This is a genomic window from Paenibacillus doosanensis, assembly GCF_025060755.1.
GTDB lineage: Bacteria > Bacillota > Bacilli > Paenibacillales > NBRC-103111 > Paenibacillus_S > Paenibacillus_S doosanensis.
Window position 1 is genome coordinate 519,044 of record NZ_JANYUY010000001.1, and the last position, 57,671, is coordinate 576,714.

Genomic DNA, 57,671 nt, shown 5'->3' on the forward strand with positions numbered 1-57,671 from the left:
TAGCGGCCCACGCCGTCCTCGAAGTAGATGCCGTCGGCGTTCAGCGATTCATATTCCTTCATATCCTTGTCAAGCGACTTGGCCGAGAATTTCGGACTCATCTGCGTCACCGTGTCGCGGCTGGCATACATTTCGAAATCCATCAGCGTGCCGGCCAGGTTGCGCATGCCGTCATACCGCGGATTGAAGCCGTCGCGCTCGTTATTGTTGTAGCTGTAGTTCGCCGCCAAGTACACGGGCAGCTTCAGCGAATGGGCGAATTCGATGAATTGCTTCATCCCTTCGTTGCCGCCGAGACGCTTATCGACCGGGAACAGGCCGCCGAAAGAGCTGTAGCCGCCTTTTTGCCAGCCCATATACTGAATCGACATATTTTCAATGCCGAGGCCGTACAGTCTCTTGACCATTTCCATCGCCTGAGAGGTCGAGGTGCCGAGCAAATATTTATCCCACAGCATCCCCTTCTTCACGTCGGCTCCGACAATATCGACGAACATCGGAATTTTGTTAGAGCTGACCTGCAGCGGTTTGATGCCCTGTTCCTTCATTAAATATTCGCGGTATTTGGAGGCCATGCCGACATAATCGCTTTGCTCCTTCGGCAGCAAATAATAGCGGGTCGAGCGCTGCTCGGAAGTAAACCGGTCCTTGCTGTAAGTGAAGAAGCCGGCGTTCCCTTTCTTGCTCGTATTTTGGAAAAACTTGATCCGGTACTGCCACTCCGGCGTAATCCAGTTCGATTGGCCGAACGCTCCCGACGGCGAGCCGAACACCTTGGAATATTCTTCCCCGCCGGTCATCACCGCAACGAATGCCTTATCGCCCGACTTCATCCCGAACACGGGCATCTTCGCCTGCTGGCGGGCCGTCCGCTCCGCGTAGAAGGATACGTCGCTGCCGTACATATTTTCGCGGTAGATCGATTTGTCGTTAATTTGCTTCGTCTTGAAGCGAATCAGCGCGCCGGAACCGTCCGGTACGACGAGATACCCGTCCTGCCCGATCGACGGCTCGGCACCGAACATCGGATACAGCTTCAGGTTCAGCAAGCTCAGCTTGCCTTCGGTAATGCCGCTGTCGATAATTTTCGTTTCGATGTAATCGTCCTTCACGTTCACTTCGACGGGAATTTTAAACCCGGACGTCTTGAAGTTAAAGGTAACCTTGAACCCGGAGGACGTCGTCTGGAACCCTTCGAGCGTACCTTTATCCTCGATTAAGCTCGTCATTTTGGGCTGCGATTTGAAATTCGCCGCATCGATATATTCGAGCATGATCGGGGATCGCAAATTGTTCCTCCATGTTCCCGTAATCGTCTCCTGCGGCCATTGCTCCGGATTCGGGTAAGAGCGCCAGATTTCGCCGCTTCGCTTGTCTTCTACCTGAAAATGCCCGGTCGTGCTGTCCACAAGCAGCTTCAGCTTATCGCTTTGCGCCGCCAGCTTGAAATTCGCATCGCTAGGCAGCTCCGCCTTCGCCTTGCTCGGGTCGACCGGAGCGCCCTGCTGCGCCGGAGCCGGGGCGGACGAAGCCGCGTCCGCGGCGGGAGCCTGCTGCGCCCCTTGCGCAGGCTGCGCCGTTTTGTCCGCGGCGGCCGCATCCGTCTTCGCCGCATCGGCCGGCGGGTCCGCCGCATTGATCGTCTGCACCGCCTGAGTCGCAATCAGCGAGAGGCTAAGCACGGCGGCGAGCGAAGCGGAGAGCATGATTTTATATCGTCTGCGTCTCATCGGATCGTCACCTCCTGATAGATGGAAAAGAAGAAGTCTTTGAGCTCGGTGCTCAGGCCGAAGGTGATGAAGATCAGAACCCCGAGCAGCGTCATGGTGACCAGCGACAAGAAGATGTTCATGATCGTTTCGCCCACGCTGTAGTTTTGCATCGACTGTACTTTCCAGAAGATCAAGAGGCCGACCCAGATCATCATTCCGTATTGCAGGAAGGTGTAGATCGACGCTTCGCTGAGCGTCATCACATTCGAAATCAGCGTCAGCGGAAGGCCGACGAGCACGATCGGGAACAAGGCGTACGTGCTGCCGAATACGACGTCGCGGAAGCGGCCTTCCCCGCGGTAGATCGTACTGATCAAATAGTTGGATATGATCCAGCCGACCCAAAGTACCATAAATTGGAAGAATACGGTAACCAGATTAATTTCCAGGAATACGGACGCGTTAAAGGTAAAGTTCGTATACGCCCGGTAAATGCAGAACGATACCAAAGCAAGAATAAGCATAATCGCGCTGCTGGCGAAACCGCCCTTGCCCTCGTAACGGATCGCGCTGAATCCGTCGATCGGATGCTTCAGAATGTAGAACGCATGCTTCAGCTGTACGACGATCGGAATTTGCGATCTGCGGCGGTTGCGCCAATTTTGGCGGAACCGGCTTTTCCGGGTCGCCCGCTCGAAGATAAGGAAGCCGAGACCCGCGATAATGACAATATTCATTAAAAAGCCGAAGTGCTTCTGGAACCAGACAAGGCGGATTTGCCAGAACGCGTCGGAATATCCTTCCTGTTGTCCCGCTTGGAAGAAGAGCTTCTCCGCCTGCTCGTAGTCGCCCTTCTTATACGCCGCCTTGGCCAGACCGAGCAGCGCGGGCGTATAGTAAGCGTTAAGCCGCAGCACTTCCTTCCACGGCTTCTCGCTCTCCTCGTAGCGCCCTTCCTGCGTCAGCTGGTTCGCTTTGTGAACCAGCTCGCCGAACTCGGACAGGCGGAATACCTGGATGATGTTGTTCTCTTCATCGAGAATAAACAAGTTATTCTGCGAGTTGGAGGCGATCGCCGACGGCGTCTTCACGACCCCCAGCTTGGAGGAAGAAGCGCTCGTGTCGCCGGACCAGAAGAAGAGCAGATTGCCGTTGGCGTCGTATTGATTGACATATTTGAGCGTCGAATCGATTGCGGTAATGTTGCCGTTGCGGTCGACCGTCAGATCGTTCAGCTTCGGCGTCAGCTTATCCTTGCTCGGGAATCGGACCTCTCCGAAATTTTTGATCTTCTCTTCGGTAGCCGAATCGTCATTCTTCGTTGCCAGCAAGTCTTTCCCCGCAATGTTAAGCTTCTTGATCTGCCCCGTTTCCACTTCTTTGGTGACGGTATAAATGAACCCGCTCTGGTCGATCGTTACGCTGCTGACCGAGCCCGGCAGCTTGCTGATCTCCCGCAAGTACATCTCGCGGGTGTACAGGAGCCGCTTCAACGCGTCCATCACGGAGAAATCCGTCTTGTTGGCGCCGAAGAAGCTTTGGAAATTGCCTTCCGGATCAAGCTGGAGCAGCCCCTGATAGCCGCCCAACGTAGCGATGTACAGAAAGCCCCGCTTATCCACCGCGACCTTGATCGGATCGTATTTGAACGATTCCGGCAAAAACTTCGTATCCGGACGTTTGAATTCGCGGATCAGCTTGCCGCTGTTATCGAGCCGGAGCACCCGCTTATTGCCCGTGTCGGCAACGTAAATTTCGCCTTTTTTGTCGACGAACACGCCTTCCGGTTTTTTCAGCGGGCTTTCCTTCACATCGATGATGCGTACGAAGGACCCTTGCGGGTCGAGCTGGACAATCCGGTTATTCCCCGTGTCCGCAATGTAGATGTTGTCTTTCTCGTCGATAAAAATGCCCTTGGGCTGAACGAGCGGCGAAAACACCTGCTTGCTCGGGTCCTTCGGATCGGGAGCATATATTTCCCTGCCCATCACTTCTACCGGGGTGTAAGCGGACTGGGTCCAAATCAGCTGATCGTAGCCGTTCTTATAGTTCGTATCGTAAGGCACGTAGGCCAGCGCCGTCATCGGCAGCATGGCCGACGCCAGCACGGCGATCGCCAGAAGAAGGAACAGCGGGCGCCGCCATCGTTTCTTGACCGTCATAGTAGCTCTTCCTCCTTTCTTCATTATTTAATCCCGGAATGGGCCATCGTTGCGATCACTTTCCCCTGGAATACGAGGAAGATGATTAAGTTGGGGACAAACATGATCATAGCTGCTGCTGCTGCCGCTCCCTGACGGGCTACGTTATTTGCCAGACCATTAGTCAGCGTCGAGAGAAAGAATGGAAAGTTCTTCATTTCATCGTCCTGCATAAACAAGGTAGATGTCTCCGTGTTCCCCCATGATCCTTGAAATGTAAGAATTGCTACCGTTGCTACCGCAGGCATGCAAATCGGAACTACGATGCGCAGGAAGATATGAATTTCCGTCGCTCCATCCATTCTCGCTGCTTCTAGCAGCTCATTAGGAAGCTGATCGATGAACTGCTTGAGCAAGAACACCCCCACAGGCATAGCTAATATGGGCAAGAGATGCCCTAAATAAGTGTTCATAATCCCCAAATGACTCGCCACGAGATAACGCGGAATTTGTACTGCCTCCGGAGCGAACATCAGCGTCAAAATAATCGTCGCGAACACGATCTTATGTCCGGGAAATTTATGCTTCGATATCGGATAAGCGCACAGCGCGCTGACGATCGTTACGCATACGACCGCTCCGCCCGAGATGACCAGACTGTTGAATAAGTAACGAGTCACCGGCACCGTGGAGCTCGACGCCACCAGGAACAGCTCGACGAAGTTCTGGAACGACGGCTCCCTGACGAAGATAGTAGGTGGGTACATGAAGAGCTCCTGATACGGCTTCAGCGCATGATTGAAAATAAAGATGAGCGGAAGCAGCATAAAGATCGAGAACAGCACAAGCAGGACAACGAGAATTTTTTGAAACATATCCATGGAATTGAGTTTAGACTTCTTTTTCTGCGGCTTGATTTTATTCCACCAAACGGCTGCGTTTTGCATTATTCATCCTCCTTGGAGCCGAACAATCCCCAGCAAAGTTTATTCGACACGTACATCAGAACGAGCAGGAATACGGAAATCGCAGCGGCATACCCCATTTCAAATCGAGTAAACCCATAATCCTCAATATGATTGATAATCAAGTGGCCCGAATACTGCGGCGTCGGATTTTGCCCCGATAGCTCAACTCCTATTAGCCCTGCCTTGAACGTCGATACGAGAGCCATCACCGCGCCGAACAGCATCTGCGGCTTCATCGACGGAATCGTGATGTACCAAATTTCCTGCAGCCTGCTGCTCATACCGTCGAGACGTCCCGCCTCGTACAGCTCCGGGTTGACGTTCAGTATGCCGGCCATCATCGCCAGGAAGCCGACGCCCATACTGGACCAGAGCGTAACGACGATCATCGAGTTCATCAGATAAGCTTTATCCGTCACCCACAAGAGCGGTTCGTCGATAAACCCGATTTGCAGCAAAATGCTGTTCAAATAGCCGAGACGGTCGCCGGACAACAGCGGCAGCCATACGATCGTCATCGCGATCCCCATCGTCAGCGACGGCGTATACATGGCCAGCGCAAACCATCTGCGCAGACTCGCCGGCAGTTGGGTAATCAGCCAAGCGAGCAGGAAGGCCAGAATGTAGCCGCCGGGACCGACGATCACCGCAAACTTGAACGTGTTCGGCAAGGCATATTTCAGGAAGGTCAAATCCTGTGAAATCAAGTTTTGAAAATTCGTCCAGCCGATAAAGCGAGGCGGCTCAATGGCGTTGAAATAAGTAAAGCTCAGGCACACGGCCGCAAGCACCGGCACCAGAATAAAAGCGATGAAGCAAAACATAAACGGTGCAATAAACAGATACGATAAGCGGTATGCCCAAATCTCGGACAGCAACGACTTTACTTTATCCGTCCATGTCAGCTTGACCGGAGCGGCCGGTTTCGTAGAAAGGCTTGCTTGGTTACTTAACATACGGATTCACCCCATCCCAAGGCTTGTCGACAACCGGCAAATCCATCGTTTTGATTATTTCGCCGTTTGCATCTATAAAGCCGAATTCCTGCTGCTTGCGCCGCAGCTCCCTGTTAATGTCCAGAACGGTCTGCTCGAGCGAGCTTCGGTAGTTCATGCCGTCCACCACCGCACGGTTCCAGGCGTTGTTGATCTCGCGTCCTACGAAGTAGCCGCCCGGCAGGTTCGGCATATCCTTATACCATCTCCACTGCTCCAGGATGACGTTCGCGTCCTCGCGCTTCCAAGGCAGCTTGGAGAACGCTTCGACGTTGGCCGTGTTCCAGCGGAACGACACTCCGTTAAACGCTTCCAAGTCCGATCCGTACCGTTCCTGCGTATCGGCGGAAGCCCACCATTTCATAAATTCCCATGCCTGGTCTTTCTTCTTGGAGGAGTTGAAAATAACCCCCGCCGTCTGTCCGCCGCCCGACCAGCGCGCGAGCGTGCCGTCCGGCTGACGAGTGCCCGGAATTTGCGCGATGCCCCAAGAGCCGTTCAACTCGGGCGCCGCCGCCGACAACTGGATGTACGTGTTATAATCGGCGAATCCGATCGGCATATCGCCTTTGCGGAAATGCTGATAGAAGCTCGATACGGAGCGGTCCATCGCATAAATATTGAACAAATCGGTCCACTGCTTGAACGCTTTGAAGCCTTCCGGCGTATCCAATGCGGTTTTGACGCCGTCTTTATCGAAGAATTCCGCATGATTCTGATAAATGAACGTCATATACTCGGCAGGAGGCATATAGAAGTTCATGTAGTTTTGCTGCAGCGTCGGCAGCATGTCGTACACATCGTCCCAGGTTTCGGGAATCGACAAGCCGAGCCGGCTCAAGATGTCCTTGCGATAGTACAGCACGTGGAACGCCTGCGTCTCCGGCACCGCGTAGTAGCCTTTATTATAGTAGAAAGGAAGCCACGAGCCCGGGCTGTAATTTTTGTACAAGTCCTTGAAATCAGGGAACTTGGATATATCGTATATACTGTTGCGGATCGCATAATCGACCGGCAAATCCTGCGTCAGCCCCAAAGCGATGTCCGGCTGGATGCCTGCGGCGTTGGCGAGCACGAGCAGCTGCGCGTTAGGCAGCAGGTTCACCTTGACCTGAATGCCGCTATCCGGCGTGAACGTCTCGTCGGCAAGCTCCTGCAGCTGCGTGACGTAGTCGCGACCGCGCTGGACCCATACGTTAAGCACCTTGTCGTCCAGATCGCTAAGCCGGTCCTTCGATTGGAACGAATAGAAGAAATTGACGACCATACCCTTCATTTTGGAGAACAAGGAAGCTTCCATCTCGGGAAAATGTTTCTCGACGGGCGCTACATATATTTCGTCGAATTGGAGCGGCTGCTGCACGAGCGTTTCGATAAAATTGCTCACCTTCTCGTTCATCGAGGAAATCGTATCCTTGTGGTACGGAATATCGTCGACTTTGCTGAGCAGCTCTTCAATATCTTTAATCGAAGTATTCAGGCTTTCGCTTACATTATCCTTGCGTCCGTTCACGGCCTGCACCTGCTCGGACAGCTTCTTCATCAAATCGGAGACCTCCGTCAGCCGCTTCGGCAAATCCGGCATATCCTGAGCGATTTTCCAGGTCCGGTTCTTGTCGTCCTGGCCGCCGGTCAGCGACTTCAGGTCCTGATCGATGCCCTGCAGAATGTCGGTAATCTCCTCAATGCCGATAATGATCGGCTTGAACGGATCATGCGTTACGGCCAGCGTCAGCGTATGCTTGCCTTTTTCCAAATAAAATTCGTACGGCTTCCCTTGATCGTCCGCCACAACCATTCCCTGCCATCCTGAAGCGTAAGGGAACCGGTAGGCGAGCATTTCCTGGAAAGGCACCTTCCCGTCAATGGCAATCCGGCGGAAGGAAGCTTTTTGCGATATTGTGTTTTGCAGCTCGCGAAAAGCCAGCTTGTATTTGCCGGACTCGGGAGCGTCGATCGTCCACGTGATCTCCTGGTTTTGGTTATACCATTTTTTACCTCCGATGCTGTTGAACGTAATCCGGCCTTTGGCCAGCGGAACCGTTCTCGGATCGGTATCGGAAGCCATCTGAATCGCCGAATCGTTCTTCCACTCGACGTCTTCGGCCTGCAGCGTAGCCGTATCCGCTTCTACCGGCTTCGATTGCGGGTAAGCGGCGGCGACTTCTTGATAAGTCTTCGGTTTCGTCTGCGGCGCCAGCTTGATCGATTCGAGCGCCACAGGGTCGAAACTCTGCAAACGAATCGTATGCGTCCCTTTGCTGAAGTACCACTGCAGCGGCTCGGAGTAAGCGCCGCCGGAATCGCGGAGCGGCTGCACCGACCAATTCGAGATGTCCTCGGATTTCGGCCTGATGTCGTTGCCGTCGATGTCCTTCTTGATCGTAAGAGCGTCCTTCCACTGGCGGTACAGCGCGATGGAGGACGCCTCCCGGAACGGATGAGCTCCGTCCAGCTTGACGTCCCAGTTGACGGGGCGGCGAAGGCTCTTGCCCGTATACGGACGGTACGATACCTGCATTTCGTACAGGCCGTCCGCCGGAACCTCCACTTGATATTCGACCCAGCTCTCCTTCGGACTGTTCCACAGGAGCACTCCGCTCTTGCCCTCGTAGCTGCCCACCGTGGCGGCGGCTTCATCGGATTTCTTGGAAACATCGGCCGCCTTGATCTCGATCGAAGCGGTTCCGGCCTTGATCCCCTTATCCTGCCAGCCCTTCAGTACAGTCGCGTAATACGGCTCGAATTCGTTGGCTTTCACGACCTGGCGCTGATTCGCCGGCGCAGCCTTGGCCGCCGTATCCGTCTGCGCCGCTGCGGGCTTCCCGGCGTCGGCATTGGCGGTGTCGGCCGCAGCAGCCTGCGGCAGCGACGGAAAAGGCGTGCACGACAACCCCAGCGACCCGATCATCAGAACCGCAAGAAAGCGCTTGCGTATGCGTTTCCATTTTACTTGCAATTCAGTCACTCCTTTCTGCCTCCCGGCGTATTAATCCATAATCCGCTCGCCGGTTTCGTTATAGAAGAACAGGGCCTTCGACATGTCGACGGCGACCTGAACCTTGTCTTCTTCGTCATAGTGGTACCGCGGATTCACCCGCACGATGAGCATTCTCTCCTGGCCGATATCCAGATGCAGATAGCGGTCCGCTCCCATCAGCTCGCTCAGCTTGTGCGTACCCGGAATGACCGCGTTCGGAAACGCCTGGAACACCATCTCTTCGAGACTGATATTTTCCGGTCTGACCCCCAGGGTGATCATTTTGTTCACCTGTTTGTTTTTGATCAGAGCGTGGGCTTTGCCGTCCGGAATCGCGAGCGCGAACCGCTGGGTATGAAATTCAAGCTTGCCCTGGGCGTTCTCCGTAATCCGCCCTTCGATGAAATTCATCGGCGGGGAGCCGATAAAGCTGGCGACGAACGTGTTGCTCGGATTCGTATAAATGACCTCCGGCGTATCGACCTGTTGAATAATGCCGTCCTTCATGACAACGATGCGGTCGCCCATCGTCATCGCTTCGATCTGGTCGTGCGTCACATAAATCATCGTCACGCCGAGCGTTTTGTGCAGCTTGATAATTTCCGTTCTCATCTGCACCCGCAGCTTGGCGTCCAGGTTGGAGAGCGGCTCATCCATCAGAAACACCTGCGGATTGCGGACAATGGCGCGTCCGAGCGCCACCCGTTGACGCTGACCGCCCGACAGCTGCCTCGGCTTGCGGCTCAAATATTGCTCGATCTCCAGCACGCGCGCGGCCCGCTTGACGGCCAGATCGATCTCGTGCTTCGGGAGCTTGCGCAAGCGCAGGCCGAAGGCGATATTCTCGTATACGCTCATATTCGGATACAGCGCATAATTCTGGAACACCATCGCTATGTCCCGATCCTTCGGCGGCAGATCGTTAACCAGCGTATCTCCGATGTAGATCTCCCCTTCGGAAATGTCCTCCAGGCCGGCAATCATTCGGAGCGTCGTCGATTTCCCGCAGCCGGACGGACCGACAAAGACCAAAAACTCCTTATCCTTGATTTCCAGATGGAAATCCTTTACGACCGGGTGCTTATCCTTCCCGTATCGCTTATACAAATGATTGATAAGAATTCTCGCCATATTCCCGCCTCCACGCACAAATTTGCTTTATCTTAGAAACTATTGTAATGAATTCCGTGTGAAGATGGTGTGAATAATTGGGAGCCAAAGCAGAATAGTCCATGTTTAATGGTTATATTCACCATTTTTATTTAAAAAGGACTATGTTAATGTCTATACTATTGGAAAATAACGTCAACCTCAGGGAGTGATTGCATGACTGCATCCGCGCAAAACGGGACCGCCGTTTCGGATAAAAAAAAGCTCGTCCAGCGCTATTTAACGTTTCTCAAGCCTTACCGGCTCACGCTTTTGCTCATTTTATCGCTCGGGATTGCGCAATTCGCCGTGCCGATGATCGGACCGTGGATGACCAAAATTTTGATCGACGACGTGCTCCCCCAAAAGGAAAGCTTCTGGACGCTGGGCAGGGCAGTGACGGTTCTGGGAGCCGTCTACGCCTTCGGAATATGGATTAATTTCTTACGCAATACGATTACGTTCAGACTGGGAAACCGGATGGTCTACGACATCCGCCATCAGCTGTATCAGCATATGCAGAAGCTGTCGCAGCGATTTTACGACAACCGGCAGGTGGGCAGCATTGTTACGCGGATGATGAACGATGTGAACGGGGCGCAAAATCTGGTGAACGGGGGCATTATCAATCTCGTAATCGATTTGTTTCTCGTCTTTTTCGCCGGCTTCATGCTGTTTAAGATCAACTGGCAGCTCGCTCTGCTGTCGATGTGGCTGCTGCCGCTCTACTACTTGACGTTCGCGAACATGAACGTGCGAATTCGGCTGTCCTGGCGTTCGGTGCACCGGCAGATGGAGAGAATTCAGGGGGTTCTCGTCGAGAAAATTTCCGGAATGAAGATCGTCCAATCGTTCAACCAGGAGAAGAAGGAGATGGAGCGGTTCGAGAAGCAGGCCAAAAACCATATCATGCACGCCAACAAAGCTCAGCTGCTGGCCAACTCGCTCGGGCGGATCAGCCAAACCTTCACGCAGACCGGGGGGCTGATCATCTGGTTCACCGGAGGCTTGCTCGTGCTTAAGGGGCATATGACCATCGGCCTGCTCGTCGCCTTCCAAGCGTACTTAAGCCAGCTGTACGGGCCGATCCAGCGGTTCGCGGAGGCGAATGCGACGATCCAGAACTCGCTCAGCAACATCGAGCGCATCTTCGAGGTGTTCGACATCGAGCCGGAAATCATCGTGAAGGAGAACCCGGTCCGGCTGCGGCAGTGCAAAGGCAGCGTCGTCTTCGACAACGTGACCTTCACCTATGTCACCGAGCGGCCGGAAGACAAGAAGGAGCCCGGCAAACACCATGATCCCGATCTGGTGGACATGATCCTGCCGGCCAAAAAATTTTACCTCATTCCGCCCAAAACGAAGCCCGATCCGCCGCGGGTCGTCACGGAAAAGCGGACGGCGCTGCGCAACGTCAGCTTCACTGCCGCCCCCGGGGACGTCATTGCGCTCGTCGGGCCGAGCGGCGCCGGCAAATCGACGCTGATCAATCTGATCCCGCGCTTCTACGATCCGGACGAGGGCGCCGTTTATTTGGACGGCGTCGACTTGCGCGACTGCGACCTGTCCGACGTGCGAATGCAAATCGCCGTCGTGCTGCAGGACAATATGCTGTTCTCGGGCACGATTTATGAGAACATCGCTTACGGCAACCCGGACGCCGAACGCAAGCAGGTCGTCGAAGCGGCCAAAGCGGCGAACGCCCACGGCTTCATCCGGGAGATGGACCAAGGTTACGATACGATCGTCGGCGAACGGGGCGTCCGGCTGTCCGGCGGGCAGAAGCAGCGGATCGCGATCGCCCGCGCCCTGCTCAAAAACCCGCGCATCCTCATCCTAGACGAAGCCACCTCCGCTCTCGACGCGGAGTCGGAAGCGCTGGTGACGGAGGCGCTCGAGAAGCTGATGAAAGACCGTACGACCTTCATCATCGCCCACAGGCTGGCTACCGTCGTAAGAGCCGATCAGATTCTCGTCATCGATCAGGGCCGGATTGCGGAGCGCGGCACTCATCAGGAGCTGCTGAGGCAAAGCGGGCTGTACCGCGAGCTGTACGAGAAGCAGCTGAAGGCGATGAGGCCGGACGAAATGCTGGGCGTCGGCTTCGGCACATAGGCTGCGGATCGGCGCCTCCTGACGAAGCCGTTTCATCCGCTGTAATCTTCTTCGCATCAGAGGCGAGGGGGACGGCGGCTGACGTTCCGCTCCGCGGTTCTTTCCCCGATGATGCGCTTGCGGCTGCCGGACAGGATATCCCGGTACCCGGCAACCGCAGCGTTACTCCAGCATTTTCCCGAGCGGCTTGAACAGCTTGTCCACCAATTGAGTCGGGCCGGGCATCTCCGGGAAAAAGATCAGCAGCACGCCCAGTACATACCCGAAAAGGGTGAGCACGATAAACGCCCCTTTCTCCTTGGCCGAGTATTGCTTCATCTTGGGCCATTCATAGGCGATCATCAGAATGACCAATACGGTGATCGACATCAACGTTCCCCAGCTCATCTTATTTTTTCACCTCGCTTTCCGGGCGGTTCGCCCCTACGGTCGCCATATCGGTGCGAAGTATTCGCGCCGAGGCCACAATCTGAACCTCTACTTCCGGGAAAATATCGTCCCAATGGTCCTTCGTCTTCTCCCATTCCTTCGGATACTTGCGGTGAAACGCTTCGGCGAAGTTGAAGATATCGGCGTTCAGCTGCTTCTGCGGGTGCACCAGAGCCAGTTTAATTCGCTCTTCGATGTCCTTCGCCAGCTCTTTCTCCAACTTTTTCGTCAATTTGGGATCGCTTAAATTGAGATTCGTCGTATTTTGCATCACATCGTCTTCCGTATGAATTTTGACCGTCATGCTCCATTTATCTCCCTCAATCTTCGGAACGAGCTCGCTGGAGCTTCTCAGCAGCTTCACCGACACATGCCCTTTGCCTTCCTTGGGCTCGATTGTGACGATGGACGTCTTCACTTCGTTTCTAAGCCAGAGCAAGCCTCTGGTCAGCTTATCGTCCAATCGGCCGACCAGGCGGTCTTGTTTCATTATGGCGGTACCGTTGATGAAGCCTACCGTTTGGTTCGGCTTTTGATTTTTCTCGGGCGGAAGCACTTCGATCCAGGGGACCGCCGCCGCTTGAGCGTCGCCGATCAGCATTTCGGCCAAATCCTTGACCGTCACCTTCATGCCCGTCTGCAGCTTGGCCATCTCCCGCAGCACTTCCGCGGAGCTTCTCTCTATGGGCGGCAGCAGCGACAATATGTTCTTGGCCTCCCCTTTGCTGATGAAGACATCCGCCCGCTCCCGCGGACCGGGCTCCCGCATTATGAAGTCGACCTGATCGCGAATCCCCTCTCTCGCCAGCTTTTCGCCGAAGATGAAAATTTCGCAATGCCCCCAGAAAATCCGCCTCGGAAACTCCTCCTGCAGCTTGGACATGGCATCGGCCAGCGTAACCCCCCGCGCGGAACGGACCAGCGTCTGGGCGTTACCGCTGCTGGCACCCGTTCCCGAAGCGCCCTGCTCCCCGCTTCCCGAAGGCTTCGGCACATAAACCTCGATCGACAGCTCGATCATCGCATCCTCTTTTTTATCGAGACCCGCCGCCATAATGAGCGTCAAATCGTTAACCTCGACCCGGTCCCAGCAACCCGTAAGCGTAAGCAGCAAAGCGAAGCCGCCGATGACAGAAAGCGCGGGCCGTAACAGCCGCATTCCTGATTGCGCGATGCCGTTGCCGTAATTCATGCGGTACCTCCTGCTTTCGTTTTGCGGATCATAGCAACAATAACTAAGAGAATCGGCAGCAAATACTGTACGGTAGCATAATAGAATGGGCCTCTCGTCCCGATCGTGCGGCCGAGCTCCTGCAAATTGGTGGCCGACCAGACGCTGAACATCAGCAGGAGCAGCCCTATCGGGAACACGAGGACGCGGTACCCGGACAGCCCAAGCCACTGCGCCGTCCCAAGCGCAATGATATAGAAGAAGGTAGAGATTTTAATGAAAATACCCAAAATCCAGATAGCCATTACGATAGCCTCCACATGCTCGATGAAATCTCCCGCTTGAATGTAGCGCGCGGCGAGAAACGGAGAATAAATGACGCTGGCGGATAGACCGCCGTACAAAGACCATACGACCAGGTTCGTTATCAGCAGCGTTGCCATCACCGCCATAATCGACATTCCGCATAAGCGCATCCCCTTCGAGCGGTCGATCAGCAAAGGAAGCAAAAAAGCGATAATCATATATTCCCCATACCAGCCGCCGATAGGGATTAGCGCCCCCAGCAAGGAGGGCTTCATTCCATGCTCCATCACCGGCAGAAGCCTTCTTAAATCCAGTTCCGGAGTCAGCAGCAGCACGACCGTTACGAACAGGACAATAATGAGAGGCACGAATACCATCGCGCTTCTGCCGATCACCTCCACTCCCCCGCGAACCGCGAAGGAGGATACGAATATCACGCTCCCCATAATTAGAATCAAAGGCGTGCGGGAAAAAAAACTGCCGACCAGAAACTCGCCGTACTCCCTGACGACATAGCCGTTCAGCTGAAGATAGAAAAAGATAATGATCAGCCCGATAAGTTTGCCCGGAAACCATCCGGCTATGGCCGTGCTGTATTCGACGATCGACTGCTGGGGGAACCGGTTGTGAAGCCAGAAGCAAATCCATACGATGAAGCAGCCTCCTGCAGCGCTCCAGATCGCCGAGATCCACATATCCCTGCCCGCAATGACGGCCAGCATCGAGGGGAGCAGCAGGATTCCGGTAATAACTACCGTCGGATACAGCATAACGGCCATTTGCAGCGAGCTGATTTTGCCTTTTTCTATCATGGTCAGGTCTCCCCTCCGTGCGCAAACTGGCGCTCAGCTTCCGGCAGGCGCAATCTTCTTGCGAATTAGCGCGATGAAAGTGAGCAGCATGGGCAGTACGATTTTGAGCGTAATATAATAAGCGGCTCCGACCTTGTCGAAAAAATCCGACATCACCTGCACATTCGGCGTCACCCAGGAACTGAACGGCACAAGCAAAAACCCCACTGGATAAACGATCCGCCGGTAATCGGAAAAGTTGAGCCACTGCGAGAAAATAAGCAGCAAGCAGTAGTAGTAGACGCATATTTTAACAAAAACGCCCATCACCCATATCGCCATCACCATCGCTTCCGTATGCTCGATGAAATCAGCCAGGCTAATATATCTGGAGGCGACCATGACCGGATAAGTATACTTGGACGCCAAATGGCCGAATAGCAGCAAAATGACCATATTGATGAGCACCATAGTCACAGCGACGACAGCGACCGATAATAAACCGTGCTTCAAGCCTTTGCGCTGATCCGCCAAAACCGGCAGAAAAAAGGTGATCAGCATAAAATCGCTGAACCAGCTGATCTGGGGAACGGCTCCCCGAACGGACGGTCCGAGCCCGCCGCCCAAAACCGGAAGCAGCCGGATAAACTTGAGCTCCGGGATCAGCAGCATGAGAATAAGCAGCAAAAAAATAATGATGAGCGGCACGAACACTTGCGCGCATCGTCCCAACACTTCCGCGCCGCTGCGCACGGCTATCGCGCAAACGAACACCATGCAGCTGGTGACGACAATCGCAGGAGTGCGCTGCAAGAAATTGCCGACGACGAATTCCTCGTATTCCCTGATAACAAATCCCGTATCCTGCAAGTAAAGGAAGAAAACCACGAAGCCGAAGCATTTGCCGAGCCATTTGCCGATAATAAGCTCGCTTGCTTCCACGATGCTCTTTCCCGGGTACAGCGTATGAAGCTTGTACATGGCGTAGACCAGAACAAAGCCGACGGCGCAAGCCCATAAAGGGGAAAGCCAGGCATCCTGCTTTGCGTATTTGACGGTAATGGCCGGTAAAATCAATATAGCGGTAGCCAAAATGGTGGGAAACATCAGCATTCCCATTTGCATGGCCGTTAATCTTCCCTTTTCGATCATCCGCTTCCATCCCCTTGCGGCGGTTTGGGCCTAAGCCCCGGTGCCTGTCGCCGACGGTTCACAGTGCCGGTTAATTTCGGCCTTATGCTTCTGGCCCATAGCGGCGTACGGATTAACACGTCCTGAACCAGGTTTTTATGCATGGGCGCAAGAGATGACAAATAAGGAACGCCGAAGGAACGCAGCGTGCACAAATGAATGACGATGGTAATAATCCCCAGCATGAGGCCGAGAAGTCCGAGAAAGCCGGCGAGAAACATCAGCGGGAACCGGAGCAGCCGGATCGATATGCCCAGCGTATATCGCGGGAAGGTGAACGAAGCGATGCCGGTAAACGCGACGACCATAACCATCGGCGAGGAGACGAGCCCTGCGGAAATGGCCGCCTGACCGATGACGAGAGCGCCGACGATGCTGACCGCAGGTCCGACCTGCTTCGGCAGGCGCAATCCCGCTTCCCTTAACGCCTCGAAGGTAATTTCCATCAGCAGCGCCTCGATCAGCGCGGGGAAAGGGATCTCTTCCCTCGACTTGGCTACGCTGAGCAGCAGCGTCGTCGGAATCATCTCTTGGTGGTATGTCAAAATAGCTACATAAGCGGACGGAATGGTCAAGGCGATGACAAAGAAGCAATAGCGCAGCCATCGGATGAACGTTCCCGCCCAGAACGTCTGGTAGTAATCTTCCGGAGACTGGATCAGCGAAAACAGCGTAATCGGCATTACCAGTACCGAAGGAGAACCGTCGATGATAACCGCCGCCCGGCCTTCCAGCAAATTGCCCACAACGACGTCGGGCCTTTCCGTAGAGAGCATCTGCGGGAACGGCGTGAGCGGGTTGTCGCCGATCAGTTCCTCAACATAGTAGCTGTCGAGAATGCCGTCGATATCGATGCGCTGCAGCCGGCTTATAATTTCATCGATTAATGCGGGATCGACGACCCCTTTGATATAAGTGACGACTACCTCGGTTTGCGTATATCGCCCGATCTTGAGCGATTTCATCTTGAGCGCCGGGCTCTTGATGCTTCTTCGCAGCAAAGAAGTGTTGACACCCAGAGCTTCCGTAAACCCGAGCCGCGGTCCCCGTACTACCGATTCGGCAACAGGCTCCTCGATATTCCGTTTCGGCCACTTGGCCAGGCCCAATGATACCGCTTGATTGTCGCCGTCGACGAAGATGACAGGATTGCCCTTGGAAATCTCGTCGGCAGCTTGATCAAACGTCGCAATTTCCTTGGCGTGGCATACGCTGATGCTCTTTGAAATAATCGATCTGCCCTTTTCGGATTCGGCGACGCCTTCCATGAGCGGATTAAGGACGTGCTGATCTATCATATCGGTATCCGACATCTCATCGATAAAGATAAGGAACGCATCCGTTATACCGCCGATTTTAAAGTGATGGAATACGATATCCGAGCAATCTTCATACAAGGAGGACAAGTAGTTGTAATTGTCGTTCAACTCTATGAAAATTGCTTTGCCCGCCGTTTGCGTTTGCTGCTGCGGCTGCACCGCCGCTGCGGCGGATTGCGCAGACGCGCGGGATTTCAACGGTTTCTTGGCAAGCCACTTGATGAAGTTCACAGAGCATCCCCTTTTCGCACAGATTGTCGCCGTAAAATTGGTATGGATATTCTCCATTCTCACCCAAGAGCCGTTTTTTTATCCAAAACTCCGCAGTTCTTCCATGCGGCGAAAACGCCGACTGTATAATGCAAAAAAAGAGACCGCGGACAGCGAAGTCCACGATCTCTCTTTCACGAAATATCTGCTATCGATTAGGGCTGAACCAGCGTTTTCACGAGTCTTGTCGCTTCGCCGTTCGGCGTATCGATCGACTCGTACAGCTTGACGGTAATCGGAGAGCTGACCTGGTCGGTTTTAATATTGCTCAGATCTATCGTCTGTTCTCCGCTTACCAGCTTATTATCGCCGGTAAACGGCACGGTTTGCGAGCCTAACGACCGGCCCGCGCTGTCTACAAGCTCGACTTTGAACTTGGAGAAGTTCTGATCGACAACGACGTCCTCCAGACGGTTCACGGTCAGCCACAGCTTCAGCTTGTAGGAATACGTCAAGCCTTGCCCGCCCGCGGCCGTATTCGTGAAGGCGGACAGCGTCCAATCGTCCAGCTTCACGTTGAACGGATAGAACGACATCAGCGAATCGTCCGTATCCTTTTGAACGGCGACGTTGAAATTGGCGATCGTGCTGCTGTACGGAGCCGCCGTCACGTTGTCGAGCAGCTTCATCGTCATCGTCTCTCCGGATTCCGATGCCGGAATCATAAAGGAATAGCTGACGACATAGCCGAGGTTCGGCATCAGCTCGGCCGCCGTCGTCGATTGACGGGTTCCCGCATAGCTGGAGCCGTCGCCTCCGACCAGCTCGGTCTGGAAGGCAGGCGTCGCTACCGTCATATCGCTCTTGTTCGATATTTTGAACTTGGCGACAACCGATTTGAAGCCTTCTCCTTCATTCTCATGCATATGAAGCTCGACAAGCGATACTTCCGTCTTCGAATCGATCAGATGATTGAGCGGGTCCACCGCTATCGGCGAGCCGATCGTATAATCGCCGGCCGTATTCGAAGGCGACGACGGCGTCGGCGCCGCGATGATCAGCCGCGCGACATCGAAGCCCGGCTGGGTCTGCGCCGATGCTCCGGCGGCCGACCCGGCAGCGGCTCCGCCCGCCGCGCTTCCCGCTCCTGCCCCGGCGGCTCCCTGAGCCGAGGAGGCGCCACCGGCCGGAACGAAAGCTTCCGTCGTCATCAGCAGCAAGCTCTGCAGCGAGACGTCCTGATCCAGCGTTACCGAGAAATGCACGTACTTCTTCTCTCCTGCGGCCAATGTGACCGGCTCCTGCTCCACTCTTTTCCCGGCGTACGTTTTATCGGCCGTCTTGCCGTCCAGCCGGAAATCCGGTACGGTCTCCGTGCCGGTACCTTGGTTGTCCGCAAGCACAGTAATCAGATATGAATACCCGTTAGCGTCGTTTTGCTTACTCATTTCCACCGGCGTGTAACGCAGCGGGGAGCTGGACGAAGGCAGCGAGAACGTCTCGCCCCAGGCGATGTTGGCCGACGGATCGGTCAGCTCTCCCTTCGTTCCGTACCATACGCTCGAGGTTACCGGAACGTTCAGCAGCACCTTCTCCGTCTTCGGATACGTGTACTCGTCGACCTCGACGAACGACAGCTCGCTGATCTCCGCATCGGTCGGCCGGTCGACCGTAACCATATAAGTGAGCTCCGCGCTTTCCTGAGCCATCAAGGAACGGGCGTTGGCGCTGCTCGCTTGCAGCGTGTACACCGTTCCTTCCGTCGTCTTCACCCTGACTTCGTAATCGGGCACGCGGGCCATCGCTCCCGTATTGTTGGTCAATCCGACCAAAGCCCCGATCTGCAGGCCGCCCGACGTGCGGTTGACCGACACGCTTTTGACTACGGCGGACATCGATTCGTTCAACGAATACGAGGCGCTGCTAACTACAGCTGCCGCGGGCGCGTCATCCGCCATCGCGGGAACCGACGAACCGATCAGCGCTACCGATAACACGGTAGCGGCCATCGCCGCTCTCCAGTTTGTTTTCATCTTTCTTTGCCTCCCTTAGAAGGGTGGTGATTGATTCGTGGCCTTCGGCAGCTTGTTCACCACGCTTTTAGCGATAGATTATTTCTGATTATTGGCGTCTTGAGCAACCGTTACTTTCTGGCCGTCCTTCAGCTGATGCTGCCCGGAGACGACCACCTGCTCGCCGGCTTTCACTCCGTCCAACACTTCCTGATACGTTTCGTTTACCCGGCCGAGCTTTATCGGACGCTTCTCTACCTGGTCTCCCTTCAAAATAAATACGAAGGCGTCGCTGCCCTCTCTTACGATGCTAAGGCTCGGCACCGCGATGACCATCTGCTCCTCCTTGCTCGTTAGCTGTATCTGCACTCGGGAGCCCGGCTTCAAGTAGCCGTCGGCGTTAGCGACTTCCAGCTCCAGCGGGTACGATTTGGTCTGCGAGTTCATCACGTCCGCCAAATAGGTGACGCGTCCTTGCAGCAGCTTGTCCGGATTGTCCGCGCTGTAGAAGGAAAGCTCCTGCTTGCCTTTGACGAGCGCCGCCGCGGCTTCGCTCAAATCCGCTTTGATTTTGATCGGATCAAGCTGCTGCACTTGGCCGACCTTGCCTCCGCGCGCCACGGATTGGCCGACTTCCACGGACAGATCCGTCAGCACCCCGGATATCGGCGCCTTCACGGCGTAGTTATCCAGCGTATTGTCGATGTCTTGAAGGCTGAGCTTCGCGGAATCGACCTGCGACTGGGCGCTGGCGAGCCCGTTGGTTTTGTCCATAGCGTCCAGCTTGTTTTGCAGATTTTGCAAATCCAGCTGCGCGCTGTTCACCTGCATCTCGCTTTGTTCCAATTGGCGCTTCGTTACAAGGCCTGCGTCGTAATCGTTATGCATCTTGTTGTAATCCTTGGTCACGCTGTCCAGCTGCTGCTGCGCCTTTGCGATCGAATTTTGCAGCTCCGTCTTGCTGTTTGTGAGGTCTTCGGACGCTTTTTGCAGCGCGTCCTCTGCGCTTTTCAGAGCAACCTCGCTTTTATCCTTTTGCAGGAGCGCGTCCTTTTGATCCAGTCTGAAAATCACCTCCCCCTGCTGCACCGTATCTCCCCGTTTTTTAACGATCTCGAGCACTTGCCCGTCGGCTTTGGGGCTAATATCGACTTCGGAGGCGGCGACGATATCCGCTACCTGCTCCTTCGGATCGCCCATGCTTTGCTTGTCGACGGCGGCCGTTTTTACCGTCTTCGTATCCGTCTGCGCGGCGGCATTGGGGCTGGCGGTCTTGGGCGAGGCGCAGCCTGCGGCCAGCGCCGCGACCACCATCACCATGCTCGCCGTTTTAACCCATTGCATCCTGTTATGACGCGTCCTTTTACGCTGATTCATTGTTTTCTCCCCTTACATATCCATGGTTTGATTCGGTTTGGCTTTGCGGTGGAACCATCCGCCGATCCGCCCTTTAATGGCTTCGATCAGCTCATACACGACAGGCACGACGACCAGCGTAAGCAGCGTGGAGGTGGTGAGCCCGCCGATGACGACGACGGCAAGACCTTTGGAAATCAAGGTGCCTTTGGTCAAGCCCAGCGCCAGCGGAATTAACGCCACGACCGTCGCTCCGGCCGTCATAATGATCGGTCTGAGCCGTACCATACCCGCTTCAACCAATGCGTGGCGGACGGTATAGCCTTCCTGACGCAATTGCTGGGCGCGGTCGATCAGGACGATCGCATTCGTTACGACGATCCCGATCAGCATCATAAAGCCGATCAGCGACGTAATATTCAGCGATTCGCCGGTTAACAATAAAGCAATAAGACCGCCGATCGCCGCAAACGGCAGCGAGAACAAAATCGCGAATGGCGCTCCCGCATTGCCGAAGGCAAGCACCATGACCAGGTATACGATGAACACCGCCGCAGCCATCGCTACGAACAGCTGGGAGAAGCTTTCCTGAATATCCGCCGTAACCCCTTTGACTTCCCGGGATACGCCGTCCGGCAGCTGAACTTCATTCAGCGCCGCGGATACTTTATTGCTGACGCCGGATTTGTTCTCGTCGTTGATTTTAGCCGTAATGCTGACGACCTGCTCGCGCGAATCGCGCTGCAGCGACGCAGGAGCCTGCACCTCTTTGATCTTGGCTACTTCGTTCAAATAAATCGTATTGCCGTTTGCAGCCTTCAAAGGCATTTTGCCGATTTTATCGAGCGAGTTTTTATCGTCTTTGGCCAGCTCGACCGTCGTTTTATACAAGATGTTATCAAAGTGCAGATCGCCGAGCTGTTCCTTCTGAATCCAACTGCGGGCCGAATCCCGAATCGCCGCGGCGCTTAGGCCGAACAAACGGGCTTTTTGCTGGTCGACGGCAATTTCAACCTCTGTCTTGGAATCGCTCAGGCTGTCTTCGACTTCGGACAGTTCCGGGAAGCTTTGCAGCTTTTGTTTGACAAGCGCCGCCGCGTCTTCCAGCTGCTTCTGATCGTCGCCTTTGAGCATGTAGCTGAAATCGGTCGTAGAAACGCCGCCGCCGCCGCCGGCCAACGTTTTGGGCGTAACCTCGGAGCCTTTAGGCAGCTCGTCCAAAATCAGCTTCTTGTACTGATCCCTCACTTGATCCGGATCGGCCGTTTCATTCACTTCCGTATATACCTCGGACTGGTAAGCGACCTGGTCCGTCTTGCCGCCGTAGCCGACCAACGCTTCCACATAGGTGAACAGCGGCTGGCCCGAACCGTCCTTCGCATCGCGCAGCATCGCTTCGATCTGCTTGGTCTGCTCATCTGTGCTTTCGATGGACGTTTCGTAAGGCAGCTTGATGGAAAAGTACATCTGCCGCTCAGAGCTGCCTTCGGGAATAAAGCTGACGGCCAAATTAGGCACTACCGTCGCCAAGGTGACGACGAGCAGCAAACCGGACACGAGCAGCGTTTTGATCCGATGGTTCAAACACCACTTAAGCACCCGCTCGTACCATGCCTGCAACCGGCCGCGATGCGACTCGTCATGATGCTTGATGCGTCCGCCTTTTAACACCAGCAGCTTGGCCATCATCGGGATGACGGTCAAGGCGACCAGCAGGGAAGCGAGCAGCGCGCACGCCAGCGTAATGGCGAACGGCCGGAAAAACTCGCCGGCAATCCCGCTGACCAATCCGATCGGAGCGAACACGCCGACCGTCGCCAAGGTCGACGACGTAATCGCCATCGCTACCTGCTTGGTAGCGAGCTTAATGACGGATTCATTACGTTCCTGCGCCTTTTGCAGCGCGGAGTAAATGTTCTCGATAACGACGATACTATCGTCGACGACGCGCCCGACCGCAATGAACATACCGCCGAGCGTCATAATGTTAAGCGTGATATGAAGCTGGGACATCATCAATAACGTAATGAGTATCGACAACGGAATCGATACGAGAACGATCAAGGTCATGCGCGCATTGCGCAAAAACAGCAAAATCATCAAGGAAGCGAGCAGCGCTCCGGAAATCCCTTCCTTCAGCATGCCGTGAACCGATTCGTTAACTTCGTCCGCGCTGTTGTAAATGGCCTTGAAGGTCACGCCGGGCATCGATTGCTGCCAGCCTTCGATCAGCTTATCGGCATCGTCGGAGAAATTCACCGCATTGGCGCTTTTCGTCTTGTACAGATGAATGCCGATAGCGGGTTTGCCATCTAACCGCGCGTTGAATTCGGAATCGGTGACGGCTTTGATGACGGCAATTTCCTTGAGCGTAATCGTGCCCCCGCTCGCCGTTTGCAGCTCCATCTGTTCCAGATTGTACAGGCTGTCCAAATCGCCGGTAACCCGCGCCATCTTCGTATTTCCGTCAAAATCGACCGAACCGATAGGGCCGCTCGACAGCGCGCTGCGGATCGACGCGGTCACCTGTGCAGGCGTCAAGCCGTAGCTGTTCAACGCATCGGCGTTCAGCTGAATGTCCATCGTCGTCTCCCGCGAACCGATGGAATCGACATGGTCGATCCCCTGCATCGACTCGAAGCCGGGCTTAATCTGATCCTCATACAGCTGATCGAGCTCGGTCTGGCTCATCCCGTTATCGGCGTAAATCGCCAGGTAATAAGCGGGAATCGATGCGAAGCCGAACGTCGAGACCTTCGGTCTTTCCGCCGTAGACGGCAGATTCACTTCCTGAACGAGGCTCTCGATATCCTGCTTCTTTTTGTCGGTATCGACGTCCTGTTTGAACTGAACGATAATCGTCGATACGTTGTCGCTGGAGGTCGACGTTAAGGAATCCAGGTCCTCGATGTTCGCTACCTTATCCTCCAGCGGCTTGGTGATCTGCTCCATCACATCCGTGGGCGGACCGGGATAGGTCGTGCTGATTAATACAACCGGAAACGAAACATCCGGCATGTTCTCCACTTTCAATGTAGATGCCGCGTACAAGCCTCCGCCCATCAATAGAGCGATTATGATGAACACAGCAGCTACATTTTTCATGGAGAAGCTGGTCAGTTTATTCATGAAGTTCCCTCCTAGGACCTTAAGCTTTCATCAAAATACACCTGCAATATGAACGGAACATGAACAAACGGCTCTCCGGCATGCAGCGCGAAGCTAGTAAATAATAGCAGCAGCCGGCTTCGGGCTAACCAACCTTCCAAAAAAAGGGATGAGAAAACCAAACCAAGGCAACGCAAATAAGCAGAGCTCCCCGGATCTGCATCGTCATGCCTTCAGCAAGGAACTCTACTTCTTTTTAACATGAAACCTACTATACACGAGAAGCTGCGCAGTCATCCAGCAGAACATATTGCCAGCTGTGCGAATCCGGAGAACAAATCCCCCAAAAGCCATCCATGCCGCCGACGCGGCACCACAGACAATGGAAATGGGGTACCAAGAGTAATTTCCAGGGTAGTGACGTGATGCTCTGAAGCTTATCCCGTCCGCATCCAGCCTAAGCTGGATCGGCGTCTAACCCTTCCTCTGGGATCGTTCTATGGGTAGACTTTCCTTTCGGGGGAGACCCCGGATATCCACAGGATATGGCTGCGCATAATTCCTAAACAACAAAAAAAAAGAAGCCGCACAGGGCTTCTTCGATTCAATTGCGAACCGGCTGCATATCGCAAGCGGGGCGGTTCGGAAAAGTTAATATAAAGACCGTTTTTTCTTCCGAGCTTTGAAAAGTAATATCTCCCTCGTTTTTGGACATAATTTGCTTGCAAATGGCAAGCCCGAGCCCCGTACCGTTCGTCTTGTTCGTTACAAACGGGGTAAACAGCGTATTTGAAATCTCAGCCGGGATGGCCGGACCGTTGTTGCTTATGTGGATGGAGATGCCCCGGCTTTCTTCAAAGGCATGGATCTCCATTTTTTTCTCATGCTTGATCTCGGACAGCGCGTCGATGCCGTTGTTGATCAGGTTGTTCAAAACCTGCTGAATCGCCAGCCTCTGGCAATTGAGCGTCAAATGGTCCGCTATGCTTATCGATAAATGAACATTCTCGTTGATAAGCCGAGGGTTTAGCAGCGACAAGTTGTATTCGATCATTTGCTTTACCGGGATATGGGCCATTTCTTCTTCAATAATGGGCCTTCTGGAAAAGCTGAGAAATCCGGTAACCTGCATATGCATATTGTTGCATTCTTCTTCAATAAATTCCAGATAGGCATCCGCTTTCTCACGCGGCAGCGACTGAATATTGGAACGCAGCAGCTTAAGGAAGCCTTTGATCGAAGTAAGCGGATTCCTAATTTCATGAGCCATGCTCGCGGCCATTTTGCCAAGCAGGTTGATTCTGTCGTCGTGAAGCTGATGAATCGCCATGTCCTTTTCTTTTAAGGACGACACGGTTCTTTGCCAATAGCCCTCGCAGAGCCGTACCTCGAAATAATCGATGCGCATGCTGATCGCCTGAAGCAAATCCTTCGGCGCCCAGTCTCCGCAATACGCAAAAAAGGCTTGGCGCCAACGGTGAGAACAGTCGATAATATCAATAATTTGCAGCTTAAGTTCGGAATACCTGGCACACCAGTCCGGAACTACGGCTTGAAAAGGATGGGCAGCGGCCGGAATATGAATATCCAGCAAATAATCGAAATACCGGTCGCCGTTTCGCTGCAGCTTCTCGATCCCGGCAAGCCCCGAAAGCTTGATGGCTCCCCGCAGCCAAAATTGCACGATCTGCGGCTTCGAATTCCGTATTTTCTTCAGCAAAGGCTCTTCGTCCATGATGAAAACCCGCCTATAGTTGAATTGTGTGATAATATTTAACTTATCATAAAGCTTCACACACGCCAATGCTCTATTTAACAGTTTTTTTATACATTTTGTCTCTTGCTTTGCATGAATTTATGCTGATATGTAAATATTGAATTCGCCGATCGTGTCAATCAACAACGGGATGCTGAACACTTGCCCTCCCCAAGCGTACGCGGTGCCGTTAACGAGATGAGGCGGCGTTATGTCAACTTCGATCCCCTGCTGGTACAGCAGCGTGCTCGCATTGCCGCTGATCATATTGCCAAGCTCTCCTACGGCACTCTGACATAGCTCGTCAAAATGGCTAACGGGATATCCTCCCATCATGCCGGAAACCATACGGAAAGCTACCGTCTCCGGAAACCCGAATAAAACGTCTTTGCTCATTTGCCCCATGATGCCGATTTTAAGCCAAACGTAGTCCTCGGTATAGTGAATCGTTTTCACACTGAGCTGCCCTACGACAGGTTTAATCTGGATCAACGTTTCGATGACATGAAGCGATGAAGTCAAGAACGGATTGACGAAGTTTGCTTGCACACAATACAACCCCTTTTCAAATGAAAGTTATTTTCCCGAGAAAAAAAACAGACTGCCCGAAATTGGGCAGTCTTGTTCTACAAAGACCGGAATATAAGCGCAATTTCGGTAACCCAGCCGCCATAGAATGGTTCCTTAGGCCTGTGGCTTTGCGTCCTTACCTTTCGATAAGTTTGCCGCTTTTCGATTTGTCATGATAGCTTCCACGGAAAATACGTATCAAACTAATCCCATTGTAGCATAGAAGGTAATAAAATAGTATCATTTTCCGACATCATTGCCGCAAAAAAACATGACTTTACGACTACCGCCCGCTGGGAAAAGTAAAATAACCCCACAAAGTAGTGGGGCCTTGACTTCGAAGCTGATTCAGGTATTTTGCGGGGAGCCCCGAAAACAAGCTATTCTCCGCCCAGCGACCGTTTGGAGAAAACGAGCCGATAGACGGCCCAAATCATCACAAGCGCGGCAGGCACCCATAGAAGCCGAAGCCCGTACAGATGAATGAGTTTGCCGGCTTCCTCCACATGGTCTCCGGCCAAGCGGCCGGCAACAAAGAAGATCAGCGTCCATACCAAGCCCGTCGAATAGGAAATCAAGGCATAGCGCCGAAACGTCATTTTATTTATGCCGACAATATAAGGGGTTACATGCCTGACAACCGGGAAGAAATAGCTGATCACCAGCGCCATGCTTCCGTACTTTTCGATCAGACTCTCGGACATGCTCAAATATTTGTCCATCTTCTTCTTGCGCTTCAGCTTCTCGATCACCGGACTGCCGACGAACCTTCCCAGAAAATAGCCGAGGGACAACCCGGAAATAACGCCCAAATACGTTAACGCAAATGCCGGTATAACATGCAGCAAACCGCTGGCTGTTGCAGCGCCGCCTGTCATGACGATAACTTCATCGGGAATGGGCATGCCGACGATGCCTAACCACAGAGCGAAAAACAAAGCCGCATAACCGAATTGTCCGATCATGGACAGCAGCGAATCATAACTCATGAACGATCAACCTCTCTTGCGGCAAACATAGACAAAAGCCGGGGGCAAATTAAACGGCACAAAGTCGATCGTCTCCATATCGAAATCGCCGCTGAGCTTATGCTTCATCTGCAGCGAATACTGGAACGCGATAAAATATCCCCCCGGCTTCAGCGAAGCCGCCACTTCCTTCATAATATTATCCCGCAGTCCCTGCGGGAAGTTAAAGAACGGCAGACCGCTGACAATAGCGTCGAGCTGGCCGATGCCCTCGGATTTCATCGCATTTCGGATATGGCATGCGTCGGCGTAACAGGCGGCTCCCGGATACTTCACGGCAAGCTGGTCGCGCAGAATGCCGTCCTTTTCAAACAGCAGCAGCTTGGTCCGCTCCTTCAGATTGACTTGAATTTGCTCGGTTATCGCCCCGGTGCCGGCTCCGAGCTCCGCCGCGGCGCTCACTTCATGCCAAGGTATATGCCGAACCATCGCTCTAGCCAAAAATTTGGAGCTCGGCGTGATGCTCCCCATCTGCTTAGGGGAACGGAGAAATTTATGAAGGAATAGAAACTTTTCCTGAACTAGCGCATTGACATCAATCATGGTGGGAACCTCTCTTCATAAGATTACTCTTTTTTTGATGCGTTCACAATTTTATCACTTTTCACATTAAGCATACAAATTTTGGATGAACTATTCAACAGTCCGCAGGCCGGGATTTTACTGGACTTAAGACCAGGTTGTCTTCCGGACTGCTTTTCGGCATTCATTCTAACAACATATGTTAGTTTTAGCCATGATATAGGGCTTCAGGAGGAGTTGTCCCAAAAACAACATATAAAAACCCCCGTAGCTTTAACCGGCTACCGGGGGCGTATGGTTGACTGACACCACTCAGAGCTATCAGGTTGTCGTCTTCGGGCGCAGACGCATGCTCATTGCTTGCTCCTTCTTCCGGTCCCGGAGGCCGAAGCATCGCGTGCCAGCAAATACCGGTGCATATGCTTGCCTCCAAGCCAGAAGCACCACGCCGCAAAAGGGATGACCAAGGCGTAGAACAGCAGCAGATGCGTTCCTAAATCCGGCGAAGGACCTTCTTGATACAGCCTCCCGATCCCCCGTTCAGGAGCTATGACCCGTTGAGACAACGGGAAGCCCAGTACATAGCCTGCGTACAGCGGCATTGAAAGAACGGACATCCACGGGCGGCTCACGAAAGCCGCCAGCCCTTGCAGCGCGATAATATAAAGAACGGTCAAAGGGACAAACAGCAGCAGGTACCCGGCCGCGCAGCGACATACGATCACCCATTGCTCCGGCGGCATCGGCTCCGTCCACTGCTTGAGCAGCGCTCCCGCCGCGCAACCGAGCAGCAGCAGTCCCCAATACGGAAGCATGACCGATAAATAAGCGCAGGCGCGGCTTGCGAGCAGCAAATAACGGGAATGCGGAAAAGTCAACCACCAGGCCGAATCGTTGCGCTGAAACTCCATATGCCGGTTTATATAATAACCGACGATAGCCATATAGCCGAGCACAACGATAGCCGACTGATACGAGATCAGCTCCTGCATATTGCCGCCGTTGCGATAAGCAAAAATAGCCGCCACCGCCGGCAATATGCACGCGATAAGCTTCCCTGCCTTCGTCCGCAGCAGGCTCGTATGCCGCCGCCGCTCCATCGCGACGAGCGCGCGGAACGGCGTTCGGCGGATGTCTCCGCCGAGCTGCCCCTGCTTCGCTGCGGCAAGCCCGGGGCCGGATTCGGCGGCCCGGGAAACGGCGCCGCTCCTGTAGCGGATGCCGCTCATCCGCTTCATTCCGACGGACGCGGCGAGCCATAGGCATAGTCCGGCCAGCGGCCATCCCGCGGCCGCGATGATCCCGGCGTAGCGGGCGACATCCCCCGGAGCCAAGTAATCCGCCGCGAACTGCCGATTCCCCGCCATGATCGTAAAAATGAGCGCAGGCATCGAAACGTATAGGCACAGGATCGTAACGGCCATACGCGCCCACCCTATATGGAAAACCGTCAGCAGCAAACCGAAAGCGACGACGACAGGCATAAGCGCCGCGGCCAGCAGCGCGTCGGCGCCCAAGATCCGCAGCAGCTCCGCCGGCGGGACGGTCTCCATCCGCCCCCAGCCGGCGGCAAGCGCGTAATGCGCCACGCGGATGAAGAGCAGATAAGCGGCGAGATGCCCTCCGAGCCGGAGCAGGCCCAGCGCCTTGCCGAACAGAAGCGACAGGCGCGAATGCGGCAGCTGCAGCCACCAGTCGCGGCTAACGCCGTATCTGGCGCCGGACGATGCCGAATCGTACAATACGAGCAGCAGCATCGCCTCGAACAGGATGAGTACCCCTGACGTAAACAGTCCGCTGACCGTCGTCGCATCGCGCATGAGCGCCATGCTCCCGGCGAGCGCGGCCAAGATAGCCAAGACGATCCATAAATAATTGCTTTGTCTTCTTCCGATTAAAAAAGGACTGTATCGGCTCATTTCCAAACGGGACAACAGCGGGATCACGGTCATGAGAACACATCCCTATAATGTGATTCTACCGACAGTCCCCGCTGCCGCAAGTCATCCACATCGTCCGTCGACCGGACTCGGCCATCTCCCAGCAGGATGAGGCAATCGAATAAATTTTCCATTTCCCGGATATCATGCGTCGCAATAAGAAAGGTTCGCTCTCCGTCGGCCAGATCGGCGACCACCGACGAAGCGATCTGCTCCCGGGACAGCATATCGACGCCGGTAAACGGTTCGTCCAGCACGATGAGCGGCGATCTCCGGGCAAGACAGGTCAATAGCTGCAGCCTCGCTTCCTCTCCCCGGGACAAGGCCGCGATCCGCGACTGGCGGTTGACGCGCAATGACTGAACGAGCTGCTCCGCGTAGTCCTCGTTCCAATCCGGATACAAATCGCGCGCAAACTGAAGCCATTCTCCCGCCGTTAGCCAGCCGGGCAGCTTGCCCCGGTCCGGCAAAACCGCCATATGCCCAAGAGTCGCCACCCCCGCCGGCTCGCCGAATATTCGCACCGCGCCCCCGCTCGGCTCCATCAGACCGGAGCATACCTTAAGCAGCGTCGATTTCCCGGCGCCGTTCGGTCCGAGCAAGCCGCCGATACGCCCTTTTTCCAAACGGAAGGTGACGTCTTGCAAAATAGGCTTCTTCTTCAACGTTACGCTCACTTCACTGCATTCGATTGCATAGAGAGCATCGTTTACGTTAACGCCCATAAACTTATTCCTCCTTTACTTGTGCCAGCTCCAGCAATTGCTCCACAGTCAAATCGAGCGATTCGGCCGTCTCGCGGAGCTTGCGGACCGCCTCGCGGGCGATAGCCCGCTTGCTCTCCCGGATAACCTTTTCGTCCTTAGTGACAAAGGTGCCTTGTCCGCGGTACGTTACGATCAACTGGCTTCGCTCCAATTCCTGATAAGTTTTCATGACGGTCGTCGGATTGACGCGGATCGTTGCCGCGAGCTCCCGTACGGACGGCAGCCGGATGCCGGGGGCCAGCACGCCGCGTGCAATATCGGCCCGCAGTTGCTCTACGAACTGCTCATATAACGGACGAGACGGGTCGATCCGAAAATGATCCGGTTTCCATATAAAATCCATGCTTCCACCTCACTGTAGCTAGTGTATGACTACACGCCATACATTATGTTTGGATTGTATCACATCACACCATACACTTCAACCCTGATTCTCCATTCACTGAAAAATAAAGTAGTGGACTCGGTTAATTGTAGTAACGTAAATAGAGGATGGTTAGTTCAATATATGAGCTAATCTTCTCTATTTTTTGTTTAAATGAATTATTAACTGCGACTAGAATAAAAAGTGGACAATCGGTAAGTGACCCGAGATAATAAACTTAAATGATGAGGGGGGTCCACAATGGTAGAGCAGCGCCAACGCTACAATGACGAGTTCAAAAAACAAGCCGTGAAATATGTTCAGGAACAAACGAAATCCTTGTCAGAAATAGCGGAAGAAATGAATATTCCGACGGGGACGTTAAAAAATTGGATGATGAAGTATCGCACTTTTGAAAATGAGCCCATTTCCACTTCGAACCCTGAGAAAGTCCGTCAACTCGAAGAGCGCTTGAAGGCTTCCGAACGGGAGAAGCAGGATCTGCAGGAAGAATTGGCGATTCTAAAAAAGGCTCTGCACATCTTCAGCAAAGAAAGGAACTAAGGTTCCAATTTATCGAAGATCATCGCTCCGAATTTCGTGTGGAGAAGATGTGCAAAGTGATGGAGGTTTCCCGGAGCGGCTTTTACAAATGGCAGCAGGCTGTCCCCAGCGAACAAGAACGTCGTAAAGCGAAGGTGCAGGAGCGGATTTCTTACCATTTCCATGACTCCCAAGGACGTTATGGCAGCCCTAAAATCACTCATATGCTGTGGAAAGAGGGGCTGCATATCTCGGAACGCACGGTGAGCGTCTACATGAAGGAATTGGAGCTGCGTTCCTGTGCTTCCCGTAAGTTCAAGGTTCAAACCACGGATTCTAACCATGATCTGCCCCTTGCTCCCAATGTGCTGAATCAGAAGTTTACTACGGCAGAGCCAGGTAAAGTATGATGACAGACATTACGTATATCGCTTGTCGAGAAGGACGCTTATACTTGGCTAGTGTAATGGACTTGTGTACACGCGAGATTGTAGTTTACCTAAATCATGTCTGGGGACAACGGGGTAAGCTAAAGGTTGTGCGCCCATGGCTTATTGAAGCAAGGCTAGAACTCCTTGCATCCTGTAAGCATCTTGCATGAGAGGCTGCCGACGGACAAACGTCGGCAGCCTCTGTTGTACTGTAATAAAAGTCTAGGGAGTGGTTATATGTCTAAAATCATATTATTTAGGGGAATGTCTGGAACTGGGAAATCAACATTATCAAACGAACTAGGCAAGAGAATCAATATCCCTATTTTACACAAGGATGATATTTATGATTCGGTTGCTGAATTTGTTACTGAACATGGGTTAAGAAATAAAATATGCTTTGATTTTCTTTACCGTTTTTTACAAACAGTTATTGATTCTTCGGCCGCAATCATACTTGATTATGGGTTAAATAATATTGATGATGTACAAAGATTAAAAAACTGGGTTGAGGAAAGAGGCGCGACATTTAAAACAATTTATTGTACATGCAGTAATGAGTCCATTTGGTCGGAAAGACTAGCTTCCCGTGGCGCCAATCCATTGCCCAATCAGTTGATTACCAATTTAGCCGATCTTAAAGAGCATTATAAGAACGTTAAGATGGAGCATTTGGAGGGTGAATTAATTCTTGATACCATTAAGGAATCCAAAATATTAATTGATCAAGTCGAATCTTTTTTATCGGAGTCATAATTTATAGCATTCCGCCATCGAAGGAAGTATCTTACATATTAGTCATGTACAATATGTGGAACTCTTTATTTTATCTGACTTTCTTAAATTTAGGTCTTGATAACTGTGGGAAATAAAGTTGTAGACTGACCATGCTTCATTCAGCTAACTGTCAGTAATGTTTAACTACCGATTTTAATCTGTAAGTTAAATATCAGCCAATTTTCAGTAGTATAACTTCCAGTTTTATGAAATAATCTTCTTAAGAAAGCTGCCTAATATTCCTACGGGCAAGGAAGTTTTTCGAAGTCATTTTTAATCGAGGTGTACATATGAATAAAATGAATCTTGCTAAATCATATGATATTGACTCTCATAGAAGGGTAAATGCTACACCTGCTGAGTGGAAAATTATTGAGAGAGAAAATTTTCTGAACAAGTTACTTTCATCGAATAAAAAAAACTTACTTGAAATTGGTGCCGGCACAGGCATTGATAGTCTTTATTTCAAGGAAAATGGCATTGAGGTAACAAGCGTTGAGTTGTCTTCCGAGATGGTGCGCTATTGCAAGGAGAGAGGACTTCAAGCATATGTCATGGACTTTTACGATTTAGATTTCGCCGATAGTACATTCGATGCTGTATATGCCCTAAATTGTCTGTTACATGTGCCTAAAAGCGAAATAGATGACGTACTTTTAGGAATCAAACGAATAATGAAACCAGATGCTCTTTTCTATATGGGATTATATGGCGGAAAAGATTCAGAAGGGATATGGGATAATGATTGGTGTGATCCTAAACGTTTTTTTGCATCATATTCTGATAATTCAATAAGAGCGGTTGTAGGAAAACATTTTAAAGAAATAAGTTTTAACACAATTCCATTACAACATGGACAACCACATTTTCAAGCACTTACTTTACAGAAATAATAATGAAAAGTTAAATTTGCGACACCTATAGATAGATATTTAACGGGACAGACAGTGTGTAGCTTCGCAGGGTAGCTCCTATACTCATTGAAGTAACGGGCAGATTAGGAGATATTGTGTTAAAGTATGGATATTGAACAAATAAATTCCTGGAAGAGGAAGTGTTCTTGTGAAACTAAACCATCTCAACCTAACGGTCAGTGATGTTAAAGCTACAGTCGATTTCTTGGTAAAATATTTCGGATTGCAAATTGGAAACACACGCGGCAATACATTCGCCGTATTATTTGACGACGGTAGGTTAGTGCTTACCTTGATGAAAGGCAATCAAGTCAGCTACCCCAACACCTTTCATATCGGCTTCATTCAAGAAAGCGAGGATCGGGTGAACGAAATCAATCAACGTATGAAGGATGATGGGTTTGATGTGGAGCCCCCGCAAAGATCGCACGCATGGACGTTCTATGTCCAAGCGCCTGGTGGATTTACTGTCGAGGTTCTGAGTTAATTGTTTACGCTAACGGTGAACGTCAGCTTAATAAAACAGCGGCAGTCTAACGCTTTATTTTCATTCCATGGCTGCCGCTGTTTTATTTTGGGAGCCAGTCTAATACTTATTTGGCGAAGAGTCTGACGTTTCGTAATGCTAAAAGCCGCGTGGAATCAACATATCCAGTCTAGTCCGGCGCGGGATCACGCCGGACGCAGGCTTAATGCGCCACAGATTGCTTACAAACCGTTAACTCCGGAGCGCTTCATCCAAAAAGCGCAGCGAAACCTGCAGCGCCTCCTCCAAATGCGGCGTCGCGCCCTGGAAAGGATGCACCGCGCCGAACGTATGATTGCCGCCGGCAACGACGGCGGTCTTATGCCGGGGCGCGCCGGCGCGCAGCGCTTCGAAGCCGGCCTGCAGCCGCGGAGAATCCTGGTCTCCCTGCACCTGCAGCACGGGAATGTTCAGCTCGGCGAGCCGCCGCACGATATCGTACCGCTCGCCGCTTGCCTTCAGATCGTCGAAATACTCGATCCGAATCGGCATCTCCTGCTTCGTTCGCGCATTCGCCACGTACGCTACGCCGTCCTTCTCCACCTGCGCTTGGAACTCGGCGGGGAATAAATCGGCATAGGCGCTGCCGTTCCAAGTGACCAGCGCCTTCACCTGCGGATGCTCGGCGGCGAATACGATGCCGCCCGCCCCTCCCCAGCTGTGGCCCAGCAAAGCAATGCGCGACGGATCGGCCAGCTCGGCGCGAGGAAGCCCCCGCTCCAGCAGCGCGTTCAGCACAAGGCTCAAATCTTCCTGCTCGCGCGAAAACGTATTGAGCGCGAACTTGTCCAGCTCGTCGAAATCCGTTTGCCCGACGCCGTTGCAGGAAAAATTGTAGGTCACCGTATAATAGCCGTTTTCGGCAAAACGCCCGGCGATATACGGGAAGAAGCCCCAATCTTTAAACCCTTTGAAACCGTGGCTGATGAGCAGAACCGGCAGCGCCGAAGCTTCCTGCAAGCCTCCTCTTTGGATCAGACGCACGTCGCCGCGGATGAACAGCGGCTCCCCGCCGCTTAGCCGGCCGGCGTTTAATACGAATGTGTCATGAATGATGACAGATTCACTCATCGCAATCCCTCCTGATTGTCAATCGCTTCCTATCCATGTATATCATACAGGAAAGCGCCGGCGTTTCCCATGGCACGGGGAGGAAATATTTACCTGAATGCCCCGTTATGATACTCTGATCATAAACCGCATTTTTTTCCGAAAGTCGGTGCAAAAAATGAAGGATCATTTTTTCTTTCCCGGTTTTTTCACTTCTTTCCACGTTTGGAGCATTCTCTATAAAAATGCGGAGAAAGGCTCCGTCTATCCGAATCACAAGCATCCGATGTTCGAGATTTTATACGTCGAGACGGGCGAGATGAGCGAGTGGGTGAACGGCGTCGAGTACAGGCTGCGCGCAGGCGATTTTATTCTGGTTAACTCCGGTGTTCTGCATTATCCGGAAGCGCATGAGGAAAGCCGCTTCTTCAATTTTCATTTCGATGTGGAGCCCCGCGAGGTGCACTCTTTGTTTCACCAAATGCGCAGACCTATCGTCAGCATGCGCCAAACGCCCGAGATCGAAGCGGAAATCCGCCAATCCATGCAAAGGCTGATCGAATTGTTCCGGACGCAGGACGAGCTCGCTTTTACCCAAAAGATGATGATGCAGTCGATCATGATGCAGTTCCTCGCGTTTCTGATCGAAAAGATCGTCATCCCCGAAATGAACGACGACTCCCCCGCCTCAAACTCCAAGCATTTGATCGCCACGGAAGCCGCTTATTTGCTCGAAACGTACGGAGGGTCGGAGAGGCTGCTCATCGCCGAGCTGTCCGAGAAGCTGCATGTGCACCGCAACTATATTACAAGCTGCTTCAAGCAGGTGTACGGCATGTCGCCGAAGCATTACTTGACGAAGGTCAGGGTCGAGAAGGCGAAGAAGCTGCTGCAGGAGACGACGATGTCCGTGGAGGAAATCGCGGAAGAGCTGACGTTCTCGTCATCCGCTTATTTCTGCAAGTTTTTCCGCATGCAGGTCGGTTCGACGCCGTTTCAATACCGCTCAGGCATTAAGGCGTAGCCTCTTGCTCCAGTTCAAGCAAACCGCTTGGGGAAGCTGTTTCCGAGCGGCTTTTTGTGCGCACTCGATTAGGAAGGAGCCTGTCCGTCAATGCCGCCGCCGCATCAGCCGCCTCACGCGTGCAATCGCGATAGGACTTTCGTTGCGCGGGGGATCTTCCCTATTACCGCTTACTCTGTGTGCAAAAGTGTTATTTTAGCCTGCTTTTTTCAATTGTTGGCAAGCAAAAGGCAGTGATACTATTATTCATAAATCGCTTACAACACAATATTCAAGGGGGATTGCAAAATGGAAGCACGTGTATGCCAAGCGGCAGCCGCCGTCTTCGTCGCCTTCATGGTTCTGGCAGGATGCAGCAGCAGCTTAAACGAGCCGCAAGCAGCGGGCAAGGAGCAGGGTCAAACCGCCGAAGCGACGACGAAATCCGAAGAACCCGTCAAACTGCTGCTCGCCCAAAAGTGGTCGGAAATCAACGATGCCGATTTTCAAACGCTGATTGTCGAACCGCTGGCGAAGCAATATCCGAATATTCAGATCGAGATGCTTAAAGGCGAAAATATTAAAGAAATGATTGCCGCCGGCACAGTTCCCGATCTTGTAGCGACCTGGGTCAATCTGATTCCCGACTATCAAGAGCTGGGACTGGTCGAGGATATGACGCCGCTGATCAAGAAGCATAGCCTGGATTTGGGCCGGTTCGAGGCCACTTATTTGGATACGATCCGCGGATACGACAACGGCGGGCTCGTCGCCCTCCCGTACGATGCCAATTTTAACGCGATTTATTATAACAAAGATATTTTCGATAAATTCGGGGTCGATTATCCGAAGGACGGGATGACCTGGGAAGAGACGATCGAGCTCGCCAAAAAGGTAAGCCGCGAGGATCAGGGCGTGCGCTACCGCGGGCTGGAAGCCGACGGCTACGGAAAGCTGGCGCTCCAGGAAGCGCTGCCGACGATCAAGGACGGCAAGTCCAACTTCAATAACGACGAATGGAAGCATGTGCTGGAGCTCGCAAGAAGCATCGAGGCGATCCCGTCCAACGAGCCGGTGCCGGACGTGCATCCGCGCAACCAATTTATGAAGGATCGCAATCTGGCGATGTTCGCGACCGGCAATAACTTCAACCTGCTGCAGGGCGACGCGGCCAAAGGGCTGAACTGGGACATCGCCCAGTATCCGAGCAACCCGGATAAGCCTAATGTTGCCGGCATGGTCGACGAGCACGTCGCTTTCGTCACCAAGGCGAGCAAGCACAAGGACGAGGCGTTCAAAGTGATCGAAATTTTGACGTCGGACGAAATACAGAAGAAATTGACGCGCGCTTCCGGCAAATTGTCGGTGCTGAAGGATGCTTCGATCCGCCGCGAGCTCGGTGCGGATATGCCGATTTTGCAGGGCAAGCATTTGGACGCGATTTTCAAAGGCACGTACGTTCCCGCTTATACGGCGACTAGCAAATATCCCGATGCGGGCAAAATCGTCAGCGAACAGGTGACCAAATATTTGGCGGGCGAGCAGGATGTTAATACGACGCTCCGCGTAGCCGACGAGGGCCTGCAAAATCATATTCGCCAGATCGACGCCGGTGCGGGCAAGTAACCGAATCGCGCGACTCCGGGCGTGGGACCATCAATAGGCAAAGGAGAATGACCATATGCTGTACAACGGTTCTTTATGGAAAGATACGAGCGGCCAGCCCTTGCACGCTCACGGCGGGGGCATGCTTCAATCCGGGCCGTACATCTACTGGTTCGGGGAAAACCGGCAGGGGCGCAAACGCGTCTCCTGCTATCGCACGACGGACATGACGAATTGGGAATTTCGCGGCGATGTGCTGACGCTGGATTCGAGGTTTCTGCCGATCGACATGCGGACGTCCCCGGAGCTTGTCACCGATAAGGAGACGGGGCGCGGGGCGAATATCGAACGGCCGAAGGTCATCTACAACGCCGCGACCGGCAAATACGTCATGTGGATGCATTGGGAGAACGGCCAGGACTACGGAGCGGCCCGCTGCGCGATCGCCAGCTGCGACACCGTCGACGGAGATTACGTGTATCACGGCAGCTTTAACCCGTCGGGAGCGATGTCGCGGGACTGCACGCTGTTCGTCGACGACGACGGCGCGGCCTACTTCATCTCGGCGGCGCGGGACAACGCCGATCTGCATATGTACCGGCTCAGCGACGACTATCTCGCTATCGACGAGCATGTCCGTACGTTATGGCCCGGTCAATACCGGGAAGCCCCCGCGCTTGTCAAGCGCAACGGCGTTTATTTCATGATCAGCTCGGGCTGTACGGGCTGGGAGCCGAACCAAGGCAAATACGCCTATTCCCGCAGCCTCACCGGCCGCTGGTCCGGCCTGCTGGACTTCGGCGGGCCGACGACCTACGATACGCAGCCGACCTTTATCCTGCCGCTGCAAGGCGAAGCCGGCACAAGCTATTGGTACGTCGGAGACCGCTGGCATCCGGGGGACTATCACCGGTCGTCCTATGCGATACTGCCCATTCGCTTTCCCGACGACACGACGATGACGCTGCTGTGGAGCGATGAGGTAAAGGTCAATTCCGCAGAGGAGAGCGGAGACGGTACGGGGGCGGGCGCCTCTCACACGGAGCTTGCGTCTGCCGGCGGCTACGTCCGCATCTTGAACCGCTCTCGCCGCTATTTGGCCGCCGAGGACGACAGCTCGGACGCACTGATCGCCGAGACGCTGGCGTACGATTCCACGCGCCAGCACTGGCTGCTCGAGCAGACGGCGGACGGATATGTCCGCATCGTGAGCAAGGCGAGCGGGCGCTGCCTCGAAGCCGTGCGGACGCCGGATCGCTCCATGCCCGTCGAGCTTGCGCTGCGCCCCCGCGCCGACGGCGACGGCCAGCTCTGGCAGTTCGCCGCGGTAGAGAGCGGCGGCTGGTCCGCCGTCATCAGCCGCGCAACCGGGCTGATGCTGACCATGGGCGGCGAACGCAGCGGCAGGCTGACGGCCGCTCCGAAGCATGAGGACGGCGCCGCCCTCCGCAGCCAAAGCTTCCTGATCACGCCGCATTATGGCGTGTCTGATCATACATAGCTTAGCTTCTCCGCTCCCGGCAGCCGCCCGCTGAGCAAACGGAGGGCCCTCTCTCGTTTGCAAGAAAGGGCCCTTCGCTCGTTTGTTACACGGGGGCTTCCATTCCTAAAGCCGCCCACTCTTCTTTGGTCGGACCGTACACTCCGGTTACAGGCAGGCCCGCTTGACGCATCAAAATCGTCAATTGCCCGCGGTGATGAATTTCGTGCTTCTGGAATACATGCAGAGTCAATCCGTTTTTCCAGGGCTGGCCGAAAACCGTCGCCGTCTCTTGCAGCTTGGCATCGGTCCACTGATTACGGACCGCGTCAATCAGAGACTGTGAAGCGGCCCGGTAAGCTTCGGCAATCGCCGCTGCCGACGACGGGGCTTCGCTGCGCTCATCCGGCGCCTCGAACTTAAGTCCGGTCGGATGGAGCAGTCCCCCGCTCGGCACCAAATGCCAGGCAAGATGACCTAGAGTCCGGTATCCCGGAGCTATTTCCCGGTTAAGCGATTCATCCGTCAAAGCATAGAGCAGCTTTTGCGTATTGGCCGATTCCTGGCCGTATTCCTCGATAAATTGTTGAATGGTCGTAAACATAAGTAAACGCCTCCCTGAAATAGTTGTGTCAGTTCTCGTTCATTATCTGAGCTGCAGCAGGTCCGGCAACATCCCGCCGCTCCAAACGGACTCTTTGCTTCAACTATACAACAGCTTTACTGACAACAGTATGTCAGGATACGCTCCGCTTTATTTAATTATAATTCAACAACCGCTTTAATGACACCCGTCTCCGGCTTCAGCCACGATTCATAGGCATCTATCATCTCATCGAAGCCGGCCCGATGCGTAATGAACGAAGACGTATCGATACGGCCGCCGCGGAGGCTGTCGAGCACATGCTCGAAGTCGGCCCGGGTCGCGTTGCGGCTGCTGATTATCGACATTTCCCGCTTGTGGAATTCGGGATCGCTGAAGGCGATATCGGATTTCACCAAGCCGACGTATACGAGCCTCCCGCCGTGAGACACATATTGGACGGCGCCCTCCATCGATTTGGCGTTGCCCGTCGCATCGAACACTGCGGTCGGATAATCGCCTCCCGTCATATCCGCAATCTGCTGCAGCGGGTTTTCCTTCGCATTGACGATGTAATCGGCCGGCGCCCACTCTTTGCAGTACTGAAGCCGCTCTTCATTGATATCGAGCGCGATGACCCGGGCCCCCGCCAGCTTGGCGAATTTCATGACGCCCAGACCGATCGGTCCGGCACCGATAACCAGCGCGAATTCGCCCGGGACGATCTGCGCCCGGCGAACCGCATGAGCGCCGATGCTGAAGCATTCTACGATCGCCGTCTGATCGTAGCCGAGCCCTTCGGCGGACAGCAGATGATCCGCCGGAACGGTCATATATTCGCGCATCCCGCCGTCCTGATGCACGCCGAGCACGCTCATCTTTACGCAGCAGTTCGGCTTGCCGCTGCGGCAGGCGACGCATTCGCCGCATTCGAGATACGGAATGACCGCTACCGTATCGCCCGCCTTAAGTCCTTGAGCGTTCGCGCCAATCTCTATCACCTCTCCGGCAAGCTCATGCCCCAATACGCGCGGGTACACAAAGTAAGGCTGATTGCCCCGGTACGCGTGCAAGTCGGTGCCGCAAATCCCAATCCGCCGGATGCGAATTAACGCTTCACCGGGTGCCGCCTCCGGTTTCTCCGTCTCCTTCATCGCCAAACGATTCGGTTCCTCGCATACAATCGTTTTCATCCGAATTACGCCTCTTTTCTCCGAAATAGGGTTAGATGGTGACATGTAACGCGGCGATTACATACTGTTTTCCGGCCTGCCGCTCGGCCATGTGTGGTTATGTACCGGCTTCAGCAGCTCCAGCACCTGCGCCAGCTCCTCCTGATCGATCGGCTCGTCCGCCCAGTCGGCGTTCATCGCGATCGCTTGCGGTCTGGCCGTGCTGACCAGCGTCGTCGGAATCGCCTCGTTCGCGGTGGCAAATTGAATCGCCAGCTTCGGCAGGTTGATGCCGCGGGCCGCGCACGCTTCCGCCGCCTGCCGGCACACCCGCTTCGTCTCTTCTCCGGCGGGATGCCAGGACGGCGGCTCCTTGCCGCTCAGCAGCCCCATCGACAGCGGGGACGCATTGACGAGTCCCGTCCCCTTCGCAGCGATTAACGGCAGCAGCTCCGTCAGCGACGTATCGTTGAGCGAATAATGGCAGTAAGACAACATACTGTCCACCTCGGCCGCATTCAGCACCGTGCGGAAGATCGCCAGCGGCAGACCGGATACGCCGGTAAAGCGAATTTTGCCCTGCTCCTTCAGACGCTGCAGCGCCGGAATGCTTTCCTCCAAAATTTGCTTCATGGAACCGAATTCAATATCATGCAAATATAAAATGTCGATGTAGTCCGTCTGGAGCCGCTGCAAGCTTTCATCCACGCTGCGGATAATTCGCCCGGGAGAGAAGTCGAACTCCTCGCTGCCGTAGCGGCCGGCCTTCGTGCTTAAGTAAAAGCGGCTGCGGTCGAGCTCGCTTATCGCTTGTCCCAGCACAGTCTCCGCCTTGGTCAAGCCGTAATACGGGGACACGTCGATCAGATTGATCCCGCGCTCTACCGCCTCATGGACGGCGCGTATTCCCTCCTTCTCGTCAATATCGCGGAAAACGCCTCCAAGCGACGAGGCCCCGAAGCTTAGCACCGAAACCTGAAGCCCCGTTTTCCCAAGCTGCCTATATTTCATTCCTGTCCCTCCTCCTCTAGCATGACCTCATCCGCCGGTTCCCCTATCTTCCTCCGGCTTGCGGGCGGTGTCCGCCCGCTGCTGATTGCGGATCCGCCCGAAAATATGTTATGTTTATGTTACCGATAACATTAACATAACAGCCTCTGCCCGATTCGTCAATCGGTCAAGCTCTTGAAAATTTGAGAGGAACTGAATTCATTATGGTAACCATTTACGATATAGCCAAAAAAGCGAACGTGTCTCCCATGACCGTCTCCCGCGTCATTAACCATTCCCCCGCCATCAGCGAGGCGACGCGCCTGAAGGTCGAGGCCGTGATCCGGGAGATGGACTATATCCCGAACAAGCAGGCCAGAGGGCTTGTCTCCAAGGAAACGAAGCTCATATCCCTGGTCATCCCGGATATCGCCAATCCGTTCTTTACGACCATCGCCCGAGGAGCCGAGGATAAAGCTCTCCAGTCCGGCTATCAGATGCTGCTCGGCAACTCCGACGAACAGACGGACAAGGAATGCCGTTACGTCGATCTGCTGCTGTCCTCCAAAGTGGACGGCGTCCTCATCGCGCCGACGGGCGACGCTTCCTTGTCCAACCTGCGCAAGCTGGCGAAGCGCCGCGTCCCGTTCGTCTTCGTCGACCGCTATGTCGAAGGCATCGACGCCGATCTGGCAAGCGGCGACAACGTGGAGACGACCAGAGAGCTTGTCGCTCATCTGGCGGAGCAGGGACATCGCCGGATCGCGCTGATCAACGGTCCTTCGGGCATTTCCAACGCCCGCGAGAGAAGACAGGCGTTCCTTGACGCACTGGTGCTAAGCGGCCTTGAGGCCTATCCGGAGCTGCTGATCGAAACGCATTTCCGGCAGGACAGCTTCTCGGACATCGTCCGGACCTTCATGGCTCTTGCTCCGTCTGCCCGGCCTACGGCGATCGTGGCGGCGAACAATTTCATCGGCGTCAACACGCTGCGGGCGCTGAAAGAAATGAACGTGACCGTTCCGGATGAAATCGCCGTCGCTTGTTTCGACGATCCCGAGCCGATTCCGGACTATAACCCGTTTCTGACGGTAGCGGCCCAACCGGCCTACGACATCGGCTATATGGGAATGCAGATGCTGATCGAACGAATCGAAGGCACCGCCCCTGCGCGGAGCCGCAAGATCATGCTGCCCTCGACGCTGATCGTGCGTAAATCGACGGTGAAAGCGTAAGTGCAGCCGCCGGGCATCATTTTAAAGGGTTGCGGCAATGGGGAAAACATCTATCGTTGTCTTTTCGAAGATGTAGTAAAAAACGGTGCGACCCCAAGGATCGCACCGTTTTCCCTCACTCTATTCCGGCAGGCGGCTAGCCTGTTATCCGTTCTACACTCACCTCGCGGAGCAGCCGCTCCACATCGCTTGCCTTCACATATCCGGCCTTCGCGTTCAGCGCATTGGCCGTGCCGACTGCCGTCGCAAACGCGATCCGCTCTTCCGCAGGCAGCTCCTGCGCCGTGCTTACGGCCATTCCGGCGACGAAAGCGTCGCCGCAGCCGACCGTGTTTACGGCCTCGATCCGCGGGGCTGCAGCCCTGTACAGGCTGCCGTCGAACGAAGACAGCGAGCCTTCCGCTCCGAGCGACACCGTCACGCCCGCCATGCCCCTAGCTTGCAGCGAAGCCAGCTTCTCTTGCAAAGTCCGGCTGGACGAAGCAGCTTCCCCGTTCATTTCCTCGCCGAGCAGCTGCACGATTTCATCCTCATTCGGTTTAATGAAATCAGGAACCGCCTGGACGCCGCTTCGCAGCGCCTCCCCGCTGGTATCGAGAAAAGCCAGCGCTCCGGCCTGCTTCACAATCCCGATCAGCTCGGCGTAATAGCCGCTGGGCACGCCGCTCGGCAAACTGCCGCTGAAGCAGACGATGCGCGAGCGGGCAGCCAGCCTGCCGACCGCCGCCGAAAGCTGCTCCATCGCCCGATCCGGGATCGACGGTCCCGGCTCCAGCACCTCTGTCGAGACGCCGACTTCCTCGTCGATCATGTTCAGACAGAGCCGCGATTCTTCTTCCACCTGCACGAAATCATGGGCAATGCCTTGCCTGCTTAACGCCATCCGAATCCAGTCCCCGTTATAGCCGCCGAGGAACCCGGTCGCCGTAACGGGGAGCCCCAGCTGATGGATCACCCTTGCCACATTAATTCCTTTACCGCCGGGCTCGGCATACATCTGCTTGACGCGCGACACGCGGCCCAGCGGAAAACGCGCCATGTAATACGTTTTGTCTATCGCCGCATTAAGCGTAACCGTCGTTATCATCCTGTTCCTCCTAAAAGCGCCGCGAAGCTCGGCGCCTAGCGCCAATCGCTCGCTTTGCCAATGCAGCCGACCATCCGCATTTTTTCGATGGCCGCCGCTTTGACCGCTTGTTTCGCCGGAATCATATATTTGCGCGGATCGTTTTCATCCGGATTTTCGGCAAACACGCGCTTGATCGCATCGGAGAAGACGATCCGGATTTCCGTAGCGATGTTCATTTTGGCCATACCGAGAGCGACACAGCGTTTCACCTGTTCCTCCGGAATGCCCGATCCGCCGTGCAGTACGAGCGGTTCCGCAACCTTCTGCGCAATGCGGCCGATCCGGTCGAAATCGATCTTCGGCTCCCCTTTATAAATCCCGTGGGCCGTTCCGATCGCAGGTGCCAGCGTAGGCACTCCCGTCAGCTCAATGAAACGGGCGCATTCGTCCGGGTCCGCCATCAGCGCTTCATGCTCGGCGACCACGATATCGTCCTCGACGCCGCCGACTTTGCCGAGCTCCGCTTCGACATTAATGCCGACCGCCTTGGCGATTTCCACGACGCGCTTCGTCTGGCGCACATTCTCTTCGAACGGATGCATCGACGCATCGATCATCACCGAGGTGTAGCCTGCGCGAATGCATTGTACGAGCACGTCGAACTCAGTGCAGTGATCGAGATGCAGCGCGATCGGAACGCTGGAGCGGTCGGCGGCCGTTCTTGCGGCGGCGGCGATATAGTCCGCTCCCAAATGCTTGACGGTCCCTACCGTCGATTGCAAAATCAAAGGCGAGTTGGTTTCTTCCGCCGCTTCGACAACGGCTTGCAGCATTTCCAGCGTGTGTACGTTAAAAGCTCCTACAGCGTAGCCGTTCGCTCTGGCCGCTTGCAGTAATGGGGTGGACGATACTAATGGCATATGATTACCTCCAAATGATGAATAATCTTAAGAAACGAGTCATCCTTGCAGCAAAGCATGTCCCGGCAAGCCGGGTTGAAAACGATCGCGACGGGGGAAAGGTCTGCCGACATTTTGGGCAACGATATACCGACGCATTTCCATTCGGTCTCCCGCAGGCTTAACGAAGTTTTCGCTCATAGTTTTGAACGATACCTTCAATTGATGAGACGCGAAGCTGCAGCCTGTGCGATCTATTGCCGCCCGCTTCATGCCTTCTCCTTCGCCTTTTCTTGCGCTTCGACGCGGTACTGGACCGCGAAGACCGGGTGGAACGATCACTCCATCCATGTCGTTTATAATGAAATATTAAATCATTTTTTTGATTTTTTCAATCATTTATTTTATGAATTTGGCGAATCCGCTCTTCTTCATGCATAATGGAGATAAGCCGTTTATCGCACATCCATCAACAAGGAGGCTCAAAACCTTTTGAAACCGTCCTATCGCCCATTCCCATCGCTTCTTCTTACCGCTCTGTTCTGCGCGGCGGGATTCGGCATCATCGCTGCGCTCGTCGGTACGAGCCATACGGACGGCTTCGATTCCGCACTCATCTCTGCCATTCAAGGGATGGAATCAGCGCCGTTAACCCGCATTATGCAATCATTTACTTTTATCGGGGCGGGTCTGCCCGCGGGGCTATTGGCCTGTCTGCTTGCCGTCGTTCTATATATATGCTGCGGTCTGCGCCGCGAGCTGCTCTTCTTCTTTGCCATACCCGGCGGTTCCTGGCTGCTTAACGAGCTGCTGAAGCTTCTATTTCACAGGGAGCGTCCGGCATTATACCGGCTGGCGGAGGCGGCGGGATACAGCTTTCCCAGCGGCCACTCGATGGCGGCGTTCAGCTTGTACGGCGTATTCCTCTTCCTCGTCTGGAGGCATGTGCCTTCATTGCCGGTACGGATTCTGCTTCTGCTCTGCGGCGCGTTCATGATCGTCATGGTCGGCATCAGCCGCATTTATTTGGGCGTGCATTATCCGAGCGACGTAGCGGCTGGCTTTATGGCCAGCGGCTGTTGGCTCGCCTTCGCGATCGAAGTCTACCGGCGTTATTCCGGCCCCGGTTTCGAGAAAGCCTCTGCACGCCTTTAGAAATGCGGTGATTTCGTCATCATGTTCTGCGGTCGATAGAGGGTTCTTCCCCGGTGAAAAAAGAACGGAAGGCCGCACTCCGCGGCAGATTATTTTATACGCAAACGGCAAGGGGGATTCACGATGGCTTTCGGAATAGCAAGGCGCGAGCTTAACGCTTGGAAGGAGAAGGTCGCGCGGGGAGAAATCGCATATTTGACGCATTACTGGTACGAGCCGCGGTTTCCGGGGATCAAGACGGTGACCAAAGTCGGCTGCTCCGATCTGGAGCGGCTGCGGAGCTGGTGCGCCGAGCGCGGCTTGAACCCGGATTACATCCATTACCGGGCCGAGTTTCCTCACTATGACCTGATCGGCGCGAAGCAGAAGGAGATCTTGTATCAAGAACGGCTCTGGGAGCAGATGGAGCGGTTTGGGATATAAGCAGGGCTTATGAAATGAAAAGGCGATGTCTACGGCATACCGCGCTAAACGGCCCCCGTTCCGTATACGCGAACCAGGGGCCGTGAACTGGGTGGGTTCTTATACAATTATTTACAGACCCAAAAAAGCCCATGACAGACATGGACTTTTTCGTAGGAGATTTATTTCGCTTTTTCCTCAATCGCTTTATTCGCCTTCTCCTCGGCTTCCCGCAAGGCCGTATTAACATCTTTCCCCGCTGCCAATTCTTTGGCCGCAGCATCGAGCGCCGAACGAACTAAAGCGTCATATTCCGTGAGGGGATCGTTTATCGGGCGTGTTTTTGACTTAAATATTCCGCTGATGTTTTTTCCTTGAAGATAAGGCACATTTGCGCCATACTGTGTTTGAAAATCCGTTTTGGCTAAAGCGGAAATTTTTCCGCTTTTGCTCAGCTCCGCTTGCACTTCATCGGAAGTAAAGATCGACATCACTTGAAAAGCTTCATTCTTATATTTGCTTTGCTTATTCAGCATGATCGTATGCGGGGTAATGATGCGGCCTGTGCCGATGGCTTCCGGATAGTTGGGAAGAGAGACGAAATCCCATGGAATTTTATCCGCGATACTCGGGTCCGTGCTCGCTATCATATCGGGAACCCAGGCGGTCAGCATGGCGATATTCCCGTTCTTAAAGAAATCACTGCTGCCGTAGGTGATCTTCTTATCCTCTCCGAGAAATCCGGGGATGTCGATCATCTCTTTCATCGTAGTGAGCACTTTTTTCCAATTATCGTTATTAATTGCCGCTTTGTTCGTAGCCGGATCAACGTACGGTAAGGAAAGTCCGTAACCTAAGCGGGAAACCGTATCGGGACTGAGCCCAATATATCGGACCCCGTTTTCCGTTTTGGTGACCTTGCGGGCTAACTGGATGATCTCGTCCCAGGTCATTCCGTCCTTCGGATACGGGACAGCGAATTTATCGAAAATATCTTTATTATAGAGAAGAGCTGCGATGTTCTGCGCAACCGGCAGCGCGTATATGGCGCCTTTTCCACCGCTGTAAACTTTAACCGCGTCGATCGCATTAGAGTCAAAACGGCTCAAATCGAAGTTGTTGCTCTTAATCAGCACGCTCAGATCCTCAGGCACATCTAGCTCTCGCCAAAGCGGAGTATTAGCGTCCGTCGTATAGATCAGATCCGGAACGATGCCCGCAGCCACCAAATCCTCCGGATTGGTGCCTGTCCCTTTACGTACAATATTAAACGAAATATTCGGATACTTTTTTTGCACAGGCTGAACGATAAATTTGTCGATTTCCTCATTGCTGATCGCCGCGTGCTGGTACAGAGTAAGCGTTATCGGTTCGCTGGTTATTTCATTTTTCGTTGGAACATTCTCCGTGCTGTCCTTTGTGTCCGTTCCTTGGCTGCAACCGGCAAGCGCCGCGACCAGTATAACGGAAGATACCGTTCTCATCCACTTCATCTTTTTCCCCTCCTAATGATTTCATTACCTAAATGAAAACTTTTGGTAAGCGGTTTCAAATGTTGCGATAAACGATAAATGCACTCCGGCATCACCACATAACATAAAGCATATCCTATATTTTTTTAAAATTCATTGGGCAATTCGATCATCATTTATCCATTTCTTGATTTTATTGCTTTAATTATCCTTTAATGCATAAAATGTAATCGGGTGGCGTTCTAACACATAAAAAGCCCCCACATATGATGGGAGCCTTCAGCAAATGTTCATAAATTTTTAATTTAAACAAAAGACGGCTTTCTTGAATCAACGTCCCCAGTAAGAACTTTTACGTATTCTTTGTCTCCACCTTCAACTGAAGGACCAACGTAGACAACGCCGACTCCGCCGTGTTTAATAGCCAGTAACACTTTTGATGCTCGATCAACACGATCTTTGCCCTTGGTGTCAATAATTATTGATTGAGGTAGCAACTTTGTCATTTTATAACCCGGAGCGACTCCATGTCGACGATTACGTCTGCTATGCTTCATACAGAATCCCCTCCTACTAGAAGATTAATTGTTCGTAAAAGCTCATTATTATTCGTAACGATAGCACTCAACTGAGCATCATCCAGTGTATGCCTGCCTGAAAAATGAATGGATAGAACATGCTCTTTGCCTAAAGGATAGCATAAAATATATACCTGTTCAACTTCAATCCGATTAAAAAAAGACCATTTTGAATTCAAATATGCATCTAAAACATATATAGGTTGCTGCCCTGACTCTGTTCGTTCTTGGTTTTCACTAAAAGCAAAAAAACGTCCTCTTCCAACGTTGCCTCCAACTTGTCCAATTCCATCGTTTCCTTGTATTTTCCAAAATGCCGCACCTGTAACAATGCATTCCGTTGGTGGAATAATAGACGTTCTGATTGCCTCACTCAAGGAATTATAACGCTCTTTTTCATCAGGGATTGTAGCATTTTTGTTGTATATCCAAAAGAAATGTAAAATCCGTCGTTTACGTTCATTTTCCTCTTCCATTTTCTTTAATTCAACGCGAGGATCTAAATAATAACCTTCAACCTGAATTCTCTTTATCAGGAATTGGCAAGCCACTGAAACAGCAGACTCGTAATTCTCATCAGTACGCACCTCATATTTAAGTAGCGTCAAACCTTGAAGATCAGTCAGAATATGAAAATCACTAACCTTCTCTTGGTTTATGAGATCATCTCGTTCTTTTACTTCATGAGGGACAATTGCAAACACACGTTGCCGTCGCAGTCTTCCCCAAAATAATCCCATTTCAAATATCGTATTGTCTCGGGTAATGAAAACATACTTGCCTCGATGAAATGCGACATCATCTGGAGCAAAAACGAAAACCCCAAAATCATTATTGTCCAATTGCTTTTCCAGGGACTCCATCGTATATTCATTGCCTTGAAAAGCACCACTATACCACGGAGTCACCTGAGCATGGTAATTGATTTGTGAATGAATTGCATTTGCTAAGTCCATCGCTTCTCGTGAAGATCCAATAAAAACATTTGGCTTTATCACATCCACAACTCCCTAAAACACAGTTAATATCTCCTAATTATACCATAATTGCCTTAAGTTTAGCTGCTACATTAATAGTCATTACTATCATTTACTCAAAGTGTGAAAAAGATAGGGGTATCAGGGGCGTACCCCTGACATGCGAATTTGAGAGACTAGATTCAGTGCTTGCTGCAACACGAGAAAGTTGTCGCGTGGTGCTCTGAACATTTACCAGCCCAAATAGAAAGGGGGCAAATTTTGCCTTCATCAGTCACCCAACTTGAAGTTAGACGTACTAAAGGCTACTGCTACATTCGCTTCCCATATTCAATCATAATGGCTTGCTCGAAGCTGCATACGGAACCAACTCCTCCCGATTGCTCAGTACCTCAATAAGCAGGTTCGCTCCAAGCCTGAATCCATGTAGAAAAGCAGCTTCTACATGCATACTATCTACGCTATCGCATAGGTCGAAATATTCCTCTAACTCACGAAATACTTCCTCACCTAATCTTTCACGCCATTGCTCCGTCTGCGCTGCCACCTGACGACTTACGGAACGATATTCTGGCTGAGATGGGACAATCACCTCATCGGGGTTAATTTGTCCTCGGTACAGGGCTTCCAAAATGGTTTTCAATGTTCATCCTCCCATCAATTATCATCGCATCGCTTGAATGAGATTCCTGCACATGGTAGGATATTTATGCAGTCTGCTTATCCAAGAGGTTGCGGGATAGGAAGTAGCGGTGTTCTTCTCGGGACTAACGCTGCTTCCTTCTTTACTTTTGGAGCTCGTCATACACCTTTTCAATCCCTTTGCGAATGACATCGGAACGGGTCGTTTGGAGCTTTTCGGTGCAAGCATCGAGCTTGCTCAAAATCTCTTGATCGGCTCGAACTCGTTAGGGCAGTGCTCCTAAATCCCAATACCGCAGTAGGGCAAATATGCACTTTCGTTTCACTGGATTCAGCTAATCTATCTGAGAAGAAGTCAGTCTATACATAGGTAAACTAAATCAGCTGCTACACAACGTTACTTTTCCTAGTCCATAGCCAACAGCTGTTTTAGCCCCGATACCGTACTCACTGAACGTACTGAGTATTGTTTGGATTATCTGATCACGTAAATCTCCATCCAGTTCGCTTGTTTTGAAATTTATTCCAATGTAAATTGTAAAGACAGTATCTTCAATGGCTGGAAGTGAGATAATATTAGGGAAATCATCATCTCGTGGAGGACTTGCCCCTTTTTGATTATAGTAGGTTTTATAGTGCGGGGTCAGCACATCCCTTACAATCTTGTATTCCTCAACAGGATAGGCATCCAAAAAGATTAGCTTCCCTGAAGTAGTCTGTTCTTCATCAGTACCCGTCCCAAAACATATATCGAAATAGTCCTTCAAGTTCTTGCTCCCAAGTGGAAGTGAATGCCCGGTCAAATGCTCATGCAGCCAGCAATTTCGGATGCTTCCCTTTAATGAGCTGCCTGGAATATAAGGAATTCCATATAGAGGGTGAAGCTTCATTGGATTTGTAGTTGTATATGGTGTACCGCCGCCAATTCCTAAAAGAAGCCTCCCATTCACCTTATATTGAAGCTTCAAATAGTCTGGGAATTGACTTACAATCCATTCTTGACGCTGGCCTAATGACTGTAAAATTTCAGTTATAAGGCTAGTGCTAAATTTATTATGGGAAAGCGGATCTGATAAGGGTTCCACCATCACTTCTTTTTTATTATTCTTTTCATTCACTTGATACCGCCCAAATCGACTAAATAACAAGTAATTATTTTCACATTTTTCATTTTTCCGAAGGAATTCTACAGCATCTCTGGGTAAAAAACTAATCTTTGGATTACTCGGCTTTTTGCTGTTCGTTCGATTCAACTTCAATCATCCCCTCTGCAAATCGCTTTATCCAGTCCAGTAGACTCATTGACTCCCATGTCATTCGTTTATAACCATCACGTGTTTGCTTAGTAACCGCTTCTATAAGTTCCTTATCACTGTTGTTTAATACCTCTTGTTGCTTAAGCCAATTGAAAATAGTTTGATAAACTTGTCGATGTGGCTCATTCTTTAATCTCTTAGAATATAGAAAGGCAATTACCGCAGCATAACCATTGGTTTGAATCATGGAAGGAAGTGAACGTACTAGCGACCGATACTCTTTTTTTGTTCTGTCTTTATTTTTTTCGCAAAACTGCTTCACCTGCTCATAGGCATATGCTGCCCTGCCATTCTCAATCTGCTTTTGCATGCGTGTCACCTCCCGAAATCATCTTAACAGAGACAAATCCTTTGCCCAAGGTCAAATTAGCTCCGATTTGAAACGTTTCAGGTATCCAAGATTTAATTATTTTAACAATATTATCTGCTTTCCCTGCTTCCCTCTGTAGCGAACTTGGCGCGTGTTCATCCGACACGAAAACCAAACTGTACAAAATACTCTCTGACGGCAAATATTCTTCATTGAACAAGCCTGTTCCATCCACTGTTCCAGTTTCATCATCAATACGAATACGAGTTACTACCTCGGTTGACAATTGTACAAAATCGGCAAAATCATCATCGGATACGATAATAGCATGACTTATTAAGTACTGATATATCAACTCGCTGGCAGGCAACTTTTGCAGAAGCTGATTTAAAAATATTGTGAATCCCCCGTCTTTCTCCTCATTAACCGTAAAAACGTATTCTTCAAGCATTACCTTGTCGTCATCAACTATTTTTGACGATTTTGCTACTAACGGGGCTCCGTCAATTTTTGGCAAAATAAAATCATGTATATTAACCAGTTTCATATCATCTATAAATCTTTGGAGTACAAAGGGACAGGTGACCCAAGCAAACACGCCCTTTACCGAACGTACTGGAAAAAACAGTAGACGCGCATCGGAAAATGATAACGCAGAGGCATAAAGCTCTCCCTGATCTGTTGGACCAAAAAATCTTGCTACTTCTGATTTAGCAGCCTGTTGCTCAACTGCTCGACGCAAGCTCCCCTTAAGGCTAGAAGCTTCTACCTTTGGAAAGCGCGTATGCCCTTCTCGTTGAATCGGCAAATCTATTACACCCAATTGGCTATCTCCTCCAGCATGCATCGATGTCAACACATGAAAAAATAAGGCCATTGATTGTTTATACATTTACAATACCTCCCTGGTTTGTTCCGATATCCCCTATGAGACTGTATCCAAAACCTCTGTCACAATACCTCATCCTATCCCAATTTTGATAGATGAATCCGTATCCTTCACGATAATCACTGATACATTTCTGATTGAAAAGCTTGATTGCATCCTGAAACTCGCCTTCAATGATCTCAAAGAAATAGACGCTTCCTGCCGGAACTGCGTAGCGCATTTCCTTCGGTTTTTGCTTTTCAAATGAAAATCCTCCAGCGGCAACATATCGGCCTATAGCTGCGCTTATAAGTCGAACTCGAATACGACGCTTTTTATAGGCAAAGACACCTTCCTTGGAAACGGGGTCAAGCCACCATGGAATCCAGCCATGCTTGAAAATAGCAGGTGTAGCCAAATAGAGCTTAAAGTACTTTTTATTTGAGGATACAGGCTCAAAATTATATTTATCTCCTAATCTCTGTATGCTTGCAGCCCTTGATTCTCCACCAAGTTTAATGACACCCGGTATACGAATATCTATTCCCTCTGCTTCAACAACCAAGCTGCACCTGCCACCGTTCTGGCTAACGGGGCGCACCTTTTCTATGGAATACCACATTCCAGCTTGAGTTGCCCCTGAATCGGGGTTAATCTGAATACCAACATGTCGTTCTTTATTTATTAAATCGGCTAGCTGCAAGCAGGATTCATCTGGAAGTTCGCCTTTTAAATACTGGGTAATGGCCACTTCATCCAAGTAACCTCCACCTTTAAGCTCCGTTTCTTTACCCGTTATCCTATCTCCAGATAGAACAAACGGAAGCTGATAGCTTCCTATTGGAGCCGGTACAAGTGGCATTACCTCAAACTTGTAAGATGACAGCACGACTGTATCTAGTGGTCTAGGCAGCATGATCCGCCCATTTATCATTAGTCCGCTGAAGCCAATCTTCAACCTTCTGCTAATAACAGCGCTGTTTGCATCACCTAATCCAGCCGCGTAACACAATGCCCCTGCATAGACCGAGGGTAAAGGAGGAAACATGCTGGAAGCACTCTGGCTTAATTCAGCATCAAATGGAGATGCATTCCTGAAAAAAAGAGTATCTACTGCATCAATGGCGTAAAGCATCACTGCACGCTCCCCTGGAAACAAATTCCAAAAACTGCAAAAAGGACTTAAACCTAGCCATATCACTGTCAAAATGCAAAAATAGTTCGTATAGCATGTTAGACTGACTCGCAAACTCTTGATTGCTAATGAACGATGTGCTTTTTTGAAGTGCTTGCTCAATTAAAACCCGAACTAGCGACTGCTGATCAGAGCTATTGATTCCCCCTAGTTTTTCTAAAGTTTTACTTAAATTATAAATAAACGATTTGGAGTATTCTTTTTGACTTAACGCAGTAGCAATCTTGTCGATAAGAAGTAGAATCTCTCCATTTTTCCCAAAGCTGCTCTTAACAAGAAGTTGATCGCCGCTCCGCTTAACCAACCCAATAGCAAATGCATTTTTTTCCTCATACAATTCTTTAGCCTGTCTTTCCATCTCGCTCGTTCTTGCCAGCATAGCACCAAGCGGCTGCATTAAATGAGCAATTACAATGCCAGCCGAAAAGGTCAATGACTTTCCGTGCTCAACTGGCGATTTTACTTGGGCTATAAACTCCTGTCTGAGCTGATACAACGTAATAAAAAGCTTGCTAACAGGTAGAAAACCTAGAAAATCTTCTCCTCCTGCATAAATGCAAATGCCACCCTGCTCAGATATAATTGCTCTTACTCGATTGGAGAAATGACTGGTGTTTTGGCTTAGCTGTTCCTGGGTCTGCCGAGTAGGATAATCACGATACAGTTGCCCCATCCCATCTCCATCAAATTTTAAAAGAGCATAATAGGGACTTACTCTGAACGCATCAGAATTAAGCTCCTGGTACATTTTCTTGGCAATCTCTATATTGTCAGAACTATATTCATCTATAGACAGCTTCTGTCCATTTTGCAAATCAAAGAGAGCCTCGGATGCTTCATCCTTTAGCAATTCCAATTCCTTATACTTTTCTTTACGCCAACTATTCTTCAAAAGCATGTAGGCAACAGAGCTAATATTTAAACTATACTCTGGAAGCAGTTGATCTGCTTCGAGAAGATGCAGCATACGTTTGATAAAAGCAATTGCTGATAAGCCTTCACCAGGCTTCATTGAATATCTGCATGTCTCTAATTGAGTAACGTCAATGACATTTTGTTCATCAACAAAGCTTGGAAGCTTTCCATCCTTTTGCTTGACAAAAATCGCATTATACTCAGGATAAATATTGCACTTACGCCCACTAGATTCAAAAGTCTGTTCGAAGCTGCGAAGCCTCTTAATATTGTTTAAGTTCGCATTTATCTTGTTGTACGCAAGAGAATAGTCGGGCTCCGGTTCAAACACCCAATACAACTCAAGAAACCTTTCTATTTGCCGCGTAGCTATTTGATTCGGGATTACCTTACTCTTATCAAATATTTGCTCACATAATTCAATAAATCGTTTTTGTACAAATTGACTAAGCTCTTGCCCCAGTTGCTCCTTTTCCCTTTGGCTGTAACCATTCACTTTGGCAATTAAACGGTTAGGAACATTGCTCTGATTGGCAAGGGGAAATATAATCTCCAGTTTTGGCTTATGCCTATGCAGCTCTTCAACCGCCGCTCTCATTAAATATGAGAGCAGATAGCTGCCAGCATACAGATCCCTCGCCTTTCTTGAATGCTCAATAAAAGATTTTACGGGACCAATAGTGAACAAAAACAAGGTGGTATTCATATTCTACCCTTCTCAATTAAGGAGATCATCTTATTACGCTCCTCATAGTTAATATCCAATACCTGCTCCTGCTTTTTAGGATCTATAATGGCTTTGACAAATGTGTACACTGGTATCAGCTGTCCATTACTCGTTCGTGTAACACTGATGAGAAGGGAGGAGGCGAATCTACCACCTCCGATATATCCTGTTGCAAAAAAGTTTCTGTTCACAGGTTTATAGTACTTTTTTATATCGTGCGATGCCTGATCCACTTTTTTTAAATAGGATCTTACATTTGAAACGGGCTTGCCCAAGCAAACTCTTTCAATAACAGGACGCTTGTGCTGATCCCAAATCGTTTTTAATTTGGGATGAATACTTATTTCGCCATCATTCAACATGTAGGTTGCATTCTCTGAATTTGCTAACTGGCCATTTAATACGTTCAGTTGTTCAGTAACCCAAGGCAACAGTGTTTCCCTCGTTAAATAAAGCGCATGTTCATATGCATGAGCGAATGCAATGCAGCCCCTTCCTCTACGGCTGCGTTTACCCAATCCTCCAAGAATGAGAGAGAGTATAAGCAAATTTTGATAAAAGTCCAAGTTTTCTCCCTTATCTAAAAACTTACGCAGCACAATCTCAAATGCCCCACCATCTAGTAAACATTCAACTGGCCGTGCAGGCTTATGTAATAACAGCGGTTCTCTCCTCTTGGGCAGATTTTTTTCAACTACTTGTATTCGAATGGGAGAGGCATGATGCTCTGCATCTCCGAACAACTGATTCTCTGTTTGATATAAATGTTTTGTTTGAACAATATTACTTGCAATTCTATATGTATAGCGCATAAGTGCCTTTAATTCAGATACACGAAATTCAGCTTCTGTACTCATACTTCCAGAACTAAACATAGGTGTAATAATCTCGCAATCAATAACTCGCTTTTCCACAAGAGACCTCCTTGTTCATATGCTATATGTCCTTTTTGTTAAACATGTCAACATAAGCCATGTGCGGGAACAGCATAGGGTTGTTGACGAGCATAAGTAACTGATTTAGCTGAAAGTTGAAAGACAACAACGAGACCTCTGTTTTTTTACCATTAATGCTACTCGTCACTTTGTAGCTGTCTATGGAACCCTTTATGTTGGAGGCATCGTAGATTAAATTTCCAGGAACCTCTGCGTCATTATGATTTAGGGCGCGATACCACTCGCCTAAAGTATTGATTCCCTGCTTACGATGAATATTGATCTTGTTATGCTCCGAATCTGCTTGCAATGCAAAATCAAATAATCCTATGTTTTTGTTATGCTCATTACCCAAGCAACAATAAATCAAGATTGGGCGTGTCGCAGTTTGTGTTTGGGGTTTCCCCCCCATATCCCCTGTAGCGATATAGCTGTGCATTCTAGCAACTGATTCCCGGGAAGCTTGCAGTCCTTTAATTGTATCTGCCCAAGTCTTCAAGGAATCATAAGAAGCAGATAAGCTCTTGCATTCCACTGCAACTGCTACCGCTTCAATAGGAATGAATTTTAATCGTCCTTTACGAAAAATATACGGAGTATAGATTTCATCCAAAATCACTAAGTCTACCTCTGGAGAAACGTGTCCTTTTGAATCCATAATAAAAACGGATTGCTCCACCACGAATTTCTTGGGCACCATATGGACGAATAACTCTCTCCAAATATCTTCCCTAAAGCCGCCGATGGTACTGCCGTGCTTCTTAAATTTAAAGAGAAGTTGGCTCACCGTGGATTTTTCCAACTCGACATAGTTACCAATAATTTCGTCTATTGTTTTTGTATCTGGTTCCAGTTGAATCTTTTCTTGTTTTTCCGACATTTATATCCCTCCCAAATAATTTAGAATTATATCCAAAATTATACTACATTTTCAGTGTCTAATTTGCCTAAACCTTAAATTAAACCATATCAAATATTCGCCGAAAGCTGTGAGAACTATGA

The 57,671-nt window shown here is 51.7% G+C and carries 50 protein-coding genes and 1 riboswitch (1 of these 51 cut by a window edge); of the genes, 12 read left to right on the forward strand and 38 right to left on the reverse strand.

Going from position 1 to position 57,671, the window contains the following annotated elements; all coding sequences use genetic code 11:
* The 6 genes in view from N0M98_RS02295 to N0M98_RS02320 are tightly spaced (at most 23 nt apart) and all read right to left on the reverse strand, a layout consistent with a single transcriptional unit that may run on beyond the window.
* Positions 1-1,730, reverse strand: partial view of a DUF5696 domain-containing protein gene (locus N0M98_RS02295; RefSeq protein WP_259616817.1) — the 5' portion only. The gene continues 625 nt to the left of window position 1, outside the view; only the first 1,730 of its 2,355 coding nucleotides appear in the window; it begins with the start codon at positions 1,728-1,730; its stop codon lies beyond the left edge, outside the window.
* Positions 1,727-3,874 carry a YIP1 family protein gene (locus tag N0M98_RS02300; protein ID WP_259616818.1) on the reverse strand — a complete coding sequence of 716 codons (2,148 nt, stop codon included), beginning with the start codon at positions 3,872-3,874 and terminating at the stop codon, positions 1,727-1,729. The genes N0M98_RS02295 and N0M98_RS02300 overlap by 4 nt, the downstream gene beginning before the upstream one ends.
* A gap of 23 nt (positions 3,875-3,897) precedes the next feature.
* Entirely contained in the window at positions 3,898-4,800 is a 903-nt protein-coding gene (locus N0M98_RS02305) for a carbohydrate ABC transporter permease (RefSeq protein WP_259616819.1), read from the reverse strand.
* On the reverse strand, positions 4,800-5,777 hold the full coding sequence (locus N0M98_RS02310) for a carbohydrate ABC transporter permease (protein ID WP_259616820.1): 978 nt from the start codon (positions 5,775-5,777) through the stop codon (positions 4,800-4,802). Before N0M98_RS02310 ends, N0M98_RS02305 begins: the two co-directional genes overlap by 1 nt.
* Positions 5,767-8,784 (reverse strand): extracellular solute-binding protein, encoded by a 3,018-nt coding sequence (locus N0M98_RS02315; RefSeq protein WP_259616821.1) that lies wholly within the window; start codon positions 8,782-8,784, stop codon positions 5,767-5,769. Before N0M98_RS02315 ends, N0M98_RS02310 begins: the two co-directional genes overlap by 11 nt.
* Before the next feature lie 21 nt (positions 8,785-8,805).
* A complete protein-coding gene (locus N0M98_RS02320; RefSeq protein ID WP_259616822.1) occupies positions 8,806-9,927 on the reverse strand; it encodes an ABC transporter ATP-binding protein in 1,122 nt (373 codons plus the stop codon).
* A 195-nt stretch (positions 9,928-10,122) separates the two neighbouring features.
* Between N0M98_RS02320 and N0M98_RS02325 the strand changes: the two genes are divergently transcribed.
* Complete coding sequence (locus N0M98_RS02325; protein WP_259616823.1) at positions 10,123-12,060, forward strand: ABC transporter ATP-binding protein; 1,938 nt, start codon at positions 10,123-10,125, stop codon at positions 12,058-12,060.
* A 162-nt stretch (positions 12,061-12,222) separates the two neighbouring features.
* Here N0M98_RS02325 and N0M98_RS02330 read toward each other — a convergent pair whose 3' ends face one another.
* The 15 genes from N0M98_RS02330 to N0M98_RS02400 form a co-directional block, all read right to left on the reverse strand.
* Entirely contained in the window at positions 12,223-12,447 is a 225-nt protein-coding gene (locus N0M98_RS02330) for a hypothetical protein (protein WP_259616824.1), read from the reverse strand.
* A gap of 1 nt (position 12,448) precedes the next feature.
* Positions 12,449-13,681, reverse strand: a complete 1,233-nt coding sequence (locus N0M98_RS02335; RefSeq protein ID WP_259616825.1) for a Ger(x)C family spore germination protein — start codon at positions 13,679-13,681, stop codon at positions 12,449-12,451.
* Entirely contained in the window at positions 13,678-14,778 is a 1,101-nt protein-coding gene (locus tag N0M98_RS02340; protein WP_259616826.1) for a GerAB/ArcD/ProY family transporter, read from the reverse strand. The genes N0M98_RS02335 and N0M98_RS02340 overlap by 4 nt, the downstream gene beginning before the upstream one ends.
* Positions 14,779-14,811: 33 nt before the next feature.
* Positions 14,812-15,909, reverse strand: a complete 1,098-nt coding sequence (locus tag N0M98_RS02345) for a GerAB/ArcD/ProY family transporter (protein ID WP_259616827.1) — start codon at positions 15,907-15,909, stop codon at positions 14,812-14,814.
* Positions 15,906-17,498: a spore germination protein gene (locus N0M98_RS02350; RefSeq protein ID WP_249862025.1), complete on the reverse strand. Its 1,593-nt coding sequence runs from the start codon at positions 17,496-17,498 to the stop codon at positions 15,906-15,908. The genes N0M98_RS02345 and N0M98_RS02350 overlap by 4 nt, the downstream gene beginning before the upstream one ends.
* Before the next feature lie 194 nt (positions 17,499-17,692).
* Entirely contained in the window at positions 17,693-19,510 is a 1,818-nt protein-coding gene (locus N0M98_RS02355; RefSeq protein ID WP_259616828.1) for a hypothetical protein, read from the reverse strand.
* A gap of 78 nt (positions 19,511-19,588) precedes the next feature.
* Positions 19,589-20,866 carry an efflux RND transporter periplasmic adaptor subunit gene (locus N0M98_RS02360; RefSeq protein ID WP_259616829.1) on the reverse strand — a complete coding sequence of 426 codons (1,278 nt, stop codon included), beginning with the start codon at positions 20,864-20,866 and terminating at the stop codon, positions 19,589-19,591.
* Positions 20,867-20,878: 12 nt separating this feature from the next.
* Positions 20,879-23,974, reverse strand: coding sequence for an efflux RND transporter permease subunit (locus N0M98_RS02365; RefSeq protein ID WP_259616830.1), 3,096 nt, complete (start codon positions 23,972-23,974; stop codon positions 20,879-20,881).
* A 583-nt stretch (positions 23,975-24,557) separates the two neighbouring features.
* Entirely contained in the window at positions 24,558-25,688 is a 1,131-nt protein-coding gene (locus tag N0M98_RS02370) for a sensor histidine kinase (protein WP_259616831.1), read from the reverse strand.
* A gap of 120 nt (positions 25,689-25,808) precedes the next feature.
* Positions 25,809-26,258: a chemotaxis protein CheX gene (locus N0M98_RS02375; protein WP_249862020.1), complete on the reverse strand. Its 450-nt coding sequence runs from the start codon at positions 26,256-26,258 to the stop codon at positions 25,809-25,811.
* A gap of 104 nt (positions 26,259-26,362) precedes the next feature.
* Positions 26,363-26,446, reverse strand: a riboswitch (cyclic di-GMP riboswitch).
* A gap of 213 nt (positions 26,447-26,659) precedes the next feature.
* Entirely contained in the window at positions 26,660-27,268 is a 609-nt protein-coding gene (locus N0M98_RS02380; protein WP_249862019.1) for a DedA family protein, read from the reverse strand.
* A gap of 6 nt (positions 27,269-27,274) precedes the next feature.
* Positions 27,275-27,850 (reverse strand): class I SAM-dependent methyltransferase, encoded by a 576-nt coding sequence (locus N0M98_RS02385; RefSeq protein ID WP_259616832.1) that lies wholly within the window; start codon positions 27,848-27,850, stop codon positions 27,275-27,277.
* Between the two features lie 332 nt (positions 27,851-28,182).
* Positions 28,183-29,781: a hypothetical protein gene (locus N0M98_RS02390; RefSeq protein WP_259616833.1), complete on the reverse strand. Its 1,599-nt coding sequence runs from the start codon at positions 29,779-29,781 to the stop codon at positions 28,183-28,185.
* Complete coding sequence (locus tag N0M98_RS02395) at positions 29,778-30,494, reverse strand: ATP-binding cassette domain-containing protein (protein WP_249862016.1); 717 nt, start codon at positions 30,492-30,494, stop codon at positions 29,778-29,780. The genes N0M98_RS02390 and N0M98_RS02395 overlap by 4 nt, the downstream gene beginning before the upstream one ends.
* Before the next feature lie 4 nt (positions 30,495-30,498).
* Positions 30,499-30,879 (reverse strand): GntR family transcriptional regulator, encoded by a 381-nt coding sequence (locus N0M98_RS02400; RefSeq protein ID WP_249862015.1) that lies wholly within the window; start codon positions 30,877-30,879, stop codon positions 30,499-30,501.
* A gap of 282 nt (positions 30,880-31,161) precedes the next feature.
* Here N0M98_RS02400 and N0M98_RS02405 point away from each other — a divergent pair, with 282 nt between their 5' ends.
* The 5 genes from N0M98_RS02405 to N0M98_RS02425 all read left to right on the forward strand — a co-directional run bounded on the left by N0M98_RS02405 (position 31,162) and on the right by N0M98_RS02425 (position 34,052).
* Positions 31,162-31,464, forward strand: a complete 303-nt coding sequence (locus N0M98_RS02405) for a transposase (RefSeq protein ID WP_259616834.1) — start codon at positions 31,162-31,164, stop codon at positions 31,462-31,464.
* A 47-nt stretch (positions 31,465-31,511) separates the two neighbouring features.
* Positions 31,512-31,853: an IS3 family transposase gene (locus N0M98_RS02410; protein WP_259616835.1), complete on the forward strand. Its 342-nt coding sequence runs from the start codon at positions 31,512-31,514 to the stop codon at positions 31,851-31,853.
* A 258-nt stretch (positions 31,854-32,111) separates the two neighbouring features.
* Positions 32,112-32,630, forward strand: coding sequence for a P-loop nucleotide/nucleoside kinase family protein (locus tag N0M98_RS02415; protein ID WP_259616836.1), 519 nt, complete (start codon positions 32,112-32,114; stop codon positions 32,628-32,630).
* A 311-nt stretch (positions 32,631-32,941) separates the two neighbouring features.
* Positions 32,942-33,544, forward strand: a complete 603-nt coding sequence (locus tag N0M98_RS02420; protein ID WP_249862013.1) for a class I SAM-dependent methyltransferase — start codon at positions 32,942-32,944, stop codon at positions 33,542-33,544.
* Between the two features lie 169 nt (positions 33,545-33,713).
* Positions 33,714-34,052 (forward strand): VOC family protein, encoded by a 339-nt coding sequence (locus N0M98_RS02425; protein WP_249862012.1) that lies wholly within the window; start codon positions 33,714-33,716, stop codon positions 34,050-34,052.
* A 231-nt stretch (positions 34,053-34,283) separates the two neighbouring features.
* On the opposite strand, the gene N0M98_RS02430 is transcribed toward N0M98_RS02425, so the two are convergent.
* Positions 34,284-35,162, reverse strand: coding sequence for an alpha/beta hydrolase family protein (locus N0M98_RS02430; RefSeq protein WP_259616837.1), 879 nt, complete (start codon positions 35,160-35,162; stop codon positions 34,284-34,286).
* A 157-nt stretch (positions 35,163-35,319) separates the two neighbouring features.
* Between N0M98_RS02430 and N0M98_RS02435 the strand changes: the two genes are divergently transcribed.
* The 3 genes from N0M98_RS02435 (at position 35,320) to N0M98_RS02445 (ending at position 39,250) form a co-directional block, all read left to right on the forward strand.
* A complete protein-coding gene (locus tag N0M98_RS02435; protein WP_249862010.1) occupies positions 35,320-36,165 on the forward strand; it encodes a helix-turn-helix domain-containing protein in 846 nt (281 codons plus the stop codon).
* A 288-nt stretch (positions 36,166-36,453) separates the two neighbouring features.
* A complete protein-coding gene (locus N0M98_RS02440) occupies positions 36,454-37,770 on the forward strand; it encodes an ABC transporter substrate-binding protein (RefSeq protein ID WP_259616838.1) in 1,317 nt (438 codons plus the stop codon).
* A 55-nt stretch (positions 37,771-37,825) separates the two neighbouring features.
* On the forward strand, positions 37,826-39,250 hold the full coding sequence (locus tag N0M98_RS02445; RefSeq protein ID WP_259616839.1) for a family 43 glycosylhydrolase: 1,425 nt from the start codon (positions 37,826-37,828) through the stop codon (positions 39,248-39,250).
* An 85-nt stretch (positions 39,251-39,335) separates the two neighbouring features.
* Here the strand turns inward: N0M98_RS02445 and N0M98_RS02450 are convergent, their stop codons facing one another.
* The 3 genes from N0M98_RS02450 to N0M98_RS02460 form a co-directional block, all read right to left on the reverse strand.
* Positions 39,336-39,833: a DinB family protein gene (locus tag N0M98_RS02450; RefSeq protein WP_259616840.1), complete on the reverse strand. Its 498-nt coding sequence runs from the start codon at positions 39,831-39,833 to the stop codon at positions 39,336-39,338.
* Between the two features lie 158 nt (positions 39,834-39,991).
* Positions 39,992-41,005 (reverse strand): zinc-binding alcohol dehydrogenase family protein, encoded by a 1,014-nt coding sequence (locus tag N0M98_RS02455; protein ID WP_259616841.1) that lies wholly within the window; start codon positions 41,003-41,005, stop codon positions 39,992-39,994.
* Between the two features lie 57 nt (positions 41,006-41,062).
* Positions 41,063-41,995 carry an aldo/keto reductase gene (locus N0M98_RS02460; RefSeq protein ID WP_259616842.1) on the reverse strand — a complete coding sequence of 311 codons (933 nt, stop codon included), beginning with the start codon at positions 41,993-41,995 and terminating at the stop codon, positions 41,063-41,065.
* A 203-nt stretch (positions 41,996-42,198) separates the two neighbouring features.
* Between N0M98_RS02460 and N0M98_RS02465 the strand changes: the two genes are divergently transcribed.
* Positions 42,199-43,209, forward strand: coding sequence for a LacI family DNA-binding transcriptional regulator (locus tag N0M98_RS02465; RefSeq protein ID WP_259616843.1), 1,011 nt, complete (start codon positions 42,199-42,201; stop codon positions 43,207-43,209).
* A gap of 136 nt (positions 43,210-43,345) precedes the next feature.
* On the opposite strand, the gene N0M98_RS02470 is transcribed toward N0M98_RS02465, so the two are convergent.
* Both N0M98_RS02470 and fba read right to left on the reverse strand, forming a co-directional pair.
* A complete protein-coding gene (locus N0M98_RS02470; protein WP_259616844.1) occupies positions 43,346-44,296 on the reverse strand; it encodes a 1-phosphofructokinase family hexose kinase in 951 nt (316 codons plus the stop codon).
* 35 nt (positions 44,297-44,331) lie between these two features.
* On the reverse strand, positions 44,332-45,198 hold the full coding sequence (gene fba / locus N0M98_RS02475; protein WP_249862002.1) for a class II fructose-1,6-bisphosphate aldolase: 867 nt from the start codon (positions 45,196-45,198) through the stop codon (positions 44,332-44,334).
* A gap of 471 nt (positions 45,199-45,669) precedes the next feature.
* Here fba and N0M98_RS02480 point away from each other — a divergent pair, with 471 nt between their 5' ends.
* Both N0M98_RS02480 and N0M98_RS02485 read left to right on the forward strand, forming a co-directional pair.
* A complete protein-coding gene (locus N0M98_RS02480; RefSeq protein ID WP_259616845.1) occupies positions 45,670-46,332 on the forward strand; it encodes a phosphatase PAP2 family protein in 663 nt (220 codons plus the stop codon).
* 123 nt (positions 46,333-46,455) lie between these two features.
* Entirely contained in the window at positions 46,456-46,755 is a 300-nt protein-coding gene (locus N0M98_RS02485; RefSeq protein WP_259616846.1) for a hypothetical protein, read from the forward strand.
* 161 nt (positions 46,756-46,916) lie between these two features.
* On the opposite strand, the gene N0M98_RS02490 is transcribed toward N0M98_RS02485, so the two are convergent.
* The 11 genes from N0M98_RS02490 to N0M98_RS02540 all read right to left on the reverse strand — a co-directional run bounded on the left by N0M98_RS02490 (position 46,917) and on the right by N0M98_RS02540 (position 57,549).
* Positions 46,917-48,227, reverse strand: coding sequence for an ABC transporter substrate-binding protein (locus N0M98_RS02490; protein WP_259616847.1), 1,311 nt, complete (start codon positions 48,225-48,227; stop codon positions 46,917-46,919).
* A 284-nt stretch (positions 48,228-48,511) separates the two neighbouring features.
* The gene (locus N0M98_RS02495; protein WP_259616848.1) at positions 48,512-48,763 is read right to left on the reverse strand and encodes a hypothetical protein; all 252 of its coding nucleotides are present in this window, start codon (positions 48,761-48,763) and stop codon (positions 48,512-48,514) included.
* Complete coding sequence (locus N0M98_RS02500) at positions 48,760-49,782, reverse strand: TIR domain-containing protein (protein WP_259616849.1); 1,023 nt, start codon at positions 49,780-49,782, stop codon at positions 48,760-48,762. The genes N0M98_RS02495 and N0M98_RS02500 overlap by 4 nt, the downstream gene beginning before the upstream one ends.
* A gap of 313 nt (positions 49,783-50,095) precedes the next feature.
* Positions 50,096-50,404, reverse strand: a complete 309-nt coding sequence (locus tag N0M98_RS02505) for a DUF6809 family protein (protein ID WP_259616850.1) — start codon at positions 50,402-50,404, stop codon at positions 50,096-50,098.
* A gap of 379 nt (positions 50,405-50,783) precedes the next feature.
* A complete protein-coding gene (gene cmr6 / locus N0M98_RS02510; protein WP_259616851.1) occupies positions 50,784-51,656 on the reverse strand; it encodes a type III-B CRISPR module RAMP protein Cmr6 in 873 nt (290 codons plus the stop codon).
* Positions 51,625-52,029 carry a type III-B CRISPR module-associated protein Cmr5 gene (gene cmr5 / locus N0M98_RS02515; RefSeq protein WP_259616852.1) on the reverse strand — a complete coding sequence of 135 codons (405 nt, stop codon included), beginning with the start codon at positions 52,027-52,029 and terminating at the stop codon, positions 51,625-51,627. Before cmr5 ends, cmr6 begins: the two co-directional genes overlap by 32 nt.
* Positions 52,013-52,921, reverse strand: a complete 909-nt coding sequence (gene cmr4 / locus N0M98_RS02520) for a type III-B CRISPR module RAMP protein Cmr4 (RefSeq protein WP_259616853.1) — start codon at positions 52,919-52,921, stop codon at positions 52,013-52,015. The genes cmr5 and cmr4 overlap by 17 nt, the downstream gene beginning before the upstream one ends.
* Positions 52,914-54,032, reverse strand: a complete 1,119-nt coding sequence (locus tag N0M98_RS02525; protein ID WP_259616854.1) for a type III-B CRISPR module-associated Cmr3 family protein — start codon at positions 54,030-54,032, stop codon at positions 52,914-52,916. Before N0M98_RS02525 ends, cmr4 begins: the two co-directional genes overlap by 8 nt.
* Positions 54,016-55,713 carry a type III-B CRISPR-associated protein Cas10/Cmr2 gene (gene cas10 / locus N0M98_RS02530; RefSeq protein ID WP_259616855.1) on the reverse strand — a complete coding sequence of 566 codons (1,698 nt, stop codon included), beginning with the start codon at positions 55,711-55,713 and terminating at the stop codon, positions 54,016-54,018. The genes N0M98_RS02525 and cas10 overlap by 17 nt, the downstream gene beginning before the upstream one ends.
* On the reverse strand, positions 55,710-56,648 hold the full coding sequence (locus N0M98_RS02535; RefSeq protein ID WP_259616856.1) for an RAMP superfamily CRISPR-associated protein: 939 nt from the start codon (positions 56,646-56,648) through the stop codon (positions 55,710-55,712). The genes cas10 and N0M98_RS02535 overlap by 4 nt, the downstream gene beginning before the upstream one ends.
* 22 nt (positions 56,649-56,670) lie before the next feature.
* Positions 56,671-57,549, reverse strand: a complete 879-nt coding sequence (locus N0M98_RS02540; RefSeq protein WP_259616857.1) for a DUF6602 domain-containing protein — start codon at positions 57,547-57,549, stop codon at positions 56,671-56,673.
* Positions 57,550-57,671 lie beyond the last annotated feature (122 nt).

Coding starts and splice junctions, on each gene's coding strand:
- N0M98_RS02305 (WP_259616819.1), bottom strand. CDS start 4,800: ATGCAAAACGCAGCCGTTTGGTGGAATAAAATCAAGCCGCAGAAAAAG.
- cas10 (WP_259616855.1), bottom strand. CDS start 55,713: ATGAATACCACCTTGTTTTTGTTCACTATTGGTCCCGTAAAATCTTTT.
- N0M98_RS02410 (WP_259616835.1), top strand. CDS start 31,512: ATGTGCAAAGTGATGGAGGTTTCCCGGAGCGGCTTTTACAAATGGCAG.
- N0M98_RS02465 (WP_259616843.1), top strand. CDS start 42,199: ATGGTAACCATTTACGATATAGCCAAAAAAGCGAACGTGTCTCCCATG.
- N0M98_RS02540 (WP_259616857.1), bottom strand. CDS start 57,549: ATGTCGGAAAAACAAGAAAAGATTCAACTGGAACCAGATACAAAAACA.
- N0M98_RS02365 (WP_259616830.1), bottom strand. CDS start 23,974: ATGAATAAACTGACCAGCTTCTCCATGAAAAATGTAGCTGCTGTGTTC.
- N0M98_RS02335 (WP_259616825.1), bottom strand. CDS start 13,681: ATGAATTACGGCAACGGCATCGCGCAATCAGGAATGCGGCTGTTACGG.
- N0M98_RS02420 (WP_249862013.1), top strand. CDS start 32,942: ATGAATAAAATGAATCTTGCTAAATCATATGATATTGACTCTCATAGA.
- N0M98_RS02485 (WP_259616846.1), top strand. CDS start 46,456: ATGGCTTTCGGAATAGCAAGGCGCGAGCTTAACGCTTGGAAGGAGAAG.
- N0M98_RS02310 (WP_259616820.1), bottom strand. CDS start 5,777: ATGTTAAGTAACCAAGCAAGCCTTTCTACGAAACCGGCCGCTCCGGTC.
- N0M98_RS02330 (WP_259616824.1), bottom strand. CDS start 12,447: ATGAGCTGGGGAACGTTGATGTCGATCACCGTATTGGTCATTCTGATG.
- N0M98_RS02460 (WP_259616842.1), bottom strand. CDS start 41,995: ATGAAATATAGGCAGCTTGGGAAAACGGGGCTTCAGGTTTCGGTGCTA.
- N0M98_RS02440 (WP_259616838.1), top strand. CDS start 36,454: ATGGAAGCACGTGTATGCCAAGCGGCAGCCGCCGTCTTCGTCGCCTTC.
- N0M98_RS02355 (WP_259616828.1), bottom strand. CDS start 19,510: ATGAAAACAAACTGGAGAGCGGCGATGGCCGCTACCGTGTTATCGGTA.
- N0M98_RS02415 (WP_259616836.1), top strand. CDS start 32,112: ATGTCTAAAATCATATTATTTAGGGGAATGTCTGGAACTGGGAAATCA.
- N0M98_RS02400 (WP_249862015.1), bottom strand. CDS start 30,879: ATGGATTTTATATGGAAACCGGATCATTTTCGGATCGACCCGTCTCGT.
- N0M98_RS02395 (WP_249862016.1), bottom strand. CDS start 30,494: ATGGGCGTTAACGTAAACGATGCTCTCTATGCAATCGAATGCAGTGAA.
- N0M98_RS02360 (WP_259616829.1), bottom strand. CDS start 20,866: ATGAATCAGCGTAAAAGGACGCGTCATAACAGGATGCAATGGGTTAAA.
- N0M98_RS02470 (WP_259616844.1), bottom strand. CDS start 44,296: ATGATAACGACGGTTACGCTTAATGCGGCGATAGACAAAACGTATTAC.
- N0M98_RS02390 (WP_259616833.1), bottom strand. CDS start 29,781: ATGACCGTGATCCCGCTGTTGTCCCGTTTGGAAATGAGCCGATACAGT.
- N0M98_RS02455 (WP_259616841.1), bottom strand. CDS start 41,005: ATGAAAACGATTGTATGCGAGGAACCGAATCGTTTGGCGATGAAGGAG.
- N0M98_RS02320 (WP_259616822.1), bottom strand. CDS start 9,927: ATGGCGAGAATTCTTATCAATCATTTGTATAAGCGATACGGGAAGGAT.
- N0M98_RS02445 (WP_259616839.1), top strand. CDS start 37,826: ATGCTGTACAACGGTTCTTTATGGAAAGATACGAGCGGCCAGCCCTTG.
- N0M98_RS02495 (WP_259616848.1), bottom strand. CDS start 48,763: ATGAAGCATAGCAGACGTAATCGTCGACATGGAGTCGCTCCGGGTTAT.
- N0M98_RS02450 (WP_259616840.1), bottom strand. CDS start 39,833: ATGTTTACGACCATTCAACAATTTATCGAGGAATACGGCCAGGAATCG.
- N0M98_RS02380 (WP_249862019.1), bottom strand. CDS start 27,268: ATGAGTTATGATTCGCTGCTGTCCATGATCGGACAATTCGGTTATGCG.
- N0M98_RS02345 (WP_259616827.1), bottom strand. CDS start 15,909: ATGATCGAAAAGGGAAGATTAACGGCCATGCAAATGGGAATGCTGATG.
- N0M98_RS02340 (WP_259616826.1), bottom strand. CDS start 14,778: ATGATAGAAAAAGGCAAAATCAGCTCGCTGCAAATGGCCGTTATGCTG.
- N0M98_RS02435 (WP_249862010.1), top strand. CDS start 35,320: ATGAAGGATCATTTTTTCTTTCCCGGTTTTTTCACTTCTTTCCACGTT.
- N0M98_RS02300 (WP_259616818.1), bottom strand. CDS start 3,874: ATGACGGTCAAGAAACGATGGCGGCGCCCGCTGTTCCTTCTTCTGGCG.
- N0M98_RS02325 (WP_259616823.1), top strand. CDS start 10,123: ATGACTGCATCCGCGCAAAACGGGACCGCCGTTTCGGATAAAAAAAAG.
- cmr5 (WP_259616852.1), bottom strand. CDS start 52,029: ATGCAAAAGCAGATTGAGAATGGCAGGGCAGCATATGCCTATGAGCAG.
- N0M98_RS02430 (WP_259616837.1), bottom strand. CDS start 35,162: ATGAGTGAATCTGTCATCATTCATGACACATTCGTATTAAACGCCGGC.
- N0M98_RS02370 (WP_259616831.1), bottom strand. CDS start 25,688: ATGGACGAAGAGCCTTTGCTGAAGAAAATACGGAATTCGAAGCCGCAG.
- N0M98_RS02490 (WP_259616847.1), bottom strand. CDS start 48,227: ATGAAGTGGATGAGAACGGTATCTTCCGTTATACTGGTCGCGGCGCTT.
- N0M98_RS02525 (WP_259616854.1), bottom strand. CDS start 54,032: ATGCTTTACGCCATTGATGCAGTAGATACTCTTTTTTTCAGGAATGCA.
- fba (WP_249862002.1), bottom strand. CDS start 45,198: ATGCCATTAGTATCGTCCACCCCATTACTGCAAGCGGCCAGAGCGAAC.
- cmr4 (WP_259616853.1), bottom strand. CDS start 52,921: ATGTATAAACAATCAATGGCCTTATTTTTTCATGTGTTGACATCGATG.
- N0M98_RS02385 (WP_259616832.1), bottom strand. CDS start 27,850: ATGATTGATGTCAATGCGCTAGTTCAGGAAAAGTTTCTATTCCTTCAT.
- N0M98_RS02405 (WP_259616834.1), top strand. CDS start 31,162: ATGGTAGAGCAGCGCCAACGCTACAATGACGAGTTCAAAAAACAAGCC.